53 protein-coding genes and 2 tRNA genes are annotated in these 57,671 nt (G+C 66.6%); 47 read left to right on the top strand and 8 right to left on the bottom strand.

The window, feature by feature from the left end; translation table 11 throughout:
* Positions 1-22: 22 nt before the first annotated feature.
* On the bottom strand, positions 23-1,177 hold the full coding sequence (locus KB893_RS12475; protein WP_211927483.1) for a LysM peptidoglycan-binding domain-containing protein: 1,155 nt from the start codon (positions 1,175-1,177) through the stop codon (positions 23-25).
* Between the two features lie 136 nt (positions 1,178-1,313).
* Between KB893_RS12475 and def the strand changes: the two genes are divergently transcribed.
* The 3 genes from def (at position 1,314) to rsmB (ending at position 4,127) form a co-directional block, all read left to right on the top strand.
* Complete coding sequence (def, locus tag KB893_RS12470; protein ID WP_213173757.1) at positions 1,314-1,820, top strand: peptide deformylase; 507 nt, start codon at positions 1,314-1,316, stop codon at positions 1,818-1,820.
* A gap of 88 nt (positions 1,821-1,908) precedes the next feature.
* On the top strand, positions 1,909-2,832 hold the full coding sequence (gene fmt, locus KB893_RS18420) for a methionyl-tRNA formyltransferase (RefSeq protein ID WP_246505648.1): 924 nt from the start codon (positions 1,909-1,911) through the stop codon (positions 2,830-2,832).
* On the top strand, positions 2,829-4,127 hold the full coding sequence (rsmB, locus tag KB893_RS12465) for a 16S rRNA (cytosine(967)-C(5))-methyltransferase RsmB (RefSeq protein ID WP_338026944.1): 1,299 nt from the start codon (positions 2,829-2,831) through the stop codon (positions 4,125-4,127). The genes fmt and rsmB overlap by 4 nt, the downstream gene beginning before the upstream one ends.
* 36 nt (positions 4,128-4,163) lie before the next feature.
* Here the strand turns inward: rsmB and KB893_RS12460 are convergent, their stop codons facing one another.
* Positions 4,164-5,090, bottom strand: coding sequence for a glycosyltransferase family protein (locus KB893_RS12460; RefSeq protein WP_211926876.1), 927 nt, complete (start codon positions 5,088-5,090; stop codon positions 4,164-4,166).
* A 60-nt stretch (positions 5,091-5,150) separates the two neighbouring features.
* Between KB893_RS12460 and KB893_RS12455 the strand changes: the two genes are divergently transcribed.
* Positions 5,151-5,981, top strand: coding sequence for a glycosyltransferase family 2 protein (locus KB893_RS12455; RefSeq protein ID WP_211926877.1), 831 nt, complete (start codon positions 5,151-5,153; stop codon positions 5,979-5,981).
* Positions 5,978-7,132 (top strand): hypothetical protein, encoded by a 1,155-nt coding sequence (locus KB893_RS12450; protein ID WP_211926878.1) that lies wholly within the window; start codon positions 5,978-5,980, stop codon positions 7,130-7,132. Before KB893_RS12455 ends, KB893_RS12450 begins: the two co-directional genes overlap by 4 nt.
* Positions 7,133-7,136: 4 nt before the next feature.
* Here KB893_RS12450 and KB893_RS12445 read toward each other — a convergent pair whose 3' ends face one another.
* The 3 genes from KB893_RS12445 to KB893_RS12435 are packed head-to-tail and all read right to left on the bottom strand — an operon-like array spanning position 7,137 to position 10,133.
* Complete coding sequence (locus KB893_RS12445; RefSeq protein WP_213173756.1) at positions 7,137-8,648, bottom strand: PH domain-containing protein; 1,512 nt, start codon at positions 8,646-8,648, stop codon at positions 7,137-7,139.
* Positions 8,638-9,195, bottom strand: coding sequence for a PH domain-containing protein (locus tag KB893_RS12440; protein ID WP_213173755.1), 558 nt, complete (start codon positions 9,193-9,195; stop codon positions 8,638-8,640). The genes KB893_RS12445 and KB893_RS12440 overlap by 11 nt, the downstream gene beginning before the upstream one ends.
* Positions 9,192-10,133 carry an LpxL/LpxP family acyltransferase gene (locus KB893_RS12435; protein WP_211926881.1) on the bottom strand — a complete coding sequence of 314 codons (942 nt, stop codon included), beginning with the start codon at positions 10,131-10,133 and terminating at the stop codon, positions 9,192-9,194. Before KB893_RS12435 ends, KB893_RS12440 begins: the two co-directional genes overlap by 4 nt.
* A 90-nt stretch (positions 10,134-10,223) precedes the next feature.
* Between KB893_RS12435 and dtd the strand changes: the two genes are divergently transcribed.
* From dtd to KB893_RS12390, 9 genes are all read left to right on the top strand, one after another.
* Positions 10,224-10,661, top strand: a complete 438-nt coding sequence (dtd, locus tag KB893_RS12430) for a D-aminoacyl-tRNA deacylase (RefSeq protein WP_211926882.1) — start codon at positions 10,224-10,226, stop codon at positions 10,659-10,661.
* Positions 10,662-10,791: 130 nt separating this feature from the next.
* Entirely contained in the window at positions 10,792-12,687 is a 1,896-nt protein-coding gene (gene rpoD, locus KB893_RS12425) for an RNA polymerase sigma factor RpoD (protein WP_211926883.1), read from the top strand.
* Positions 12,688-12,800: 113 nt separating this feature from the next.
* Positions 12,801-12,876 (top strand) — tRNA-Ile (locus tag KB893_RS12420).
* Between the two features lie 176 nt (positions 12,877-13,052).
* The gene (locus KB893_RS12415) at positions 13,053-14,261 is read left to right on the top strand and encodes a tyrosine-type recombinase/integrase (RefSeq protein ID WP_211926884.1); all 1,209 of its coding nucleotides are present in this window, start codon (positions 13,053-13,055) and stop codon (positions 14,259-14,261) included.
* A gap of 170 nt (positions 14,262-14,431) precedes the next feature.
* Positions 14,432-16,252: an ATP-dependent nuclease gene (locus tag KB893_RS12410; RefSeq protein WP_211926885.1), complete on the top strand. Its 1,821-nt coding sequence runs from the start codon at positions 14,432-14,434 to the stop codon at positions 16,250-16,252.
* 13 nt (positions 16,253-16,265) lie between these two features.
* Entirely contained in the window at positions 16,266-18,014 is a 1,749-nt protein-coding gene (locus tag KB893_RS12405) for a UvrD-helicase domain-containing protein (protein WP_213173754.1), read from the top strand.
* A 532-nt stretch (positions 18,015-18,546) separates the two neighbouring features.
* Positions 18,547-19,704, top strand: a complete 1,158-nt coding sequence (locus tag KB893_RS12400) for an ABC-three component system protein (protein ID WP_213173753.1) — start codon at positions 18,547-18,549, stop codon at positions 19,702-19,704.
* On the top strand, positions 19,701-20,228 hold the full coding sequence (locus tag KB893_RS12395) for a three component ABC system middle component (protein ID WP_338026942.1): 528 nt from the start codon (positions 19,701-19,703) through the stop codon (positions 20,226-20,228). Before KB893_RS12400 ends, KB893_RS12395 begins: the two co-directional genes overlap by 4 nt.
* Positions 20,228-22,174 carry a DUF3732 domain-containing protein gene (locus tag KB893_RS12390; protein WP_211926802.1) on the top strand — a complete coding sequence of 649 codons (1,947 nt, stop codon included), beginning with the start codon at positions 20,228-20,230 and terminating at the stop codon, positions 22,172-22,174. The genes KB893_RS12395 and KB893_RS12390 overlap by 1 nt, the downstream gene beginning before the upstream one ends.
* Positions 22,175-22,241: 67 nt before the next feature.
* Here KB893_RS12390 and KB893_RS12385 read toward each other — a convergent pair whose 3' ends face one another.
* Positions 22,242-23,099, bottom strand: coding sequence for a hypothetical protein (locus tag KB893_RS12385; protein WP_211926801.1), 858 nt, complete (start codon positions 23,097-23,099; stop codon positions 22,242-22,244).
* Here KB893_RS12385 and KB893_RS12380 point away from each other — a divergent pair.
* The 7 genes from KB893_RS12380 (at position 23,091) to KB893_RS12350 (ending at position 30,427) form a co-directional block, all read left to right on the top strand.
* The gene (locus KB893_RS12380; protein ID WP_211926800.1) at positions 23,091-23,321 is read left to right on the top strand and encodes a hypothetical protein; all 231 of its coding nucleotides are present in this window, start codon (positions 23,091-23,093) and stop codon (positions 23,319-23,321) included. The genes KB893_RS12385 and KB893_RS12380 overlap by 9 nt on opposite strands.
* A gap of 7 nt (positions 23,322-23,328) precedes the next feature.
* Positions 23,329-23,919: a hypothetical protein gene (locus KB893_RS12375; RefSeq protein ID WP_211926799.1), complete on the top strand. Its 591-nt coding sequence runs from the start codon at positions 23,329-23,331 to the stop codon at positions 23,917-23,919.
* Positions 23,920-24,255: 336 nt separating this feature from the next.
* Positions 24,256-24,347, top strand: a tRNA-Ile gene (locus KB893_RS12370).
* 125 nt (positions 24,348-24,472) lie between these two features.
* A complete protein-coding gene (locus tag KB893_RS12365; RefSeq protein ID WP_211926798.1) occupies positions 24,473-24,859 on the top strand; it encodes a hypothetical protein in 387 nt (128 codons plus the stop codon).
* A gap of 57 nt (positions 24,860-24,916) precedes the next feature.
* On the top strand, positions 24,917-26,212 hold the full coding sequence (locus KB893_RS12360; protein WP_211926797.1) for a TolC family protein: 1,296 nt from the start codon (positions 24,917-24,919) through the stop codon (positions 26,210-26,212).
* Positions 26,209-27,222 carry an efflux RND transporter periplasmic adaptor subunit gene (locus tag KB893_RS12355; RefSeq protein ID WP_246505634.1) on the top strand — a complete coding sequence of 338 codons (1,014 nt, stop codon included), beginning with the start codon at positions 26,209-26,211 and terminating at the stop codon, positions 27,220-27,222. Before KB893_RS12360 ends, KB893_RS12355 begins: the two co-directional genes overlap by 4 nt.
* A 22-nt stretch (positions 27,223-27,244) precedes the next feature.
* Positions 27,245-30,427, top strand: a complete 3,183-nt coding sequence (locus tag KB893_RS12350; RefSeq protein WP_211926805.1) for an efflux RND transporter permease subunit — start codon at positions 27,245-27,247, stop codon at positions 30,425-30,427.
* Positions 30,428-30,543: 116 nt separating this feature from the next.
* Here the strand turns inward: KB893_RS12350 and KB893_RS12345 are convergent, their stop codons facing one another.
* The gene (locus KB893_RS12345) at positions 30,544-30,948 is read right to left on the bottom strand and encodes a MerR family transcriptional regulator (protein WP_036209411.1); all 405 of its coding nucleotides are present in this window, start codon (positions 30,946-30,948) and stop codon (positions 30,544-30,546) included.
* Between the two features lie 88 nt (positions 30,949-31,036).
* Between KB893_RS12345 and KB893_RS12340 the strand changes: the two genes are divergently transcribed.
* From KB893_RS12340 to KB893_RS12235, 22 genes are all read left to right on the top strand, one after another.
* The gene (locus tag KB893_RS12340) at positions 31,037-31,663 is read left to right on the top strand and encodes a cation diffusion facilitator family transporter (RefSeq protein WP_052101301.1); all 627 of its coding nucleotides are present in this window, start codon (positions 31,037-31,039) and stop codon (positions 31,661-31,663) included.
* Between the two features lie 24 nt (positions 31,664-31,687).
* Positions 31,688-32,227, top strand: coding sequence for a signal peptidase II (gene lspA / locus KB893_RS12335; protein ID WP_211926804.1), 540 nt, complete (start codon positions 31,688-31,690; stop codon positions 32,225-32,227).
* The gene (locus tag KB893_RS12330; RefSeq protein WP_238978798.1) at positions 32,224-34,167 is read left to right on the top strand and encodes a cytochrome c/FTR1 family iron permease; all 1,944 of its coding nucleotides are present in this window, start codon (positions 32,224-32,226) and stop codon (positions 34,165-34,167) included. Before lspA ends, KB893_RS12330 begins: the two co-directional genes overlap by 4 nt.
* Before the next feature lie 58 nt (positions 34,168-34,225).
* A complete protein-coding gene (locus tag KB893_RS12325) occupies positions 34,226-34,849 on the top strand; it encodes a cation efflux transmembrane domain-containing protein (protein ID WP_211926796.1) in 624 nt (207 codons plus the stop codon).
* A gap of 155 nt (positions 34,850-35,004) precedes the next feature.
* Positions 35,005-35,730, top strand: coding sequence for a ZIP family metal transporter (locus tag KB893_RS12320; protein WP_213173751.1), 726 nt, complete (start codon positions 35,005-35,007; stop codon positions 35,728-35,730).
* 184 nt (positions 35,731-35,914) lie between these two features.
* The gene (locus tag KB893_RS12315) at positions 35,915-36,349 is read left to right on the top strand and encodes a CopL family metal-binding regulatory protein (protein WP_211927234.1); all 435 of its coding nucleotides are present in this window, start codon (positions 35,915-35,917) and stop codon (positions 36,347-36,349) included.
* Positions 36,350-36,458: 109 nt separating this feature from the next.
* Positions 36,459-38,336 (top strand): copper resistance system multicopper oxidase, encoded by a 1,878-nt coding sequence (locus tag KB893_RS12310; RefSeq protein WP_211927233.1) that lies wholly within the window; start codon positions 36,459-36,461, stop codon positions 38,334-38,336.
* A gap of 53 nt (positions 38,337-38,389) precedes the next feature.
* Positions 38,390-39,457, top strand: coding sequence for a copper resistance protein B (locus KB893_RS12305; RefSeq protein WP_338026941.1), 1,068 nt, complete (start codon positions 38,390-38,392; stop codon positions 39,455-39,457).
* 77 nt (positions 39,458-39,534) lie between these two features.
* Positions 39,535-40,362, top strand: a complete 828-nt coding sequence (locus KB893_RS12300; protein WP_211927236.1) for a c-type cytochrome — start codon at positions 39,535-39,537, stop codon at positions 40,360-40,362.
* Positions 40,363-40,379: 17 nt separating this feature from the next.
* On the top strand, positions 40,380-40,901 hold the full coding sequence (locus KB893_RS12295; RefSeq protein WP_211927231.1) for a YybH family protein: 522 nt from the start codon (positions 40,380-40,382) through the stop codon (positions 40,899-40,901).
* A gap of 13 nt (positions 40,902-40,914) precedes the next feature.
* Positions 40,915-41,442, top strand: a complete 528-nt coding sequence (locus tag KB893_RS12290) for a DUF411 domain-containing protein (RefSeq protein WP_246505633.1) — start codon at positions 40,915-40,917, stop codon at positions 41,440-41,442.
* A gap of 76 nt (positions 41,443-41,518) precedes the next feature.
* Positions 41,519-41,872: a four-helix bundle copper-binding protein gene (locus KB893_RS12285; RefSeq protein WP_211927230.1), complete on the top strand. Its 354-nt coding sequence runs from the start codon at positions 41,519-41,521 to the stop codon at positions 41,870-41,872.
* Positions 41,873-41,984: 112 nt separating this feature from the next.
* Entirely contained in the window at positions 41,985-42,383 is a 399-nt protein-coding gene (locus KB893_RS12280) for a heavy metal-responsive transcriptional regulator (RefSeq protein WP_211927229.1), read from the top strand.
* Positions 42,380-44,902: a heavy metal translocating P-type ATPase gene (locus tag KB893_RS12275; RefSeq protein ID WP_213173750.1), complete on the top strand. Its 2,523-nt coding sequence runs from the start codon at positions 42,380-42,382 to the stop codon at positions 44,900-44,902. Before KB893_RS12280 ends, KB893_RS12275 begins: the two co-directional genes overlap by 4 nt.
* A complete protein-coding gene (locus KB893_RS12270; protein WP_211927227.1) occupies positions 44,872-45,330 on the top strand; it encodes a DUF305 domain-containing protein in 459 nt (152 codons plus the stop codon). Before KB893_RS12275 ends, KB893_RS12270 begins: the two co-directional genes overlap by 31 nt.
* Positions 45,331-45,413: 83 nt before the next feature.
* Positions 45,414-45,794: a hypothetical protein gene (locus tag KB893_RS12265; RefSeq protein ID WP_211927226.1), complete on the top strand. Its 381-nt coding sequence runs from the start codon at positions 45,414-45,416 to the stop codon at positions 45,792-45,794.
* A 69-nt stretch (positions 45,795-45,863) separates the two neighbouring features.
* Positions 45,864-47,165, top strand: a complete 1,302-nt coding sequence (locus tag KB893_RS12260; RefSeq protein ID WP_213173749.1) for a TolC family protein — start codon at positions 45,864-45,866, stop codon at positions 47,163-47,165.
* Positions 47,166-47,203: 38 nt separating this feature from the next.
* Positions 47,204-48,595, top strand: coding sequence for an efflux RND transporter periplasmic adaptor subunit (locus KB893_RS12255; RefSeq protein ID WP_377731414.1), 1,392 nt, complete (start codon positions 47,204-47,206; stop codon positions 48,593-48,595).
* A complete protein-coding gene (locus KB893_RS12250) occupies positions 48,592-51,741 on the top strand; it encodes an efflux RND transporter permease subunit (protein WP_213173748.1) in 3,150 nt (1,049 codons plus the stop codon). The genes KB893_RS12255 and KB893_RS12250 overlap by 4 nt, the downstream gene beginning before the upstream one ends.
* Positions 51,741-52,094 carry a copper-binding protein gene (locus KB893_RS12245; RefSeq protein ID WP_211927616.1) on the top strand — a complete coding sequence of 118 codons (354 nt, stop codon included), beginning with the start codon at positions 51,741-51,743 and terminating at the stop codon, positions 52,092-52,094. Before KB893_RS12250 ends, KB893_RS12245 begins: the two co-directional genes overlap by 1 nt.
* Before the next feature lie 42 nt (positions 52,095-52,136).
* On the top strand, positions 52,137-52,475 hold the full coding sequence (locus KB893_RS12240; protein ID WP_211927615.1) for a hypothetical protein: 339 nt from the start codon (positions 52,137-52,139) through the stop codon (positions 52,473-52,475).
* 311 nt (positions 52,476-52,786) lie between these two features.
* Positions 52,787-53,743 carry a DUF932 domain-containing protein gene (locus KB893_RS12235; RefSeq protein WP_211927614.1) on the top strand — a complete coding sequence of 319 codons (957 nt, stop codon included), beginning with the start codon at positions 52,787-52,789 and terminating at the stop codon, positions 53,741-53,743.
* A gap of 88 nt (positions 53,744-53,831) precedes the next feature.
* Here KB893_RS12235 and KB893_RS12230 read toward each other — a convergent pair whose 3' ends face one another.
* Complete coding sequence (locus tag KB893_RS12230) at positions 53,832-54,242, bottom strand: helix-turn-helix domain-containing protein (protein WP_211927613.1); 411 nt, start codon at positions 54,240-54,242, stop codon at positions 53,832-53,834.
* A gap of 287 nt (positions 54,243-54,529) precedes the next feature.
* On the opposite strand from KB893_RS12230, the gene KB893_RS12225 reads away from it, so the two are divergent.
* The 4 genes from KB893_RS12225 to KB893_RS12210 all read left to right on the top strand — a co-directional run bounded on the left by KB893_RS12225 (position 54,530) and on the right by KB893_RS12210 (position 57,584).
* Positions 54,530-55,366, top strand: coding sequence for a hypothetical protein (locus tag KB893_RS12225; RefSeq protein ID WP_211927612.1), 837 nt, complete (start codon positions 54,530-54,532; stop codon positions 55,364-55,366).
* 34 nt (positions 55,367-55,400) lie between these two features.
* Positions 55,401-55,589 (top strand): hypothetical protein, encoded by a 189-nt coding sequence (locus KB893_RS12220; RefSeq protein WP_211927611.1) that lies wholly within the window; start codon positions 55,401-55,403, stop codon positions 55,587-55,589.
* A 104-nt stretch (positions 55,590-55,693) separates the two neighbouring features.
* The gene (locus tag KB893_RS12215) at positions 55,694-56,662 is read left to right on the top strand and encodes a YqaJ viral recombinase family nuclease (protein WP_211927610.1); all 969 of its coding nucleotides are present in this window, start codon (positions 55,694-55,696) and stop codon (positions 56,660-56,662) included.
* A gap of 10 nt (positions 56,663-56,672) precedes the next feature.
* Entirely contained in the window at positions 56,673-57,584 is a 912-nt protein-coding gene (locus KB893_RS12210) for a recombination directionality factor (RefSeq protein ID WP_246505632.1), read from the top strand.
* Positions 57,585-57,671 lie beyond the last annotated feature (87 nt).

Raw genomic sequence — 57,671 nt, 5'->3', positions numbered from 1 at the left:
GGTCATCCGGCGCGGGTCGCGCTCAGCGCGTCGCGTCGGGGTGCTTCAGGACGTAGCCGACCTCGACCTGCTTGATGCTGTCCATGATCAGGCCGTAGCTCACCGTGTCGAAGGTGCGGAACACCATCACGGTGCCGGCGTACTCGTCGGGCAGGCGCACGCGGTCGTTGTCGGCGGCCAGCGGGTTGCTGTGGGAGACGCCGTCGGCCTGCATGCTGCCGATCCGCCAGAGCGAGAACACGGTGCCGTTGTCGATGCCGTCGGCGCTGCCGGCCGAGAGCGCGACGACCTGGCGCGGGCCGGCGCCGAACATCCCGTCGGCCACCGCCAGCACCTGGAACTTGCCGTAGGCGGCCTCGACCACCTCCGGGCCCGGCGCATGCGGGAAGAACTGCAGGTCGAAGGGCTGCGGGTCGAGCGGCACGATACGGTCGCCGATGCGGACCTCGCGGCCCTCGTCGAGCAGGACCAGGGTCGAGGCCTCGATGCCGCCGCCCTCGCCGCGGGTGACCTGCGCCGAGGTCAGGTGCATCAGCTCGATGCCCAGGGCCTCGCGGTTCTTGCCGTAGTTGACGTCGTGCCAGATCGCCGACCAGTTGCGGGCGAACTCGTCGCCGCGGAAGTCGAGATCGTTGCTGCGGAGCATGAACGAGCCGCCGGCCTTGCGCTCGGCGCGGGTATAGCGCTGGGTCGGGCGCACGATCGAATACATCTGGCCCGGCTGCGCGTCCGGAAGGCCACGCACGTAGGCGACCTGGCCGGCGGCGCTGCGCAGGCGATCCTCCTCGAGGCCGACCACGTAGGGCAGGCCCTCGATCGAGTCGACCACGCTGAGCTTGCGCAGGAAAGGCTCGATCTCCGACAGCGGCACCGCGTCGATCACCGGTTCGGTGCGCGGGCCCGGATCGATGCGCGCCTGCGGCTGGCCATTGAGATAGGCCAGGCTGATCCGGTCGCCCGGATAGATCAGGTGCGGATTCTCGATCTGCGGGTTGGCCTGCCAGATCTCCGGCCACAGCCAGGGCTTCTGCAGGAAGGTCGCGGCGATGTCCCACAGCGTGTCGCCGCGCTTGACGACGTAGACGTCCGGATGGGCGCGGCGCGCTTCCTGGGCGACGGCGAAGGTGGCAACGGTGACGGCGGCTGCAGCGCAGACCGCAAGAACCCGCTTAAGCATGGTGGCTATCTACCTGATTTCCCCGGACAGGCGCGGGAACTATAGACCAAACTCCGCACCGCGCCATCGCGCGGGTGGAGATAGAATGTGACCCACGTCCACTTGTGATCGCTTCGCGCGCATCCATCTCCCCGCCATGGCCAAGCTGACCATTCTGGAATTCCCCGATCCGCGCCTGCGTACTGTCGCCCAGACGGTCGACAAAGTCGATGACGCCCTGCGCGCTTTGATCGACGACATGTTCGAGACCATGTACGCCGCGCCCGGCATCGGCCTGGCCGCGACCCAGGTCGACGTGCACAGGCGCCTACTCGTGCTCGACGTCTCCGAAGGCAAGGACCAGCCCATGGTCTTCATCAATCCGGAGATCACCGCCACCGATGGCGCGCAGGTCTGCGAGGAAGGCTGTCTCTCGGTGCCCGGCATCTATGCCGAGGTCAAGCGCGCCGACCGCATCCACGTACGCGCCCTGGGCCGCGACGGCCAGCCGTTCGAGATCGACGCCGAGGGGCTGCTGGCGGTGTGCATCCAGCACGAGATGGACCACCTCGCCGGCAAGCTCTTCGTCGACTACCTCTCGCCGCTCAAGCGCGAGATGGTCAAGCGCAAGCTCGCCAAGTCCAAGCGCGGCGCCGCCGCCTGAGGGCTGCGCGCCTCGCCCCCCTGCGCCGCGCGGTCCATCCGCGCGGCGTTTTCGTTTCATGCGTCGCAAGGAATCGCCGATGGCCGCACTGCGCATCGTGTTCGCGGGCACGCCCGAGTTCGCCGTTCCCGCCCTCGAGGCCTGCTGGACCCGAGGTGGCGAAGTGGTCGCCGTCTACACCCAGCCCGACCGCCCGGCCGGCCGGGGGCGCCAGCCGACCGCGTCGCCGGTCAAGCAGCTCGCACTGAAGCACGGCCTGCCGGTGCGCCAGCCGGAGAACCTGAAGTCGGCCGCGGAGCAGGACGCGCTGCGTGCGCTCGCGCCCGACGTGATGGTGGTGGTGGCCTATGGGCTGATCCTGCCGAAGGCGGTGCTGGCGATCCCGCGCCTGGGCTGCCTCAACGTGCACGCCTCGCTGCTGCCGCGCTGGCGCGGCGCCGCGCCGATCCAGCGCGCGATCGAGGCCGGCGACGCCGAGACCGGCGTCGGCCTGATGCAGATGGAGGCCGGCCTCGACACCGGACCGGTGCTGCTGGAGAAGCGCATCCCGATCGCCGTCGACGACACCGCCGGCACGCTGCACGACCGGCTCTCGGCGCTGGGCGCCGAGGTCCTCGGCGACGGCCTGACCCTGCTGCGCGCTGGCATGCGTCCCGCCGCGCGGCCGCAGCCCGCGGCCGGAGTCACCTACGCGCACAAGCTCGACAAGGCCGAGGCGCGCCTGGATTGGACGCAGCCGGCGGCGGTGCTCGCGCGGCGGGTGCGCGCCTTCCATCCGTGGCCGGTTGCCGAGGCCGACCTCGGCGGCGAGCGCATCCGCATCCATGCCGCGACGGTGCTGCCGGGCGCGGCGGGCGCGACGCCGGGTGTGCTGGTCGCCGCCGGGCGCGACGGGCTGGACGTCGCCACCGGCGACGGCGTGCTGCGGATCCTGCGCCTGCAGCGGCCCGGCGGGCGGCCGGTGGACGCGCGCGACTACCTCAATGCCCGCGCCGGGCTGCGCAGCGCGTGACGCCGGGAGCCGCCCCGCGCGCGCTGGCTGCGCGCATCCTCGCCGCCGTCCTTGGCGGCCGTTCGCTGAAGGCGGAACTGGCGGCGCGGCTGGACACCCTGCGCGATCCGCGGGACCGCGCCCTGGTGGAGGCGATGTGCTTCGCGGCGCTGCGCCGGCATCCGCGCTACGCCCACGTCCTGTCGACCTGGATGGCCAAGCCGCTGGGTCGCGCCGACGCGCAGGTGCAGGCCCTGCTGGTGCTCGGCCTGGCCCAGCTGGATGCGCTGGCGATGCCGCCGCACGCGGCCATCGCCGCCACCGCCGAAGCCGCGCGGCTCCTGGATCGTCCGCGCCATGTCGGCCTGGTGAACGCGCTGCTGCGGCGGGCCACGCGCGAACCGCTGCCGGCGTCCGCCGACCCCGCGGTCGCCAGCGCGCATCCGCGCTGGCTGCTGGACGCGCTGCAGGCCGACTGGGGCGCCGATGCGGCGGCGATCGTCGAAGCCAACCGGGCGCCGGCGCCGATGTGGCTGCGGGTCAACGCGCGCCGGGTCGGGCGCGACGCCTACCGGCAGCGGCTCGCCGACGCGGGCATCGAGGCCGCGCCGGCCGCGGAGCTCGGCGACGCGCTGGTGCTGGCCGAGCCGCTCGCGCCCACGCGGCTGCCGGACTGGGGCGAGGGCCATGTCTCGGTGCAGGACGGATCGGCGCAACAGGTGGCGGACGCGCTGGAGGTGGCCGACGGCACGCGCGTGCTGGACGCCTGCGCCGCGCCCGGGGGCAAGGCCGCGCACCTGCTCGAGCGGGCGCGGGTGGCGCTGACCGCGCTCGACGTCGACGCACAGCGCGTGCGCCGGATCGGCAGCGGGCTCGAACGCCTGGGCCTGGCTGCGGGCGTCGACCTGCGCACGGCCGACGCCGCGGACCCCACTGCCTGGTGGGACGGCGAGCCCTACGACGCGGTGCTGCTCGACGCGCCCTGCTCGGCGACGGGCGTGGTGCGGCGCCAGCCGGACATCCTCGTCCATCGCCGCGCCCGCGACATCGACGCCGTCGTCGCCCTGCAGGCACGGCTGCTGGATGCGCTGTGGCCGACGCTGCGCGTCGGCGGTCGGCTGCTGTACGCGACCTGCTCGGTGCTGCGGCGGGAGAACGCGCTGCAGGTCGAGGCCTTCCTCGCGCACACGCCGCGGATGCGCGCGGTGCCGCTGGACGCGCGCTTCGGGCGCGCCGACGGGCCCGGCCGCCAGCGGCTGCCCGGCGAGCATGGGATGGACGGCTTCTTCTATGCGCTGATGCAGCGCGTCGACTGATGCCTGGCGGGTCGGCCGGAGCGGCCGCGTCCCGGCTCAGTCCCTGCCGTACTTGAGCTGGAAGGCCAGCTTCCTGAACGCGCCGAGGAGCTTGTTGCGCTCCCACGCGCGGTCGGCCTCGAGCCTGCGGATCGCGCGGCGGCGCGCGCGGAAGCGTTCGAGCAGCCGGCGGTGCGGCACGAAGCCGCGCGCCTGGTCGTAGCGCCTGAGGCTGGCGGCATCGCCGCCGCTGCCGTCGGTGGCCAGGCCGAGCTCGACCAGGAACGAAGGCCGCAGGTAGCCGAGCCGAACTTCCTCCTCCAGGTCGGCGCGCGCGAGCGCGCCGGTCTCCAGCATCAGCCGGATCTCGTCCGCCCACAGCCCGCCGTGCGGATGGCCGGGCTCGACCCAGGGCTGGGTGCGGATCTCGGTGTAGTGGAGGTTGCGGGTGCGCGCCGGGTCGTAGTGGTCGAGGTCGTTCCAGCCGCTCGGGATCAGCTCGCGCATGTCGCCCTCGGCGAGCAGCGGGTCGATCGCCATCAGCGCGTTGTAGTCGTAGCGCGTGCCCAGCCCGGCGACGATCTCGTCGACCCGCCACGGCAGCCGCGCGCAGTCCATCAGCATCACCGCGGCGTGCTTGCCCCAGTCGGCCTGGTCGCGCGAGCCGATCTCGATGGCGATGCGCGCGCCGTCGAGCGGCGTGTCCCACAGCTCGCCGATGTCGCGGAACACCAGCATGTCCGAATCCATGTACACCGCGTGCCCGGCGTGGCCGCACATCGCGGGGATCGCGAAGCGGCCGAAGCTGAACTCGGTGTACGGCGCGTAGCGCGGGTCGTCGACGGCGGGCGCCAGCGCGTTGTCGATGATCGCGATCTCGACCGCGCGCGCGGTGTGGCGCCGGATCGAGTGCGACAGCACGCGGAAGGGCAGCTGCTGGCTGCGGTCGGCGCCGCAGAAGATGCGGATGGGGTCGGCGTTCATGCGCCAAGGATAGGCGCTTGCACGCCGGAACGACGCGCCTGCCGTCTTACAATCGCGCCGATGAGCGTTCCCGTCGCCAGCATCGTCATCAGCACCTACAACAACCCGGACTGGCTCACCCGCTGCCTGTGGGGCTACGCCGCGCAGGACCGGCACGACTTCGAGCTGATCGTCGCCGACGACGGTTCCACCGCCGAGACCGTCGAGCGCATCGAGGCGCTGCGCGCCGGGCTGCCGTTCGCGGTCGAGCACGTCTGGCAGGAGGATCGCGGATTCCGCAAGTGCGCCATCCTCAATCGCGGCATCGAAGCCGCGCGTGCCGACTACCTGATCTTCTCCGACGGCGACTGCGTGCCGCGGCGCGACTTCGTCTCCCAGCACCTGCGCCTGCGCGAGCCGGGCCGCTATCTCGGCGGCGGCTACTGCAAGCTGCCGATGGACATCAGCCTGCGCATCGATCGCGAGGTGATCGACGCAGGCCTGCACGCCGACCTCGACTGGCTCCGGCGTCAGGGCCTGCCGCGCAAGAAGCGCTCGCTGAAGCTGTGGGCGCGGCCGGGCTGGCGCGAGCGCCTGCTCAACGCGACCACGCCGACGCCGCCGCGCTGGGCCGGCAACAACGCCTCGACATGGAAGCGCGACCTGCTGCGCGTCAACGGCTTCGACGAGCGCATGAGCTATGGCGGCGAGGATCTCGAACTGGGCGAACGCCTGGCCAACGCCGGCGTGCGCGGCAAGCAGATCCGCTTCTCCGCGGTCTGCATCCACCTCGACCATCCGCGCGGCTACGTGAAGCCGGAGATGCGCGCGGCCAACGAGCGCATCCGCGCCGCGACCCGGCGCGGGCAGCGCACCTGGACCGACTACGGCCTGCGCCGCACCGCGCCATGAGCGAGCGCGACCTGTACTTCGCCTCGACCCCCCTGATCGTGCTGGAGGCCGCGGCGATGGCGCTGGCGCGCGGCGCGCGCGCGCGGCTGATGCTGCTGGAGGACTTCGACCAGGCCGCCGACCTGGTGCGCCTCATCGAGGGCTGGCGCGACAACCCGTTCGAGCGGATCCAGACGCTGCCAGGACGCCACACCGAGCACGTGCGCGGCGCGCCCGACCGCGAGCGCGGCCTGCGCCAGAGCCTGCGCCGGGTGCGGATCAAGCGCGCCCTGCGCGAGGAGACGCTGGCGGCGGTGCGGGCGCAGGACGCCGCATTCGCGCCCGCCGCGGTGTGGCTGGGCAACGACCGCAAGGTGGAGACCCAGCTCGCCCTGCACCTGGCCTCGTCCCGCACCGGCACGCGCGCCGGCCGCTACCTCGACGACGGGCTCTACACCTACCTCGGCGACGTGCGCCAGCGGCCGCTGATCCGGCGCGTCGACTGGCTGCTCAAGCAGGCGACCTACGGGCGCTGGTGGCATCGCGCCGACCAGGCCGGCACCACGCCGTGGATCGCCGAGAGCTGGCTGGTGTACCCAGCGCTGGCGCGCGACCAGGCGCCGGGACGCCAGCGCCGGGCGCTGCCGCCGGCGCTGTTCGACAACCGTGCGTTCCTGCGCCTGTGCCTGCGCGCGGCGCGGCAGTCCGGGCTCGACCGCGCCACGCTCCGCGGCTGCGCCTGCGTGCTGGTGCTGCCGCATTCCAACCAGCTGCGCGCCAACCCGCGCAGCACCGCGGCCCTGCGCGCGCTGGTGGCCGAGGCGGCCGCCAAGGGACACGCGGTGGCGATCAAGTACCACCCGCGCGAGAGCGAGCGCGACCCGGGCGGCCTGCTCGGCGCGGGCAGCATCCGCGCGCTGCCCGGCCTGCTGCCGATGGAGCTCCTGCTGCCGCTGCTGCCGCGCGGCGCGGTCCTGCTGGGGGAGGGCTCCACCGCTCTCATCGCCGCGCACTGGCTGCGGCCCGACCTCGCCGTGGCCGACCTGGGCCTCAACCGCGAGGGCTATGCGGCGCGCGCGCGCGGGCTCTTTGCGCGGCTGGGGATCCCGAGCTTCGAGGGGCGGGCGGAGACCATCGCCGCCGCGCTCGGCGGCGCGCCGGGCGCAGGCTGAGGCCTCACCACTGCAGGCGGCGGCGGGCGATCTCGGCGCCGAGCCGGCGGTACAGCGCCTCGGCCTCCGCGAGCGGCAGGTAGCGGATCCGCAACGGCAGGTCGGCCAGCGCCGCGCCCGCGGTATCGATCCACAGCGTGGCCATGCCCAGCCGGCGGTCGAACGGCGACTGCGCCAGGCGCAGGCCCTGCAGCTTGCCGATCTCGGCGAAGCGCCAGCGCCGGTGCAGCCAGCCCTCGTGCACGGCGACCAGGCGCTCGCCGACGGCGTAGCGCGCATGCCGCGCCCACAGTCGCGCACGCACGACCACCAGCGGCAGCAGCGCCAGCCCGAGCGCGCCCCACGCGCCGAAGCGCATGGCCGCCATGGCGCTCAAGCCGAGGACGATCCAGCTCGGCGCCACCACCATCCGGCGCCACGCGCGCGGGTCCAGCCGCTGCCAGTGGAGGTCGGGCCAGGCGGTGCCCGGCAGGAGGTCGCGCACGAGCGCGTCGACGGCACCGGGGTCTGCGATCGGCGCCAGCTCGCGCAGGCCGCGGGCGTCGTTGCCGCTCGTGCGCACGGCAGTGTCCACGCGCAGGTCGCGGCGCCGGAACAGGCGCTGCAGCAGGCTCTCGCCGACGGCGAAGGCCTGGATCCGGTGTCGCGGCACGCTCGCCCGCACGCGGGTGAGCAGGCCGCGCTGGACCTGCAGCCGCCCGTCCTGCTCGCTCAGGGTGAAACCGTGGTAGGTGAGCACCGCCAGCAGGACCGACAGCAGGCGCAGCGCCGCCATCGCCGCGGCGACGAGACCGGCCGCGGCCACCGCGGTCGCCACCCAGCCCAGCTGCAGCTGCTGGGCGTAGCCGAAGAGCACCGTCGACCACTCCTCCAGGGCATCGGCCAGCAGGTCCGAGCCGGACTGGGCGAGCACGCCGAAGCCCGCCGCCACCACCACCATGCCGCGGTTGGAGATCAGGCCCAGGCGCAGGAGTTCGCCTGGGCCCAGGGCGAGCAGCACGCGCGCGGACGGCGCCGCGGCGGGCGCCGCGTCGACGCCCGCCGGGCGCTCCGCCGAGTGGCGGACGAGGTTCTCCAGCGCCTGCGCGTCGGCCAGGCGCAGGACCCGCATCTCCGCCTCGGGGCGGGTGCCGCTGGCCGATTCCAGGCGGACCTCGGCGACGTCGAACAGGCGGTGCACGAGGCTCTGGTGCAGGCCGACGTTGTGGATGCGGGCGAAGGGGATGTGGCGCACGTTGCGCTGGAGCACGCCGCTGCGCAGCACCAGGCCGTCGCGGCCGATCGCGTAGCGGAAGGTGAAGTAGCGGGCCAGGGCGGCGACGGCCAGGCCCCCGGTGCCGAGCGCCACCGCCAGCAACTGCCAGCCGTCCTCGTTGCGCACGCCGACGAAGGCCACCAGCGCCAGCGGCACCAGGAACTGGCGCAGCTGCGCCAGCAGCACGAACAGGAAGGATGCCGGGTGCAGGCGATGCTCGGGTCCGGCCGCGGCGGCCGCGGCGGCCGGTTCAGACCGCATCGTCGTCGCCGGCGCTGTCGGCCACGAGCCGGTCGCGCAGCACCGTCGCCTGCGCCGCCGCCAGGCCCGGCAGCCGGACCGAGGCCATGCGCGTGCCCGCGGTGTGCACCACCAGGGTGGCGAGGTCGAAGTGGCGCTCCAGCGGGCCGCGTTCGAGGTCCAGGTGCTGCACCCGCGAGCGCGGCACCAGCGTCTCGCTGCGCCACCAGATGCCGCGACGCATGTGCAGGCCGTCGCGGCCCAGCATCCACGCCGTCGCCCGCCAGCGCCGCACCCCGAGCCAGGCGCCGGCGACGACCGCCAGCGCCACCACGCCCGCGCCGCCGCCGAGCGCAGCCGCCAGCGGCGCGTCGCGCAGGGCGAGCAGTCCCAGCGCGACGGCCGCGCCGAGGCCGGGGCCCGCCAGACTCACGGCGCCGCTTGCCGCGAACACGCCGCCGGCCGCGCGCGGCAGGCCGTGCCAGGTGTCCTCGGCCGGCGCGGCGTCGTGCGTGGGCCGTTGCGGCCCGGCGGTGTCGGCGGCGGGATCAAACGGCTCGGGAGTCATGCCTTGGCCCTCGTGCGGTGCCGGTTGGGATAGCAGTCGGGCCAGTAGGGGTTGGCCGCGCCGCCGTCGGGATGGATGCTGAAGCGCTTGTAGGTCCACTGGTACTGGGCCGGATCGCGCCGCGCGACCTGCTCCACCGCGGCGTTGAGCGCGGCCACCGCGGCCGCCTCGTCGTCCTGCGACAGCGCCGGCGGGACCGGCTGGAAATGGATGTCGTAGCTGCCGTCCGCGTTGCGTTCCGCGAAGCCGGCGAGGACCGGCGCGCCGGTGCGCCGGGCCAGCTTGGGCAGCAGCGACATGGTCAATGCGGGGCGGCCGAAGAACGGCGCGAACTCGCCCTCGCCGCGCTTGGGCTGCTGGTCGGGGAGGATGCCGACGATGTCGCCGCGCTGCAGCGCGCGGTAGAGCGTGCGCACGGCGGCGGGTTCGGCCCGCGCCTGCTGCACGTTCGGGCCGCCGCGCACGCGGCGCAGGAAGGCGTCGCCGGCGGCGCTGGCGGGTGGCGCGTAGACGATGGTGATCGGCGCGCGGCTGGCGAGGTACTGGTTGAGGAGCTCCCAGTTGCCGTAGTGCGGGGCGGCCACGATCAGCCCGCGGCCGGCGCCGAGCGCGGCGTCGAACGCCTCGGCCCCATGCACCTGGCGGATCCGTCGACGCAGGTTGCAGTCCGCCGGGTGCGTCCACACCTGCAGGGTCTCCAGCGTGTTGCGCACGGTGCCGTGGAGGATGGCTCGGACCAGCGCCTCGCGCTCGGATCCCTCCGCGGCGGCGCCGATCAGCTCGACGTTGCGCCGGGTGACGCAGGCGGTGCGCCCGTTGCCGCGGTGGATCCATGCCGCGCCCAGGCGCGCGATCGCCTCCACCAGCGCGCGCGGCAGGTGGCCGGCGAGCCAGGCCAGGCGGTAGAAGATCGGGGCGGTAAGGGGTTCGGATGCCATCGCACCAGTCTAGGGCGGCGAGGGCGGCGTTGACCGCTGCGGTGCGCGTCTGCAGCATGCGCGGCCGGTCCCTGCGGAAGCCCTGCGAGCATGATCGCCCTGATCCAGCGCGTCAGCCGCGCGGCCGTCCGCGTCGACGGCGAGGTCGTCGGCGCGATCGACGGCGGCCTGCTTGCCCTGGTGGCGGTGGAGCCCGGCGACGGCGAGGCGCAGGCGCGGCGCATGCGCGAGCGCCTGTTCGGCTACCGCGTGTTCGCCGACGAGCAGGGACGCATGAACCGCTCGCTCGCGCAGGCCGGCGGCGGGCTGCTGCTGGTGAGCCAGTTCACGCTCGCCGCCGACACCCGCAGCGGCATGCGCCCCAGCTTCGCCACCGCGGCGGCGCCGGAGGTGGGTGAACGGGAGTTCAACCGGCTCGTCGCCCTGTGCCGGGAGGCACATGCAAGGGTGGAAACCGGCCGCTTCGGTGCCCATATGGAGGTGGAGCTGGTCAACGACGGCCCGGTCACCTTCCGACTGCAGGCCTGACGACCCGCCCCGGCGGCCGCATCCGCCGCCCCGATCGCCGCCGCGCCGCTCCCGTTCCAGCTTGGAACGTCCCGAGCCGCGCTGGTATACTGAAACGTTCAATTTTCCCGCGCCGGTACCCGCCACGCCTATGGCCATCGAACAGCACCAGCAGCAGCAGTCCGAGATCAAGCAACTGATCAGCAAGGGACTGGAGCAGGGCTACCTCACCTACGCCGAGGTCAACGACCACCTGCCCGACGACATCGTCGATCCGGAGCAGATCGAGGACATCATCGGCGTCATCAACAGCATGGGCATCGAGGTGCACGAGGTTGCGCCGGATGCCGAGCAGCTGCTGATGGCCGACGCCGGCAGCAGCAACCGCGACCTCGACGATACCGCAGCCGAGGAAGCCGCGGCGGCACTGTCGGCGCTCGATACCGAGGCCGGTCGGACCACCGATCCGGTGCGCATGTACATGCGCGAGATGGGTACCGTCGAGCTGCTGACCCGCGAGGGCGAGATCGCCATCGCCAAGCGCATCGAGGAAGGCCTGGCGCAGGTCCAGCAGTCGCTAGCGAGCTTCCCGTGGGCGGTGGAGATGTACCTCGACGAGTACACCCTCCATACCGAGGGCAAGAAGCGCCTCAACGAGATCGTGACCGGCTTCGCCGACCTCGAGGCCGCGGCCGACGAGGCCGCCCGCGAGCAGGCCGCCGCCGCCGCGCTGGCCGCGGCCAACGGCACCGACTCCGACTCCGACTCCGACGACGATTCCGACGACGACGACGACAGCTCGGACGGCGACGACGACGACGCCGGCCCCAGCGGTCCGGATCCGGCCGAGGTCGCCGCGCGCCTGGAGGTCATCCGCGGCCTGCACGCCAAGTACGCCAAGGCCTTCGCCAAGGGCGGCTCGGGCGACAAGAAGGCCGTCGCCATCCGCGAGGAGCTGGTGACCGAGATCATGCGCCTGAAGCTGCCGCTGGCCCTGCTCGACAGCCTGGTGCGGCGCATGCGCGAGGTCATCGGCGCGATTAAGGAGAACGAGCGTCGCGTGCTCGACATCGCGACCCGCCACGCCAAGATGCCGCGCAAGGACTTCCTGCGCGCCTGGCCGGGCAACGAGACCAACCTCGACTGGGCCGACGACGTCATCCGCCGCAAGCAGAAGTGGTCGTCGGGCATGCGCGAGCACCGCGACGCCATCATCGCCCAGCAGGAGCGCCTGATCGCACTCGAGCAGGAGCAGAAGCTCACGCTCGCCGAGATCAAGGAGATCAACCGCGCCATGGCCTATGGCGAGGCGAAGGCGCGCAAGGCCAAGAAGGAGATGGTCGAGGCGAACCTGCGCCTGGTGATCTCCATCGCCAAGAAGTACACCAACCGCGGCCTGCAGTTCCTGGACCTGATCCAGGAGGGCAACATCGGCCTGATGAAGGCGGTCGACAAGTTCGAGCACCGCCGCGGCTTCAAGTTCTCGACCTACGCCACCTGGTGGATCCGCCAGGCCATCACCCGCTCGATCGCCGACCAGGCGCGCACCATCCGCATCCCGGTGCACATGATCGAGACCATCAACAAGCTCAACCGCATCTCGCGCCAGATGCTGCAGGAGATGGGCCGCGAGGCCACGCCGGAAGAGCTGGCCAAGAAGATGGAGATGCCCGAGGACAAGATCCGCAAGGTGCTGAAGATCGCCAAGGAGCCGATCTCCATGGAGACCCCGATCGGCGACGACGAGGACTCGCACCTGGGCGACTTCATCGAGGACACCAACATCGATTCCCCCATCGACTCGGCCACCAACACCGGCCTGACCGAGACGGTGCGCGACGTCCTCGCCGGCCTGACCCCGCGGGAGGCGAAGGTCCTGCGCATGCGCTTCGGCATCGACATGAACACCGACCACACCCTCGAGGAGGTCGGCAAGCAGTTCGACGTCACCCGCGAGCGCATCCGCCAGATAGAGGCCAAGGCGCTGCGAAAGCTGCGCCACCCGAGCCGCTCGGAGACCCTGCGCTCGTTCCTCGACATCGAGTAGGCAACGCCGCCACGGCGGTTTCCGGACGCCCCGCCCCGCGCGGGGCGTCCGCGTTTCCGGCCCCCTCCGGCGACGTTCGACGCCCGCGTTTCAGGCGATAATCCGCCGTTCGCGGGCCTATAGCTCAACGGTCAGAGCAGGGGACTCATAATCCCTTGGTTCCAGGTTCGAATCCTGGTGGGCCCACCAATCTATCGTCCGATGCAGTCCGAACAAGTCCATCAAAGAACGTAGAAGCGTTGATTTGTAAGGTCTACAATGCCGATAGAGTCCATCGTTGTTCAGTGGAATCCAGCAAGAATGTGTGTCACGGTGTGAGTCATGCGGTCGGTCAGGGTAGACTGACTCACAAGCGGATGACTCACATGCTCACTGACACCAAGCTTCGCACCCTCAAGCCACGCGCTGGCGCGTACCGCATTGCTGATGCGCATGGCCTGTGCATCGAGGTGCGCCCCAGTGGCGCGAAGGTCTGGCGGTATCGATATCGCTACGCCGGCAAGGCCAGCATCATCACTCTCGCGGAGTACCCGACGATGAGCCTGGCGGAGGCGCGCGCTGAGCGAGAGCGCCTGCGCGCGCTGGTGAAAGCGGGCGGAAATCCGGCGCACGCCGCCCGCGTCGCCAAGGCCGCAAAGCTTGAGCTTGCGGAGACCACGTTCGGCGATATCGCCACTGAGTTGCTCGCCAAGCGTGCAAGAGAGGGGCTCGGCTCCGGATCAGTGAAGCGCGAACGGCGATTGCTAGAGAAGGATATGGCCGCAATAAGCAGCCTGCCGATCACGGACGTAACCGCGCCGTTGTTGCTGGCATCGCTGCGTAAGCTGGAGAAGCGAGGCGTGATTGAGACGGCGCACCGAGCTAGGTCATGGGCCGGGCGGGTGTTCCGCTATGCGATCGCCACGGGACGCGCAAATAACAACCCAGCTGAAGATCTCGTCGGAGCGCTGGAGCAGCCGCAGACGACGCACTTGGCCAGCGTCACTGATCCCGCGAAGATCGGCGACCTGCTCCGAGCCATGTATTCCTACCAGGGGTTTCCTGTGACCTCGGCGGCGCTGAGACTGGCCCCGCTCCTCTTCGTCCGACCTGGAGAGCTTCGAAAGGCGCAATGGGCTGACATTGACTTGGCTGCTGCCGAATGGCGCTTTACAGCGAGCAAAACCGGCACTCCGCACATCGTCCCATTGTCATCTCAGGCCGTAGAGATCTTGACCGAACTCGGTCCTCTCACGCGGCGAAGCGAGTTCGTCTTCCCGGGAGTCAGAAGCGCAAAACGGCCGATGAGTGAGAACACCATCAACGCTGCTTTGCGCTATTTGGGCTACGACGGGAACACGATTACAGGGCATGGCTTCCGAGCCATGGCGAGAACTGTTTTAGATGAGGTCTTAGGCTTCCGGCCCGATTACATCGAGCATCAGCTGGCACATGCGGTTCGCGACCCGCTGGGGCGCGCTTACAACAGAACTGCACATCTGGCGGAGCGAAAGAAGATGATGCAGGCGTGGGCAGACTATCTGGATAGCCTGAGGCTTAACGCCAACGTTGTACCTATACGTAAGGCAGTCTGATCGGGCGAACTTGACGGTCAACTTTCGACCCTAAGCGGACATCGTGGCTCGCACCAGCGACCACCGTTTCGGAGAAACAGCCTAGGAATCTCTCGCCTTGTGCATCTTCTCGTGGGAGTGCACTGTAATTATCTCCCGCCAAGGTGCATCAACAGAAGATCTTAACTGCGATGAAGGTCGTCCAGCTCAGCATTACGAACTTCCGCGGTATCAAGTCTGCGGATCTTCAGTTCGATGGCCACACACTGCTCGTGGGCCCGAACAACGTTGGTAAGAGCACGATCTGCGAGGCGCTCGACCTCGTTCTCGGGCCTGACCGAATCTCGCGATTCCCGCCTGTAGAGGAATTCGACTTTCACAATGCCGACTACCTACAGCCACCGACTGAGGAAGGTGGCGAGCCGACGCAGACTCCGATCCGGATCGCTGTTGTTCTAGTCGACATCAACGCCGAGGTCGAGAACCGTTGCGGCCAGCACCTGGAGTTCTGGAACACCGTTGAACGCCGCGTGCTCGGACCAGGGGAGGTGGCAGAGGCCAACCCGCCGCTGGTCGTCAGCTGTCTTCGCTTGGAGACCCAGGCAAAGTACAACCCGGAGGAAGATGAATTCGAGGCGCAAACCTACTTTACCCGCAGCCCGACCGCCGAACCCAATGAGCTGGATCGGATTGGCAAGGACATCAAGCGCCTGTTTGGCTTCATCTACCTTCGCGCCGTTCGAACTGGATCTCGGGCCCTAAGCCTCGAGCGAGGGTCCTTGCTGGATGTCATCTTGCGGCTCAGGGGCACGCGTGCAGGGCTGTGGGAGAAGGCGATAGAACGCCTACGCGATCTGGACATCGAACGGAATGCCACGCATCTTCAGCCCGTCCTACAGTCGATCGAGTCCCGGCTCGGCAAGTACATCGCCACCGACGTTCCGGGGCGGACGACGAAGCTGCACGTCTCGCAGCTCACCCGGGAGCACCTGCGCAAAACCATGGCCTTCTTCCTGGCCATCTCTCAGGATCAGCAGCCCGTTCCCTTCCAGCAAGTCGGCACCGGCACACTCAACGTTCTGGTGCTGGCGCTACTGTCGTTCATAGCAGAGCTGAAGCCGTCATCGGTCATATTTGCGATGGAGGAGCCGGAGATCGCCCTGCCGCCGCACACACAGCGACGCATCGCCGACTACCTGCTGCAGAATACGACGCAGGCTTTCGCTACCTCCCATTCGCCGTTCGTCATCGAGCGATTCGAGCCCGAGCAGACCCTGCTTCTGTCGCGCGGTCCGGACTCCAGCGTAGTCGGCAAGCGCGTCTCCGATTCCTCTGGCCTCAAGGGCAACGACTTCCGCAGGTACGCCCGCCGAGGCCTGACCGAGTGCATGCTCGGCAAAGGTGCAATCGTCGTCGAGGGACTGACCGAGTTCAACGCCTTGCCCGTTGTCGCCCGGAAAATGGAGGAAGCCAACGAGGCCCTGCAGCCGCTGGACATCGCAGGCATCGCCTTCTTCGATGCCGAGTCCGAGGGCCAGATGCCCAAATTTGGCAATTTCTTCAAGAGCTTGGGCCTGAGGACCTTCGGCTTCTACGACCTTGCTGCGCGTTCAGCCCAGAAGAAGCAGGAACTGGTCGACGCATACGACATCGACTGCGAGCACCAGTACGCTGGATTTGAGGCGCTCGTGGTCACTGAGGTGCCCGTTGATCGGCAGTGGGCGTTCCTCGAAGATTTGCGTGAGACCGGCGACTGCGGCAACTTCGTAATCCCTGCGGCGCGGCCAGCCGACGAAGTGGTGCGCGACTTGGTGAAGTCCGCCCTCAAAGGGCACAAGGGCGCAGGTTGGGCTGCCAGGTTGCTCGACGGGTGCGAGGTCCACGAATTGCCAGTCACGGTGACCGGCTTTCTGACGCCAATCTACGCGGCCTTCCCGAAGCCTGTCGAGGTGGCGGGGATAGCCGAACCTGCCGAGGCTGTGCCTCCAGCTGAGTCCAGCGCCCCTGCCTGATGGGGTGATCGCCGTGGAGATCTGCAAGCTAAGGCAAAGTCTGCTCGACTGCCAAGGGCACGCCCTTGTGCTTGGCGGTCCAGGCAGTGGCAAGACCACGATCGCGCTGAAGAAGGCTGTGGTCAGGATCAACGCCGGCCTCGATCCGGGGCAGTCGGTGCTGTTCCTCAGCTTCTCCCGGGCAGCCGTCGCGCGGCTGGGCGAGGCAATGAAGCAAGAGGTCCCCAGAGCTCAGCGCAGCCAGCTGAGCATGCAGACCTTCCACTCGTTCTTCTGGTCGCTGCTGTCGGCACATGCCTATCTTCTGGGCGCTCCGCGAAAACTGCGAATCCTGCTGCCCCAAGACGAGCAGGTGGAGTTCGGGTCCATCAAGCCGCGCGAACGGAACGAAACGAACGCAGACTGGCGCGCGTGGCTCGTCAGGCGCGAGGAGATGTTCCGGCAAGACGGGCGCATCGCCTTCGATCTCTTCGCCCGCAATTCCGAGGCGCTCTTGACCCAAAGCCACCACATCCGCAGGCTGATCACGCAACGCCACCCGCTGATCATCGTGGACGAGGCGCAAGACACGGATGCTTATGCTTGGCGGTGTATCGAGCTGCTGTCCGCCTCCGCCCAGATCGTCTGCCTCGCTGACCTTGACCAACAAATCTTCGACTACCTGCCTGGGATCGGCCCGGAGAGGGTCGATGCGATCCGGCAGACACTGGATCCGTTGGAAATCAACCTTGGCGGACAGAACCTTCGCAGCGGCGGCACCGAAATCACGATTTTCGGGCAGGACATCCTCACGGGTAGGGTCCGCGGGGCACCGTATGCAGGTGTCTCGTCGTTCGGGTACGACCCACGGCGTAGGCCGCAGAAGACGGCGTTGAGGATGGCACTTGGCATCCTGCAGCGATCCATTAAGGCTGCCACCGGCCGCTACGGCCGCGACGTCGCGATCCTGACGCACTCGAGTGCCTCGGCGGCGAAGGTATCTTCGGCGCTGAACGCAGAGCCCAAGCCGGTACGGCACAAGCTTGCTTTCGACGAGGCTGAGGCAATGTTGACGGCCCGTTTCGCGGCTTTCCTGCTGGAGCCAAAGTCCGAGGCCACGCGTCGCGAAGACATCGCGCTTGGTCTTGAACTCCTCGCGACTTCGAAGGCGGCGGCTGGGCTTGCCGCAGCAGCTCAGTGGCGACTCTGGGCTGCGCGCGTTCGCGAAGGAAGTGAGCCTCGCGCCGGGTTCGTCCAGGCGGTCGCAGGCGTCGTCGATTCGGTGCGACAGGCCCAGTTCACCGGTGACCCAGCGAGGGACTGGATCTTTGTGAAGCGCGTACTTCGAGACTCAGGGAATCAGGAACTACTTAATGTCGCCAAGAGCCTGGACTACCTCGTCGCCTTCAATCGTGGCCGGCGGATCGGTGCGGGGCTCGCGGCAATTTGGGAGCGGGATGGCCACTACACAGCCGCACGCGAAGCGCTCGACATCGCACTGGCGCAGGACCAGATACTCGGCGGAGTCGACGATCCGCCCGGCGTGCAAGTTATGACCATACACAAGTCAAAGGGCAAGCAGTTTGATGGTGTGATTGTGATCCGCGAGGGGCGACACAACGGCCAGCGCCAAGTCTCGTCCTTCGTTTGGTGGGATGACGAACCACCGTACTGGCGCAGCAGGAAGATACTGCGCGTCGGCGTGACTCGGGCCAAAGTCCACACGCTGATCCTGGAGCATGTATTTCCCGCGTGTCCCATCATGCAGGGGCACAACCTCTAGTGCTCTCAGTCGCGCGCCGACCGCACATTGCTCAGAAAATGGGGGCAAGTTCATTTTTTGACGTCCGCTTCCGACCCCAAGCGGACATTGACCGCGGCGACCGCCTGTAACGACGTGCCAGCGATACGGCGATCACAGGCAGAGCATGAGCATCAGGAGCGCCGATCACCGTGGCGCTGGTCGAGCGCCCGCTTCGCGAAGCCCGCGCCGTAACTAATCCGGTGCGGTTGCCGATGCGCGGCCTGTGCTCCTGTGACCACCTCTCCGGCTGCGAGGTCACCTAATTGATGAGCGAGATGGCCTTGGCCGGACGATTCGAGTCGCACGCGGACTGCAGGAGCGTGCTGGCCTGCTCGTATAGTCCGCACGCCTCGGCTTAGCCGGCCGCCACCGGAGGGTCACACACCGCCTCGAACGTGCCCCTTCCGTCATGAAGTGCGCAAATGCCGTTGGCTGGCCTTGGCTCTGGCCGGCTGCTCGCCGGCGGCCGGGACGGTAAGATCGCAGTGGGGAATGAGCGGGGGATATGCCGATGACCACTGTTGCGACTGCCTCGCCATACGCCGCCGCGGGCGCGTATCGGGGTTTTACCCTTCAAGATGTTCGACTAGCGTTTCATCTTATTACCGCCCCCCCTGGATGCTCCGTCTCGATCGAGCACAAGGACGACGTCGCAATTCACTTTGCGGATGGGACCGTTGTCCATGAGCAGGTCAAGAGCGCTCCGAAGTCCGAGCCGCTGCGAGACACGGCGCCCGAATTTTGGAAAGCCCTAGCGAATTGGGGCGAAACAGTGAAGCCGGGCGCATTGACTACGAGCCGCTTCCAACTTTATGTGATGCCGCCGCGCAGTGGCGACATTGCAACGCTGGTTCACGCCGCCCAAACCGATGCGGAAGCTGATGCCGTGATCGAAGCAGCGGATGACCTCCTCAAAGTTGCCGGCAAGACTGTTCGGCGGCAAATCAAACGCTTTCAGAATGTTCCAGTGGAAACGCGGCGCTACGTGATCCGCAACACGACGATACTTAACACCGACGAGAACGAGTACGCCCCTCTCCACAAGCAAATGGGGTCCGACGTCAGCCTCCCTCCCGCTGTTGTCGCGCAAGCCGTCCGTTACCTCGTTGGTTCGGCACAGACAGACGCTCGCGAGTTAATGGATGCCGGCAAACCGGCTATTTTGAGCGGAGACAAATTCAAGAAGGAACTACAGGCGTTTGTTCGGCGCACAAATATGCAGCGCCTACTGCCCAGCGCGACTCGACCCGACCAGGAAGAAATCGATGCCGAATTTGTTGAGCGTCCCCTATTCGTTCGGCAACTGGAATTGGTCAAGGCAACGCGGGATCAGCAGATCTCAGCAGTGGCGGATTTTCTACAGACCTCTGCTTCGAAGGCCACATGGGCCGCGGATGGGCTAGTGCAAGCCAGTAGTCTTGATCGGTGGGACGACACACTTACCTCTGCGCACGGCACCTATCAGATGCGCATAGCAGTGGAGCACGGGGATAAGCCTCCCGAGGACCGAGGGCGCGTCCTGCTGTCGTATTGCTATGCGCACAAGGAAAAGCTCGACGCCGATGACGTCGGACAGGAATTTGTTCGGGGATCATTTCATGGACTCGCCGACCGAAAGCGTGTCGGTTGGCACGATGATTACAAGACCAATTTGGTTGGCGAGGAGTGACGCCCGTGCTAGGTGACGTTCCCGGCCATTTGAGGAGCCAAACAGGTCCAGTGTCCGAAGTCGAGGCGATACAAAGCCCAGCGCTCGGGGCTTACCTGCTTTGGCGAATGGGGGCGTCGTTCCAATCCCATAGCCCGGATGCGCCTCGAATAGACATGCACTTTCTAGTGCTCCCGTTGGTCCTGCACGCTAGGACGTTGACAGTGATTTCATCGACCAATCCTGTGTCGGGTTTGTCGAAGGTCGTACACAAGATGCTCGACACCGAGAGCGAACTAATCGCCGTGAACGCACGGGCGCTGGCCCTTAGAGAGTTGACGCTTGCATCGCTGTCGCTCGGCGTGGCCACCGGATTGCTTGCTGTCGACCATGAGGCGGCACTTGTCTACTCGCTGGACACTAATCGAAAACCAGTGGTTGCCGAAGGTGTGAAGCAGATGGAGCGCGGCGCCGAGCGGCTTGGGCTGTGGTTTGCACAGCTTCCTCAGGAACAGGTGTTTTCAATGCTACGGGTAGCCTACTGATGCTCTTTCAGATCCTAAAGCTCGTCCTATGGCCTCGGCGGGGCGGCGAGCCTCAGGTAGTCGATTTCAAGCCGGGCGTTGTGAACGTGATCAGCGGCGGGTCGAAGACCGGAAAGTCAGCTGTGATCCCGATCATCGACTACTGTCTGGGTGCTGAAAAATGCACCATCCCGGTGGGTGTCATCCGCTCTCAATGCTCCTGGTTCGGGATCGTTGTCGCAACGGACCAGGGACAGAAGCTGTTTGCCCGGCGGGAACCTGGCGATCAGCGGGGAACGGGCGATATGTATGCCATTGAAGCCTCAGAGGTGTCTGTTCCCGGTGCGATTGAGCGGGCGAACACTACCGTCGGGGCAGTAAAGGCACAGCTCGACCGCCTCGCCGGCTTGCCGCAGATGAGCATGGAGCCCGGTCAGGAACGAACATTCAAAAGCCGGCCGAGCTTTCGGGATCTGGCTGCGTTCAACTTCCAGCCACAGAACATCGTTGCCAACCCAGGAGTGCTCTTCTTCAAGGGCGATACGACTGAGCACCGCGAAAAGCTCCGAGCCATTTTCCCGTACGTGCTCGGCGCGGTGAAGGGTCGGACGCTGGCGGCCAAGCAACAGCTGGAGGGCTTGGAGTCCGAGCTGAGGCGCAAGGAACTGGCGCTCAAACGCGAACAACGAGCAGCAGAGGAATGGGTCAGCGAAGCCCAGACCTGGCTCTTAAAGGCGCGTGAGTTCGGCCTCGCGCCGCCGGGCGATCTGCCGATGACCTCGAACGCGCTCATCGATGCCTTGCGGCCTGTATTGGCGCGAGATACCCACTCGCCTCCCTCGTCCGAGCAGACGCAGGACGTGCTTGGCCATGTCGCCGCTCTGCGGGACGAGGAACGAGAACAAGCTCGCGTTGCGATGGGCTATCGACGGCGATTGGCTGACATCGAACGCCTACAAGCCAGTGGAAGCGCTTACGGCACCGGCTTGCAGCTCCAGCGCGAGCGCTTGGACATCGCGGCATGGCTTCGTGAACGCTTCGAAGCAGGATCGCCCGATGCACGACACATCGCGCAACACAATGTCGATAGACTGGACAGGCTATGCGCAGCTCTGCAAGTAATGGACGCAAACGCCGCCTCGTTTCCACTGTTCTCCGAGGCCGTGCAGGCGGAGGTCATCGAGCAACGCGCTGGATTGGAAATGGCGACAGGAAGGCAGCGCGTCGTCCGCGCACAGCTGGCGGAGTTTGAGCGCGCGTCGCAGGAAGCGGCGAACGAGGCGACGAGCTTGCGGGAGACTGACCGTTTCGTAGGACGGTTGGAGCAGGCGTTACGGTTCTACGATCGCGTCGGCGAGGGCTCCGCTCTAGGAGCAGAAGTGGAGGAGCTTCGCGGGCGCGTCCACACGCTGCGCGCAATCGTGCGGGAGCACGACATTGCCGAGAGAATGCAGTCTGCCCTCAACCGCATCCAGAGCTTGACTGACCAAATCGTGCCAAAACTGGACGCGGAGTGGAAAGACGACCCAATTCGCTTGGATCCGTCCGAGCTGACGGTGGTCGTGCACCGCGAGGGACGCCGGGACTTCCTTTGGGAGGTGGGGAGCGGTGCTAACTGGCTGGCCTATCACGTCGCGATGACGTTGGCGCTTCAGCAATTTTTCCTCACTTTCAACCGCCACCCAGTGCCCGGACTTTTGATCTACGACCAGCCTAGCCAAGTCTATTTCCCAAAGCGGGAAGATCTGATCTCTGCTGAAAACGGGGGGCGGAGCGAAGACGTGCGAGCTGTGCGGGACGTCTTCAAGGTTCTCGGTGAGGCAGCTGTCGCGGCGAAGGGGCGTTTGCAGATCATCGTGCTGGATCATGCATTCAAGGATGTTTGGGGCGGCTTGCCTGGCGTGGAGCTGGTTGACGATTGGCGAGAAGAGCGAAAGCTCGTACCTCCAGGGTGGCTGGAAGACTGAGACGGCACGCCATTATCCGCATATCGGACCGCGGTCGCGTGTTCCCCGTAGCTGCAGTACTTCGGGCTTATTCGCCCTCTTCGAAGTGCTTGGGCGTGTAGCGCTCGGCGGGTGTCCGCCAAGCCCGGAAATGCGGCATCGGGTCAGTTGGGCCAATCAGTTCCCGCGCCAGCGCCAGACGTGCCAATAGCGGGGCACGTTCGGATGCCGGCAGGCCGGCGATGTCCTTTTCCAGACGCTCAAGGAATTCCGATCGCGCCTTGATTTCGGCCCAATGGTGGATGAGGGCGTCCAGCTGGTCTTGGCTTTGCCTGGTGGATTCCTCGATGCGTCGCCTGTCCTCCCGGATCGCGCGCTGCCGCTGTTCGACTTCGTACTGTCGGCGTTCGCACTCCAGCTGTGCGTCCCCCTGGGCGACCAAAGCAGGCATTTTAGCCCCGAAGGCTTGGATGCCGGCGACGATATCGGGCAGGCGCGCGAGCAGTCGAGACTTCCCACTTTCCTGCCAGTGTTCGGCCAGTTCGACGCGGCAGTGCGGCGCATAGGCCACCAGGCGCAGTTTGCCGGTTGGGCAGTCCCGGGTGATCGTCCATGTATCGGTTGCATGGCGGGAGCGACCCTTCGGAGCGATGTAGTCGATGTCGCGCACGTAGGTGCTGTTGCCGACATAGCGCAGCAAGGTAGGCACGGCTACTTCGACGAGTGCCAAGCCCACCATTTGTCCGTCGATATGGACCACGGTCAAGCGCTTGGGCGCCCAAGATCTGTCGTTCGGGTCGTGCTCCTTCTGCTGGATAGGCTGCTCTCCGGTCCCGAACGCAAGCCGGCGGGCCGGCCCGTAGTAGCGGTCGATCAGGCTGACACGGTGTCCATTGGCTTCAAGCGCCAGGAACAACGCATTGGCAAAGGTCAGTGCATGCTCCAAGCCTGTTTGACCGGCCTCACATCCACCGTGGAGCCGGGTACCGCAGACCTGGATGTGCTCGAAGCGGTGGTGGTGCAACTGGAAACGCGTCTGCAGCGGGCGCGCCGCTCTTTGCCGCCGGCGAAGAAGGCGCGGCTGATCAAATTGATGTTCCTGTACTTTCGGGACAAGCCGGAGATCGATTCGGAACACGTGTCCGAGATGTTGGCATTGACGGCATAGGTGATTCGTGTCGGACGAGTTGGAACCGAAGGTCGTGCGCCTGCCCGTACCTTCCAGAGAGTCACGGCCTGAACCTCCTGTAGCACCGGACGCTATCCGGCAGCAGCGCCTGCGGGATGAAATCGAGGCGATGCTGGAGAGCAGCCTCACGGACGGAGAGGAAAAACTGCCATCCTCACCGCCGGAACCGGAGTGGCTGCCCGTCGTTCACAGCGAACCGGTGACACCACCCACACCAGTTCCGGACACGCCTCCATCGAGCCACCGCAATGCGATCGAGTGCCCACAGTGTGATCGCTGGACATGGCGTGCCACGGAGACGTGCCGTTGGTGCGGCTATCACTTGTTTGCCCACTACGAGCGGGTGGAGCAGGAGCGCCGCGACCACCACGCCGCCTATCTTCGCGAGCGAAGTGAGCGGATGCGTCAGCGGATGGCGATGTGGGCGTTGGGAAGCTTCATCGCCGGTTTCGTGCTGATTGGCAACAGCGACCGGTTGCCGGAATCGCTGCACCAAGAGGGCATCGGCCTTGGCTTTTTGTTGTTGATCGGCGGTGGATTGGTCCTCAAGAGCATGTCGGACAGTCGGCCTTCGTGACGGCTGGCCACGAGACCGAGCCGCGACTCAGCGGAGGCGACGTCCGACCTCGTCGACGACCACCTCACCGTTTTCCTTATGGCCGACGCGTTAAGGCGTCGGGCTTCGAGCGGATGAAGATGTTTAGCGCGGCAACTATCCTGAAGGCTGGGTCCACTCTCCCGTCGCGGCAGAGTGGTGCTGCCACGCCATGAGCAAGCCGCCACGTGGATCTAAGTGCGAGAGGGGGTGGCAGGCAAAACTCGCACCCGGCGCAACCAGGATCGATATAAGCTTGGCCCATGTGCGTACCCCCGATCGACCATCGAATACCGGCGTGATCCGAGCCCAGATCACGCCCCCGTAGCTCAATGGGTAGAGCAGCGGATTTATATCCCGTAGCGCCAGATAAGCGGCAAGTGTCGGTTCGAGCCCGACCGGGGGCACCACCACCTTAACTTTGGGGTTGTTGCGTAGCGTCGGTTCCCAAGCTGGCGGCATCCCGCCGCGACCGCTGGCCCCGAGGCACAGTGAGATTGTGTAACCCCATGATCCACAGGTACCCTGCGCGGCCATGATCCGCCTGCGTCCCCGCTGCTGGTTGCCGCTCCTGCGCGTTCTCGTGCTGGGGCTTTTTTCGCTGGGGCTGGTGGTGCAACCCGTGATGGCGGCCGCCGGCGAGATGCATGAACTCGCGCACGATCCCTCGGGCATGCATGACCATCGGCTGCATGCAGAGGATGTGGAGGCCGAGCTGGCCGCGACCGGCGAACAGGACGGGGCCAGGACCCTGCATGTATTGCTGCGTTTCGCCCACTGCTGCGGCGCGACGGCCGCCCTGCTGACCGTACTGAAACCGGTCCCGGCCAAGCCGGCACCCGATCGTCTGGCGATCGCGAAGACCGCGATTCCGCCCCCGGCGCGTCTGGCCACACCGTTCAAGCCTCCGATTTTCGGGTGACCGCCCCGCCGGCAATGACGCCGGCTCTCCGTCACCCGAACACTCTGGAGCATCCCCATGCGTTTGCGACTCGCGGCCGCCGCCGCGTGCGTCGTCGCGTTTGCCGTGGCCTGGCCCGTGCACGCCGCCGACCCTTTGACCCTGGATGACGCATTTGCCCGCGTCGCTGAAACCCATCCTGATCTGCGCATGTTCGCCGCCCGCCGCGACGTGCTGGCAGCCGAACTCGATCGCGCCTCATTGACGCCGGCGCTGGTGGCCGGCGCCGAGGTCGAGAACGCCTTCGGCACCGGCGAGGCCAGCGGAGTCGATGGCGCCGAACTCACGCTGAGCCTGGCCTCGGTGCTCGAACGCGGCGGCAAGCTCGATGCGCGCCGCACGTTGGCGCAGAGCCGCATCGATGCGCTGGCGGTCGAACGCGAAGCGCAGCGACTGGACCTGCTGGCCGAAACCGCTCGTCGCTATCTGGCGGTGGTGGCCGCCCAGCGCCATGCCGGCGTTGCCCGCCTGGACATCGAACAGCGCGAGCGCACGGTCGCCGCCGCCCGTGCCCGCCACCAAGCCGGTGCCTCGCCCGAATCGGTGGTGCTGACCGCACAAGCGGCACTGGCACGAGCCGAACTCGACCTGGCACGCGCGCAACAGCGTGAAACGGCCGCACGCCAGCATCTGGCGGCGCTCTGGGGCGAGCGCGCACCGGCCTTCGAGATCGCCGGCACCAATCCGCTGGCATTGCCGGCATTGGTCGAGTTCACGGTCCTGGCCGATTGGCTGAAACGCACCCCCGAGTTGGCCCGCTTCGCCGGCCAAGCGCGCATTCGCGAGGCCCGCCTGCAGTTGGCGCGCAGCGAGGCGAGCGCCGACCTCGACTGGCAGGTGGGCGTGAGGGCGCTGTCGGGCGGGGAAGACTTCGGCTTGGTCGGGAGTGTATCGCTCCCGCTGGGCGCAGCGAGCCGTGCACAGCCGGGCATCCGCGCCGCACGCGCTGAACTGGCGGCACTCGAGATCGAGCGCGAGGCCGCCGGACTGGCGCTGTACTCGACCTTGGCCGAGGCTCATGGCCGCTACCGGGTAGCGCAGCTGGAAGTGGCCCGGCTGCAGTCGGACGTGTTGCCGCGCCTGGACCGGGCCGAAGCCGCCGCCGAGCGCGCTTACCGCGCGGGTGCGGCCAGCTACCTGGAGTGGGCGACGCTGCAGGCCGACACCACCGAAGCGCGTCGACAGCAGTTGCAGGCGGCGCTGGACGCCCAGCGCGCCCTGATCGAGATCCAGCGGCTCACCGGCCAAGTATTCATTGACAGGCCTGCCGTCGCCGGCGGTCAGCCGCAAACTGAAGAAGGAGTGGCACCTTGAACACGATCACGCGTCTGAGCGCCGCCTTTGCCCTCGCTCTCGCCCTTGCCCTGGCAGCTTGCGGGGGCCAGCCGGCCTCCGAACAGGGCCACGCCGACGAACACGCGGCTGCTGGCGATCACGCGGAAGAGGCCGGCGGGCATTCCGAAGAAGAAAGACATGCCGACGGGGGCGGCGAACACACCGACGAGCAGCCGTCGACCACGATCCCCGCGGACGTCGCCGAACGCGCCGGCATCGAAGTGCAGCCGGTCGGCCCGGGCACCATTGCCGACGAGCACGAGGTGCAAGGGCTGCTGACCCCGATCGAGGGCCGCGTCGCCCAGGTCACGGCGCGCTTCCCCGGCCCGATCCACGCCCTGCGTGCGAACGTCGGCGACACCGTCCGAGCCGGGCAGCCGCTGGCGACGATCGAAAGCAACCTGAGCCTGAGCAACTACACCGTCAGCTCTCCGATCGACGGCGTGGTCACCGCGCGCAACGCCTCGCTCGGTGGTCTGGCCGACGAAGGCGCACCGCTGTTCGAGATCGCCGACCTGTCCAGGCTGTGGGTCGACCTGCACATCTTCGGCGCCGACGCCCAGCACATCCGGGCGGGCGTGCCGGTCACGGTCACCCGCATGAGCGACGGCAAGACGGTCGAAACCGTGCTCGAACGCGTGCTGCCGGGCATGGCGACGGCCAGCCAGAGCACGGTGGCCCGGGCAACGATCGACAACGCCGATGGCCTTTGGCGGCCCGGCTCGGCGGTCAAGGCGCGGATCACGGTCGAACAGCAACCCGTCGAACTGATGGTGCCGCTGTCGGCGCTGCAGACCATGAACGGTGAGGAGGTGGTGTTCGTCCGAGTTGGCGAGGCGTATCAGGCGCAACCGGTCGAGGTTGGCCAACGCGACGGCCAACGCGTGGAAATCCTGTCGGGCCTCAACGAGGGCGACCAGGTCGTGGTCGAGGAGAGCTACCTGATCAAGGCCGACATCGAAAAGGAAGGGGCTTCGCATGAGCACTGAGCCCCGTTTGAGCGAGGGCGGTCTGCTGGAAAAGATCGTCCGTTTCGGCATCCACCATCGCTGGCTGATGATGGTGGCGACCTTGGCATTGATCGGCGTGGGCATCTGGAGCTTCACCAAGCTGCCGATCGACGCCACGCCCGACATCACCAACGTCCAGGTGCAGATCAACACCGAGGCACCGGGCTACTCGCCGCTGGAGTCCGAGCAGCGCGTCACCTATCCGATCGAGACCGCCCTGGCCGGCCTGCCGCAACTGGACTACACCCGTTCACTGTCCCGCTACGGGCTGTCGCAGGTCACCGTGGTGTTCGAGGACGGCACCGACCTGTACTTCGCGCGCCAGCAGGTGGCCCAGCGACTGCAGCAGATCCAGTCGCAGATTCCCGAAGGGCTGGAGCCGCAGATGGGGCCGATCTCGACCGGTCTGGGCGAGATCTTCATGTACACGGTCGACGCGGCGCCAGAGGCACGCAAAGCCGATGGCACGCCGTGGACCGCGACCGACCTGCGCACCCTGCAGGACTGGGTGATCCGGCCGCAGATGCGCAACACGCCCGGAGTGACCGAGGTCAACACCATGGGTGGCTACGAGCGGCAGATCCATATCACCCCGGATCCGTCCAAGCTGGTCGCGCTCGGGTTCACCTTGCAGGACATCGTCGATGCTGTGGCCGCCAACAACCAGAACATGGGCGCGGGCTACATCGAGCGCAATGGCCAGCAGTACCTGGTGCGCGTGCCCGGCCAAGTGGGTGGACTCGACGAAATCCGCAACATCGTGCTTGATCGGCGCAACGGCCTGCCGATCCGCGTAAGCGATGTGGCGCAGGTCGGCGAAGGGCCAGAGCTACGTACCGGTGCGGCGACCCAGAACGGCGAGGAAGTCGTGCTGGGCACGGTCGCGATGCTGGTGGGCGCCAACAGCCGCGAAGTCGCGCAATCCGCCGCCGCCAAGCTGGAAGACGCCAACGCCAGCCTGCCGGCGGGGGTCGATGCCACGGCGGTGTACGACCGCACCGAGCTGGTCGACCGCACCATGAAGACGATCTCGAAGAACCTGGTCGAGGGCGCGCTGCTGGTGATCGTGGTGCTGTTCCTGCTGCTCGGCAATTTCCGCGCGGCGCTGATCACCGCCGCGGTGATCCCGCTGGCGATGCTGTTCACCATCATCGGCATGGTCAAGGGCGGTGTGTCGGGCAACCTGATGAGCCTGGGCGCGCTCGATTTCGGCCTGATCGTCGATGGCGCCGTCATCATTATCGAGAATTGCCTGCGCCGCTTTGGCGAGATGCAGCACCGGCTCGGCCGGGTCATGACCGATGACGAGCGCAAGGATCTGACCGCCACCGCCACGGTCGAGGTGATCCGGCCCAGCCTGTTCGGCTTGTTCATCATCGCCGCGGTGTACCTACCGATCTTTGCGTTGACGGGCATCGAGGGAAAGATGTTCCACCCGATGGCGATCACCGTGGTGCTGGCGCTGACCGGCGCGATGGTGCTGTCGTTGACCTTCGTCCCGGCGTCGGTTGCTCTGCTTCTCGGCGGCAAGGTCGAGGAAAAGGAAAACCGGGTGATGCTGTGGACCAAGCGCCGCTATGCGCCCGCGCTGGCGTGGTCGCTGCGGCACCGCCGGTGGGTACTCGGCGGTGCGCTGGCGCTGGTCGTGGTCAGCGGCCTGCTGGCGACGCGGCTGGGCAGCGAGTTCATCCCCAGCCTGGACGAAGGCGATATCGCCATGCACGCGATGCGCATCCCCGGCACCGGCATCGAACAGGCGGTGAAGATGCAGATCGCGGTGGAGGAGCGCGTGATGCAGATCCCCGAGGTCGAGCGGGTGTTCAGCAAAATCGGCACCGCCGAAGTCGCCACCGACCCGATGCCGCCGAACGTGGCCGATACGTTCCTGATGATGAAACCACGGGATGCCTGGCCGGATCCGCGCAAGCCCAAAGAGGTGCTGATCGCGGAGATCGAGGAAGCGGTGTCGACGATCCCCGGCAACAACTACGAGTTCACCCAACCGATCGAGATGCGCTTCAACGAACTGATTTCCGGCGTGCGCGCGGATGTGGCGATCAAGGTGTTCGGCGATGACCTGGATACGCTGGTGGAGGTGGCCGAGCAGATCGAGGCAGTGACCAAGCAGGTCAGCGGCGCCGCCGACGTCAAAACCGAGCAGGCCACCGGCCTGCCACTGCTGACGGTGGTGCCGGATCGGGAAGCACTGGCGCGCTACGGGTTGAACCCGAGCGTGGTGCAGCAGACCGTCGCCACCGCCGTGGGCGGACAGGTCGCCAGCGAGCTGTACGACGGCGATCGTCGCTTCGATATCGTGGTGCGATTGCCCGAACAGATGCGGGCAGATCCGACGGCGCTGGAAGACCTGCCCATTCCCCTGGGCGGCAATATCAACGCCGACGAATCCAGCCGCGATCCCGCATGGTCGGACGACACTCCGCAGACCATTCCGTTGCGCGAGGTGGCGACGATCGAGAAGATACTGGGTCCGAACCAGATCAACCGCGAGAACGGCAAGCGCCGCGTGGTGGTCACCGCCAACGTGCGCGACCGCGATCTGGGCAGCTTCGTGGCCGAGCTGCAGCAACGCGTCGAGCAGCAGGTCGACATTCCGGAAGGCTACTGGGTCGACTACGGCGGCACGTTCGAGCAGTTGATCTCGGCCAGCCGCCGACTGGCGGTTGTGGTGCCGGTGACCCTGGTGCTCATCTTCGGCCTGCTGTTCATGGCGTTCGGCTCAGCCAAGGACGCGGCGATCGTGTTCAGCGGGGTGCCGCTGGCGCTGACCGGCGGCGTGTTCGCACTGGCCCTGCGCGGGATTCCGTTATCGATCACCGCCGGCGTCGGCTTCATCGCACTGTCCGGCGTGGCGGTACTCAACGGCCTGGTCATGATCGCCTTCATCCGCAAGCTGCGCGAACAGGGCGACCGGCTGGAGGATGCCATCGTCGACGGCGCGCTCGGGCGCCTGCGCCCCGTGTTGATGACCGCGCTGGTGGCTTCGCTGGGCTTCCTGCCGATGGCGTTCAACGTCGGCACGGGCTCGGAGGTACAGCGGCCGCTCGCAACGGTGGTGATCGGCGGCATCGTGTCCTCGACCCTGCTCACGCTGCTGGTGCTGCCCGCGCTTTACCGTTGGCTGCACCGTGACAGTGAGAACGGCCAGAAGGTGCTGAGCGGTTGAACCCCTATCGTCTCATGTGCAGCGGTGGATCATTGCCGCGCCCTGGAACGGGCGCGGCAATCACACGGGTCGATGATCGTGCTGGAGGGGTTGTGTTCGAACACCGGTTACCCAGATCAGGGATGGCTGGCAGGGGCATGGCGCAACGTCTCCAAGATGGTGCATTGACCGCATTCTCCTCCGTCGCAGCTGTGGATCACGCGCTCCAGTTCCGATGCCATCCGCTGCAGGTCATCGAGCCGGGTCCGAATGTCTTTCAGATGACCCCGCGCCAGCTGGTCGACCTCTTGGCAGGACAGCGCTTCATTCTCGGCCAGACGCAGCAGACTGCGGATTTCCGGGAGCGAGAAGCCCAAGTCGCGACCGCGACTGACGAACCGCAACCGGTCGACATCCGCCGGCCGGTAGTCGCGGTAGCCACCGGACGTGCGCGGGGGCGCGGGCAGCAGCCCGATCCGCTCGTAATAACGCACAGTTTCCAGATGACAACCACTCGCGGCGGCGGCCTCCCCGATCTTCATGGCTTGACCCTGTAGTGGCTACAGGCTTTAGCATGCGATGTTGCCCCCTTGGCCGCAAATCGCTGCGGTCAATCAACCGAGAATGAACATGAGTGACTGTGGCTGCCATCCCGAAGCCGAGAACCCGAAACAGCGGCGTGTTCTCTGGATTGCATTGGCCCTCAATGCCGCGATGGCGTTGATCGGCGGAATCGCCGGATGGATGGCCCAGTCGACTGGATTGCTAGCCGACGCGTTGGACATGCTGTCGGACGCCAGCGCCTACGCCATTGGCCTCATTGCGATCGGACGCAGCGCGAGGTTCAAGGCCAACGCCGCCTATGGCAGTGGCGGCGTGCTGTTGCTGCTGGGACTGGGCGTGCTGGTGGAGGTTGGACGTCGGGCGATCTTCGGCAGTGAGCCGGCGAGCGGTTGGATGATCGGCGTGGCGCTGCTGTCCTTGGTGGTCAACATGACCGTATTGCGCATGTTGAGTCCGCTACGTTCTGGCGGTGTGCATTTGCGCGCAAGCTGGATCTTCACCCGTGCCGATGTGGTGGCCAACGTCGGCGTCGTCCTCTCCGGCGTCCTGGTCGCAGTCACGAACACGCGCTATCCGGACCTGATCATTGGCACGTTGATCGGCCTGTACGTGATCCGCGAGGCATTTGAAATCCTGTCGGAAGCTCGTCAGGCCAAGCGCAAAGCACACGGGTCTGATACGGCCGGGCCATAAGGCTCACACCTGATGAAGAAGACACTGCTCCGCAATCCCAATCCAAAAGCACTTGCTTGGCTGCTCGCATCACTCCTCGTGATCGTGGCGGACCAGCTGAGCAAATACTGGGTATTGACTTCGCTCCCCGAGTTCACAGCTGTCCCTGTCGTCGAGGGCTGGTGGAACTGGTATCGCAGCTACAACACCGGTGCAGCTTTCAGCCTTCTCAGTGATGCAGGCGGCTGGCAACAACCTCTACTCGTCAGTTTGGCATTGTGCATCACGGGGTTGCTCGGCTATTGGTTGAGCAAGACGCCAACAGACGACTGGAAAACTGCACTTCCTTACGCCTTGGTGATCGGAGGCGCACTAAGCAACGTCATCGATCGCTTGCTGCGAGGCCATGTGGTCGACTTCATCCAGTGGTACTGGCGCGACCATTATTGGCCGGTGTTCAATCTGAGCGATATGGCTATCGTCGCCGGCGCGAGCGGCATGTTCCTCGTCGGGTTGCTCGCCTCGCCGCGTGATCAACACCATCGCGCTGCACAGAGCCGTAGTTCTGAGACTCACATCCGATGATGAAGAAGCAGTTTCATGCACTCCGAAGCGGCGCGCATTTGCAGTGGCTCCTCGCCACCCTTTTGGTGCTTGCTTCCGTACCAGTCGCTTATGCGCAGTCGCCCGGACAGGAGGCGGCCGTGGTCTGGCGCCTGCTCGATTACATCGCCGTCGATTACGCAAGCGCCGTGCAGGGTGGCAAGGTGATCAGCCCTGCCGAATACGCGGAGATGCAGGAATTTTCCGCCACGGCCAGCGAGAAGATCGCGGCGCTACCTGCGAATGCCCAAAAACCCGAGCTACGCGAGGACGCTGCGCAGTTGACCGGACTGGTCGAAGCCCATGCTCCGCCTGACGAGGTCGCCCGTCAGGCGCGCTCCTTGGCAACGGCTCTCGTTGCGGCGTATCCCGTCCCGCTCGCGCCCTCGCAGCCGCCGGACGTGGATCGCGGGGCCGCGCTGTATCAGCAGATGTGCACGGCGTGCCACGGAGTGGCCGGCGCGGGCGATGGTCCGGCCGCCGCTGGAATGGAACCGCCGCCGATCGATTTCACCGATGAGGCGCGTGCGCGAGAACGCAGTCTGTTCGGGCTTTATCAGGTCATCACGCAGGGCCTGGAAGGCACGGCGATGACCAGCTACGCGCATCTGTCCGATCAGGATCGCTGGGCGCTCGCCTTCCATGTAGGGCAGTTCGCGTACGCGGCCGAGGAGACGTCCGAACCACCGAAAGGCGCCGAAAACCCGCTTGCCACGCTGCAAGAACTGGTGCAGATCACGCCCGCAACGCTGGCGAATGAAGTGGGTGAGCAACAGGCGCGTGCGATCACCGCCTTTCTGCGGCGCCACCCTGCGGCTTCCGTGCCGGCCACGGGCTCGCAGTTGTCGCTCGCGCACACTCGCCTCGCGAATGCCGTGGCGGCGTACGGCCGAGGCGACCAAACGGCCGCCAAGTCGGCTGCGCTGTCGGCGTATCTGGATGGTTTTGAGCCCGTCGAACCGCAACTGGCGACCCGGGCGCCGGACCTCATGCGTGACATCGAGCAGAGCATGCTGAGTCTGCGTGCCAGCATCGACCAACAAGCCGGACTTGAAGAAGTGAAGCAACGTGCAGTCACGGCCGCCTCGCTGCTCGACAAGGCGGAAACGGTACTGTCGAGCACAGCCGACAATGCCGGCTGGGCCGGTTTCGTGGGCGCCTTGACGATCCTCGTACGCGAAGGCCTGGAGGCGTTGCTGATCGTGATCGCAATCGTGGCGTTCCTGCGCAAGGCGGAACGACCAGACGTGCTGCCCTACGTCCACGCCGGCTGGGTGGGTGCCTTGCTGGCTGGCGCCGGAACCTGGGCTCTGGCCACGTACGTGGTCAGCATCAGCGGTGCACAACGTGAGGTCGTCGAGGGATTCTCGGCACTGTTCGCCGCAGTTGTTTTGGTGAGCGTGGGGCTTTGGCTGCATCAAAAGAGCTATGCCGGTCTCTGGCAGCAATATCTACAGCAGAAGCTGTCGCGCGTATTGTCCGGCAAGTCGGCCTGGTTCCTGCTGGTCCTGAGCTTCGTCGCGGTGTACCGGGAAGTCTTCGAGACAATCCTGTTCTACTCGGCGATGTGGCACGGCGGTGGCGACAACAGCATGATTCTGGCCGGCTTTGCCGTGGGTGTAGTGATTCTTGTGGTCGTCGCGGTGACCATGTTGCAGTTCTCGCGGAAGCTGCCGATCGGGCGGTTCTTCTTCTGGAGTTCATTGCTGATGGCGATCCTCGCGGTCGTACTGACCGGCAAGGGCGTAGCCGCATTGCAGGAGGCCGGATGGCTGAGTGTGGCGCCGATCTCTTTCCCGAGGATCGACTGGCTTGGTGTGCATCCGTCGCTGCAGGTGGTTCTTGCGCAAGCGGCCGCGCTGCTCCTCCTGATAGCCGGGTTGATCTACAACCGCCGAACTGCCGCCGCGGCAGAGCGCTAACCCTTCACCTTGGCACCGCGACACCGAGTCTAGTCAGAAAGTCCTGGAGGGCTGACCCATGGGCGATTCATGCTGCAGCGGCACTGTCGATATCCGCGCCATGGAGGCGCGGCAGCGGCGGGTGCTGATGATCGTGCTGGCGATCAACATCGCCACGTTCGTGATGATGCTTTCGGCGGCCATCTACAGCGGATCGTCGTCGCTGCTATCGGGCAGCCTCGACAACCTGGGCGATGCACTCACCTACCTGTTGAGCATCGCTGTGATCGGCGCCAGCACACGGGCCAAGGCCAAAGTCGCGCTGCTCAAGGGATTGCTCATCCTTGGGGCCGCAATGGCGGTGGCGGTCCAAGTCGGCTGGCGTCTCGCGCATCCGGAGGTGCCGATCTTCGAAGCCATCGGCATCGCCGCGCTGCTCAACCTAGCGTTCAATGGTATCTGCCTATGGTTGTTGACTCCGTATCGCCATGGAGATGTGAACATGGCCTCGGCATGGGAGTGTTCGCGCAACGATGTGTTCGAAGGCTTCGCGGTTCTGCTGGCAGCCGTGGGCGTCTGGCTGTTCGACGCTGGCTGGCCTGATCTGCTCATCGCCGCGGCGTTGCTGGTGATGTTCCTGCGTTCTGCTTGGCGGGTGCTTAGCAATGCCTGGGCAGAGCTGCGCGTGGGCGAACAGGCGTGATCCCAGGGCTCAGGTCACGGGCCTTTACGTTGCAGCAGCACGGGCTTGTTTTGTGCTTGTCGATGCGACTGCCCAAGAGGCTCCGCCTCACGTCGCCTGTATCTCTGGGCCGCTAACCTTCGCGCCCCTAGCGCAGGAGACAGGCGGTAGCTGTGATGGACGAACTCCTTCCGATCCTCGGCTTGGCACTGCTCCCGGCCGCCGGCAATTTCGCCGGCGGTGTGCTGGCGGAGATCTGGCGACCCTCAGCTCGGATCCTGAGCCTCGCGTTGCATGCCGCCGTCGGCATCATGCTCGCCATCGTCGCGACCGAGCTATTGCCGGAAGCCAGCGCGGTCCTGTCAGGGTGGGCGGTAGGAACGGCGTTCGTACTGGGCGGCGTGCTGTACTTGGCGATAGACGCCGGCGCCCAGCGATTGGCGGGCGCAAATCGCGGCGGGAAGCGCATGTGGCTGATCTACGCGGCCGTAGCGATCGATCTGCTGAGCGACGGATTGATGATCGGCTCCGGCGGTGCAGTCGCCACCGCGCTCGCGCTGAAGTTGGCGGCAGGGCAGGTGCTGGCGGACGTGCCCGAAGGCTATGCCGCTGCAGCCTCGTTCCGGGCGAATGACGCATCGCGCGGCAAGCGACTGCTGATGATGGCGTCGTTCGCCGTTCCGGTGCTACTGGCCGCCACGTTTGCGCACCTGGTGCTCAAGGATGCGAGCGACCTATGGAAATTCGGCGCTCTCGCGGCCATCGCGGGACTTTTGTCCTTGGCCGCGATAGAAGACCTGCTCGGTGAGGCCCACGAGCACGGTGGCGACACCAAGGCCGCCGCCATGGCGTTCGTGGGTGGCTTCGCGCTATTCGTGTTTGTGTCCGCCGGTCTTGAGTAGTGCGTTGGTCCAGCCATTAGCGACTGGCCCAAGACCCAGACACTATGTGGCCACGGCGGAATGCGGCTTCATCGCAACGGCTGCCCGACCTGCTCATCGCCGCGGCGCTCGGCCGGCAACCCGTGACTCTGGAGCTAGCTCCAGACGATCACCGGTGCTTTACGTGTGTGGGTAAACTAGATTCATGTCGATCCGCTCTGTGCTGCTGCGGCTGTTGCTCGCTCTCGTCCTGGTGCTGGACGGGACCGCGACGGCTATGGCGGCAGTGCACATGAGCCATGTCGACAAGCCTGCAGCCGCGTCGCAGGTGGCATCCACCGCGAACGCTGGTGCGGAGGGCGAGATGCCGTGTCACGACGCCGGTCAGGCGAAGGTCGCGACGACTGCACATCCCGGTTCCGGCGGACACCTGCACGCCTCTCCCGGCCCGGGCACCCCATCGCCGGATTGCTGCGAGTCAGGCGTCTGCAGTTGCGCGTGCATGCACCCGGTCCATGCAACCGCCGCAACAGAGGTCGTGAGCCTCGCGTCGATCGAGCACGGCGACAGCGTGCGACCGATGTTCTCGGTGCACGCTTCGCCTGCGCTGCCTCATCTGATCCGACCGCCGATCGTCTAAGCGTCTCCTGGCGCCGCAACGGCGCTCCTTGGCCCGCCCGTACGCCGGGTCGGCCAGCTCGTCGCCTGCCTGTCAGGCGAGTTCTCTGACGCTTTTCCGGAGTTTTTTCATGTCATCCGATTCTTTCGGCCGCAGGGCCGGCGGGCCGTCTCAGGTTTCGCGGCGCCGCTTCGTCCAGGGCTTGGCGGCAGGTGGTGCCGTTGCCGGACTGGGGCTGTGGCCCCGACAGAGCTGGGCGCTGCGCACCCAGGGCGTGCCCAACATCCTGTCGGGCACCGAGTTCGACCTGACCATCGGCGAGACGCCGGCGAACTTCACCGGCGTGACGCGGCCCGCGATCACGGTCAACGGTTCCATCCCAGCGCCGCTGCTGCGCTGGCGCGAAGGCACCACCGTCAACCTCCGGGTCACGAACGCGCTGCCACCCGATTCGATCCACGGCCACTCCACCTCGATCCACTGGCACGGCATCCTGCTGCCGGCCAACATGGACGGCGTGCCGGGGCTGAGCTTCGACGGCATCCACCGCGGCGAGACCTACCACTACCGCTTCAACGTGGTGCAGGGCGGGACCTACTGGTACCACAGCCACACCGCGTTCCAGGAGCAAGCCGGGCTGTACGGCCCGCTGGTGATCGATCCGCTGGAGCCCGAGCCGTTCGCCTACGACCGCGACTACGTGGTCATGCTGACCGACTGGACCGACCTGGATCCGACCTACCTGTTCGACCGGCTCAACAAACGATCGGACTACGACAACTACTACAAGCGCACCGTCGGCGACTTCATCGACGACGTGCAGCAGCACGGACTGGGATCCACGCTGGCGAACCGCAAGATGTGGGGCGAGATGCGGATGACGCCGACCGACATCTCGGACGTCAACGCCCATACCTACACCTACCTGATGAACGGCACGACCGCGCTCGGCAACTGGACCGGGCTGTTCCGGTCCGGCGAGAAGCTGCGGCTGCGCTTCATCAACGGCTCGTCGATGACGCACTTCGATGTACGCATCCCCGGCCTGAGGATGACCGTGGTCGCCGCGGACGGCCAGTACGTGCACCCGGTGAGCGTGGAGGAGTTCCGCATCGCCACCGCCGAGACCTTCGACGTGATCGTCGAGCCGTCCGGGCAGGATGCCTTCACCATTTTTGCGCAGGACATGGGCCGCACCGGCTACGTCAGCGGCACCCTGGCTGTGCGCGAAGGTTTGCGGGCGCCGGTGCCTGCGGTCGACCCGCGGCCGATCCTGACCATGGATGACATGGGTCACGGAATGATGGGCCACGGCGGCATGGGCCACGACATGGTGGCCATGGCCGGCGGCGCGATGGCCGGCATGGACCATTCGAACATGGACCACACCGGCATGAAGGCCGGCATCGACAGCAACCAGCATCTGGGCACGTCCTCGATGGTGCCCGGACCAATGACCACCATGAACCACGGCGGCCCCGGCATGCAGCAGCACCCGGCCAGCGAGGAAGGCAATCCCCTGGTCGACATGCAGACCATGAACCCGCTGCCCAAGCTCGACGATCCCGGCATTGGCCTGCGCGATAACGGCCGCCGGGTGCTGACCTACGCCGACCTGCGCAGCACCTTCCGCGATCCCGATGGCCGCGAGCCCGGCCGCACCGTCGAGCTGCACCTGACCGGCCACATGGAGCGCTTCGCCTGGTCCTTCGACGGGTTGAAGTTCTCCGACGCGCAGCCGCTGCGCCTGAACTACGGCGAGCGCATGCGCATCGTGCTGGTCAACGACACGATGATGACCCACCCGATCCACCTGCACGGCATGTGGAGCGACCTGGAGGATGCGAACGGCAACTTCATGGTCCGCAAGCACACCATCGACATGCCACCCGGCAGCAAGCGCAGCTACCGCGTGCGCGCCGACGCGCTCGGCCGCTGGGCCTACCACTGCCATCTGCTCTACCACATGGAAGCCGGCATGTTCCGGGAAGTGCAGGTGAGGGAGTGAGCGCCATGAACCTGTCCAACCGTCATCCCCGTGTCGCCGCCGTTGCTGCCGCCGTGGTGCTGGCGCTCGGCCTGACCCCCGCCAGGAGCCAGGAAATGGACCATTCCATGCACCAGCCGGTGGAGCCCACTGCGCCGGTGCAGGACGCCTCCGAGCAAGAGGACCCGCACGCCGACCACCGCATGCCGCCTGCCGAACCGACCGAGCAGGAATCGGAACGGGCGGTCGATCACTCGATGCATGCGCCCACCGAACCGGCCCAGCCAGCGCCTAAAGCATCGGAGGAACCGGCCGATCCCCATGCGGGCCACGCCATGCCACCGGCCACCCCGCAAGCCGAGCCGATGGACCAGGCCGCCATGGACCATGACACCGCCATGGATCCGGACCTGCCCGCCACCGCGCCGCCGCGCGATCCGATTCCACCGGTGACACCGGCCGATCGTGCCGCGGCCTTCCCCGAGGTCGATGGGCACGCCGTCCACGACAAATCCATTCATTCGTTCTGGCTGCTCGACCGGCTGGAGGCATGGGACGCGGACGAGGAGGGCACCGGCGTGGGCTGGGAGGCGCTGGCCTGGGTGGGCACCGATCTCGACCGCGTGTGGCTGCGCAGCGAAGGCGAGCGCGTGGACGGCACCACGGAGTCCGCCGATGTCGAGGTCCTGTACGGCCGCGCGATCGCGCGGTGGTGGGACCTGGTCGCCGGCGTCCGCCACGACTTTGGGGAAGGGCCGTCGCAGACCTTCGCCGTGTTCGGCGTGATGGGTCTGGCGCCCTACAAGTTCGAGGTCGAGGCCACGGCCTACCTCGGCGAGTCGGGACAGACCGGTCTCGCGCTCGAAACCGAGTACGAGACGCTGTTCACCAACCGTCTGATCGGGCAGTGGCTGGTCGAGGCCGAAGCGTGGGGACAGGACGACCCGGAGCGCGGCATTGGCGACGGCCTGAGCACGCTCGAGGCCGGCTTCCGCCTGCGCTACGAGTTCCACCGCCAGTTCGCGCCCTACATCGGCGTGGTGTGGGAGCGCGCCTATGGCGGCACCGCCGACTTCAGGCGAGAGCAGCTCGGCGACATCGAAGAGACCCGCGTCGTTGCGGGTGTCCGCATCTGGTTCTGAGGGGGAGACACGACACCATGGTTTCAACGACACGCAAAGCACTGCTGATCCTGATCGTCGTCCTCGGCATCGCCGTGATGGCGATCGCCGGGTACATCTGGTCGGGCCTGTACAACATCGCCGCCGACGAGCCGCACACCGAAGTGGTCCACTCGATCCTGGAAACCGTGCGCGAGCGCTCGATCGCGGTGCGCGCGGACGACCTGCAGGTGCCATCGGATCTGGACGATCAGGCGCGGATCATCCAAGGGTCGGGCAACTACGCCGCCATGTGCACCGGCTGCCATCTGGCACCGAGCATGGCGGAAACGGAGTTGAGCCGGGGCCTGTATCCGGCGCCGCCCGACCTCACCCGGCACACGGTCGATGCCGCCGAAGCGTTCTGGGTCATCAAGCACGGCATCAAAGCCTCCGGCATGCCGGCCTGGGGCGAGAGCATGGCCGACGAGTACGTCTGGAACATGGCCGCCTTCCTGCAGGTGCTGCCGACGCTCGACGCGGCCGAGTACCAGGCGATGGTCGCCAGCAGCGGCGGCCATTCGCACGGGGGCGGGGAGACGCAGCCGCATGCCCATGGGGAAGGCGCCGCTCCGGACCATCATGGCGACCCGGCGGCAGGCGCGTCAGCCGCCGGCGGTTCCGCGGCCCACGAGCGTCCGCCGGGCACGCCGCCGCACGACGACGCGCCGGCCGGACCACCGGCCGGCACGGACGACCATCACGGCGAGGGCGGCGAGGCGCCGCACGCGCATCCGCCTGGCACGCCTGCGGATCACCACGGAGCCGAGGCGCAATCCGATGAACAGCCGCAAATGATCGAGCACCGCCATGCCGACGGCACCGTCGAGTCGCACCCGGCGCCGCAGGCACCTCCGGCCGACGACGGCCACGACCACGAACACTGACCACGGAGCCACCACGCATGAAATCTGTCGCAACCTTGCTTGTCCTGATCCTCGCCGCGGGTGGCGTCAGCGCCGCGTCCGCCCAGACGCAGCCGGACACGGCTTCGCACGCGCACCACGCGCCCGCAGCACCGGAACAGCCGCAACTGGACGTGCCCTCGGAAGCCGAAGCCGCCGTGGCGGTCGCCGAGCGCTTCAGTGCCGCCCTGTCCCGCGGCGATCTCGAAACGGTGGAAGCGCTGCTGGCGCCGGACGTGCTGATCCTGGAGTCGGGCGGCGCCGAACGCAGCCGCGAGGAATACCTGGGCCATCACGCCATCAGCGATGCGAAGTTCCTGAAGGGCACGCACCGGCAGCTGCTGCGCCGGCGTGCACGCGCTGCCGGTGACCTCGTCTGGATCGGCAGTGAGAGCGAGCTGCACGCCGAAAAGGACGGCAAGCCGCTGGTGCTGCTCAGCACCGAGACCATGGTGCTCAAGCAGACGCCGGACGGCTGGCGCATCGCGCACATCCACTGGTCCTCGCGACCCAAGCGCTGACTCGGGGGCGATCTTGAACTTTCGGCAATCCGCCGGCCTCACGATCCTGCTGGCCGCCAGTGCAGCGCTGGCGGCCTGCGGCCAGCAGCCGTCGTCATCGGCCGCACCGGCCCCCACCACCTCGGAGATGGCCCCGGCCGCCACTGACGCGGTGGCGGACGACGTACTGCCGCTGATGGTCGTCCATAAGAGCCCGACCTGCGGCTGCTGCGAGCTGTGGGTGGAGCACATGCGCCAGGCCGGGTTTCCGGTCGAGGTGCGCAACGTCCAGAACGTCCACCCGGTCAAGCAACGGCTGGGGGTGCCGTACGGCAAGGGCTCCTGCCATACCGCGGAGGTGGACGGATACGTGATCGAGGGCCACGTGCCGGCCGAGGACGTCAAGCGCCTGCTGGCGCAGCGACCGGACGCAAGGGGACTGGTGCTGCCGGGCATGCCGCTGGGCTCGCCCGGCATGGAAGTGCCCAGCGGCCAGACCGAGCCCCACACGGTCGAACTCGTAACCAGCGACGGCAGCACGGAGGTGTTCGCCCGGCATTGAAGCAGGCAGTCAAAAAGGGGACGGTGATGCGGGCGCACCGATTTTCGCCCGCTATCGCACTACCAAGGAGTAGGACATGACCCACCACACTGCAGCCCATCGACCCCAGGCCATGAACGAGTGCATCGACAACTGCACCCAGTGTCATGCGATCTGCCTGGAAACCATCAACTACTGCCTCGGCAAGGGCGGACAGCATGCCGCGTCCGAGCACATCGGTCTGCTGGCGACCTGTGCCGATATCTGCGCCACCAGTGCCGACGCCATGTTGCGCGGGGCGGCGATCCATACCGCTACCTGCGGTGCATGCGCGGAAGTCTGCCGGCAGTGCGCCGCCGCCTGCGAGAGCATGGGCGACGATGCTGAGATGAAGCGCTGCGCCGACATCTGCCGTCGCTGTGCGGACAGCTGCGCGGCCATGGCGGCCTGAGGCACGCTCCTGGGCGCGGGATCGCCCGTCTCGCGCCCGCTGCGGACGGGGGCTTGACTCTGGACCATGGTCCAGATTGCAGACTTCGGGCATCTGTTCAAGGAGCACGTTCATGCAGATCGGACAACTCGCCGACCGCGCTGGGGTCGCCATCGACACGGTGCGCTATTACGAACACCAGGGCATCTTGCCGCGGCCCCAGCGGCAGCCTTCCGGCTACCGCCGCTACGGTGAGGACGACGTTGCGCGGTTGCGCTTCATCCGCCGCGCGAAGGGCTTGGGCTTTACCCTGCCCGAGATCCGCGACCTGCTGGCCCTGTCCGCGCATCCGGCCGACGACATGGCCGGACTTAAGGCAGCCGCCAACGAGAAGCTCGCCGACGTGGAGCGCAAGCTGGCCGAACTGACCCGCATCCGCGATGGCCTGCAGGCGGTGGTGGCGGCCTGCCCCGGACACGGAGCGCTGGAGCGTTGCCCGATTCTGGCCGCCCTGTCGGAGGAGCCGGCATGAACACCCACGATCATCGGCACAAGCACGGCCACGACGCCGGTCGCTCGCACTGCAGTGGCGGTGGAACCGCACCGACGGAGCAGGGGACGCATTCTTGTTGCGCATCCGGCGGATCGGCGGCGTCGCCGCCGTCCGGAAGCGACGGCAAGGTGCTCGATCCGGTCTGCGGCATGCAGGTCGACCCGACGACGAGCAAGCACCATGCACAACACGCCGGCGAGGACTACCACTTCTGCTCGGCGCGCTGCCGGGAAAAGTTCGCCGCCGATCCAGACAAGTACCTTTCACCGTCCGAACCCGAACCGGCCATCCCCGGGGCGATCTACACCTGTCCGATGCATCCGGAAATCCGACAGGAAGGCCCCGGCACCTGCCCGATCTGCGGCATGGCGCTGGAGCCGGAGATGCCGAGCCTGGATGAGGAAGAGAACCCCGAACTGCGCGACTTCTCGCGCCGCTTCTGGTGGACGCTGCCGCTGACCCTGATCGTGCTCGCATTGGCGATGTTCGGTCATTACTGGCCGGCGCTGTCCGCCACGACACGCACCTGGATCGAGCTTGCCCTGAGCGCCCCGGTGGTGCTGTGGGCCGGCTGGCCCTTCTTCGAGCGCTGCGTGGCCTCGATTCGCAACGGCAGCCCGAACATGTTCACGCTGATCGGCATTGGCGTGGGCGCCGCATTCGGCTACAGCGTGGTCGCGACCGTCGCGCCGGACCTGTTCCCGGCCTCGTTCCGCGAGCACGGCCGGGTAGGCGTCTACTTCGAGGCGGCCGCGGTGATCGTCTCCTTGACGTTGCTGGGGCAACTGCTGGAGCTGCGCGCGCGCAGCAAGACCGGCGCGGCGATCAAGACGCTGCTCGGGCTGGCCCCGAAAACGGCCCGGCGCATCAACGACGACGGCAGCGAGGAGGACATCCCGCTGGAGCATGTCCACGTCGGCAATCGCCTGCGCGTGCGGCCGGGCGAGAAGGTGCCGGTCGACGGCGAAGTGGTCGAGGGCCGCTCCAGCATTGACGAGTCAATGCTGACCGGCGAGCCGATCCCGGTCGAGAAGACCGTCGGCGACGCCGTGATCGGCGCCACCCTCAATGGCACCGGCGCATTGGTGATCCGTGCGGCCAAGGTCGGTTCCGACACCGTGCTGTCGCAGATCGTGCAGCTGGTGGCGCAGGCACAACGCTCACGCGCGCCGATGCAGCGCATGGCCGACAAGGTTGCGTTCTGGTTTGTGCTCGCCGTGCTGGCGACGGCGGTGGCAACGTTCTTCGTCTGGGGTCTGTTCGGCCCAGAGCCGGCCTGGACCTTCGCCGTGCTCAACGCCGTATCGGTGCTGATCATCGCCTGTCCGTGTGCGCTGGGCTTGGCCACACCGATGTCGATCATGGTCGCGACCGGTCGCGCCGCACACCACGGCGTGCTGTTCCGCGACGCCGAGGCGATCGAACGGCTGCGCACAATCGACACGCTGATCGTCGACAAGACAGGCACCCTGACCGAAGGTCGCCCGGCCTTCCGCGAAGCGATTGCGTTCAACGGCTTTGACGAAGAGCAGGTGCTACAGCTGGCCGCCAGCCTCGACCAGGGCAGCGAGCATCCGCTGGCCGCCGCCATCGTGGCCGGCGCGCGCGAGCGCGGCCTGAAGCTGGACAAGGCCGAGGAGTTCGACTCCGTCACCGGCCTGGGCGTGCGCGGCCGTGTCAATGGACATGCGCTGGCCTTGGGCAACACCGCCCTGATGCGCGAATTGGGTATCGAACTGCAGGCGCAGCACGACACCGCCGAAAAGCTGCGCAAGCAGGGCGCGACCGCGATGTTCCTTGCCATCGATGGTCGTCTCGCCGGCATGGTCGCCGTCGCCGATCCGATCAAGGAGAGCGCCGCGGCCACCATCGACGCGCTACAGACCGCCGGGCTGCGCATCGTGATGGCCACCGGCGATGGTGAAACCACGGCCCGCGCCGTGGCCGCCGAGCTCGGTCTCGACGAGGTGCACGGCGAGGTGCGGCCGAAGGACAAGGCCGAGTTGGTGCAGAAGCTCAAGGCGGAGGGGCGCCGCGTGGCAATGGCCGGCGACGGCATCAACGATGCCCCGGCATTGGCGGCGGCCGACGTCGGCATCGCCATGGGCACCGGCACCGACGTCGCCATGTCCAGCGCCCAGGTCACGCTGGTCAAGGGCGATCTGCGTGGCATTTTGCGCGCTCGTGAGCTGTCCTCGGCCACGGTCGGCAACATGAAGCAGAACCTTGGCTTCGCGTTCGCCTACAACGCGCTGGGCGTCCCCATTGCCGCCGGGATCCTGTACCCGGTATTCGGAGTGCTGCTGAGCCCCATGATCGCGGCGCTGGCCATGAGCCTGAGCTCGGTGTCGGTCGTCGGCAATGCACTGCGGCTATCCAAATCGCCGCTCCGAGGCGACAACTCCCACCCTCACCGTGAAGCGACGCACGTTACCTTGAGTGCAGAAAAGCCAGAAGGAGAGCCACCATGCCGAAGTACGCGAAGTTCGGACTCATGATCGCCACCTCGACGGTGGTCATGTTCGGGTTGATGTATCTCAATACCTACCGGCTCGATCATGTTTTCTTCAGCGAAACGCGCGTGTACATGGCTTTTGTCATGGGTGCCACCATGGGCGTCATCATGCTGCTCTTCATGCTGGGCATGTACAAAAACAAGAAGATCAACGGGGGCATTCTGCTTGGCAGCGCGCTGGTGTTTGGCGGGGCGTTGTGGTTACTGCGCAGCCAGGCGACGGTCGAGGACGTGTCGTACATGCGGGCGATGATTCCGCACCACTCGATTGCGATCATGACGAGCGAACGCGCCAACATTTCCGACCCTCGGGTGCGCGAACTGGCCGACGAGATCATCGCCTCGCAACGCCGGGAGATCCAGGAAATGAAGGCGCTCATCTCGGACCTGGAGCAGAAGGACGCTGAGTGAGCGGGCCGGTTCAGCTTGACCAGGATCAAGCACGCGTGTGATTCATCAGCGCTTTGCCTCCATTTCGGATTAACATACCGACCATGCGCCTACGCAGCCGCCAGCGCCTGCGGATCGTCCTTGCGATCATCCTCTGCCTGCTGTTCCAGCAGGTGGCAATGGCGGCCTACGCGTGCAGCCTGCCGGACATGCCGCCCGATCCGGTCGAGATGGCCGACGAGTGCAGCCAAATGGGCATGGAGGTGGCGCAGGAAGCACCGGCACTCTGCGCCGAGCACTGTTCGCCCGACCATGCGGTTACTCCCGACACGGGGTTCGCACATGTTCCCCCGCTGGCCTTGCCGCCCGTCCACTTCGAACCTCGCGTGGCAGCACCACTGGCGCACCAGGCATTGGCAGGACAGCGGCCGGTTAATCGCTACCAGCCGCCGCCGCGTCTGCGCTACTGCAGCCTTCTGATCTAGACCTCCGACGCCGTTGAGCCCGCGCCGGCGCTTTGCGCCGTGCGCGTCTGACGTTTGCCCGGAGGTCCCATGTCTTCGTTCTTTCCGAATGCCTGTCCGGCGCGGTGGCGAGTCCGCGTCCGCGCGACCGGCGCCTGCCTGTTGGTCCTGTTGCTGCTGGTTGCGCCTGCTGCCGGTGCGGCCGCGCCGTCGCCCCTGTCCCTGGAGGAGGCGGTCCGCATGGCCGTCGAGGGGGCGCCGATGCTCGATGCACGCCGCGCTCAGGTCGAAGCCGCCCGACAGGAATCCCGCCGTGCGGGCGCCTTGCCCGATCCGATGCTGATGGTCGGTATCGACAACCTGCCGGTCACCGGCGCCGATGCGTTCGACCCGTCCGCCGACTTCATGACCATGAAACGGATCGGCATCCGTCAGGAGGTCCCGGCCGGTGCCAAGCGCGACGCGCGCGAGGCGCTGGCGGCGCGGACGGTCGAGGAGCGCCGCGCGCAGGCGCTGGCCGAGCGCCTGGATGTCCGGCGAATGGCCGCCGAAGCGTGGGTGGCGCTGTGGGCCGCGCAGCGCGAACTCACCGAGGTCACCGCGTTGCGCGAGCAGGCCGAGCTGGCGAGTGACCTCGCCCGGGCACGTGTGTCGGGCGGCACCGAGCCTGCTGCCGACGCCTTGGCAGCCGAGGCGTCGGTATTGGAGCTGGATAACCGCATCGAGGCGGCCCACGCCGCGGTCGAGGCGGCGCAGGTTGGGCTCGCCCGATGGATCGGCACGCCCGCATCACAGGTCATCGCCGACATGCCGGACTTCGGCGCGCTGCCGGTGCCCGAAGCACGCCTGCTGCGTGCGCTCGACCGGCTCGGCCCGCTGTTGGCAACCGAGGCACAGGTCGAAACCGCGGCCGCGGCGATCAATCTGGCGCAGGCGGAAAAGCGTCCGGACTGGAGCGTGGCCGCCTCCTACGGCCAGCGCAGCGACGGCCGCGAGGACATGTTCATGCTGGAGTTCGGCATCGAGCTGCCGCTGTTCACCGCCAATCGCCAGGATCGCGGCATCGCTGCGCGCCGTGCCGAGTACGAAGCCGCGCTCGCCACCCGCGAGGATGCACGGCGCGAGCAGGCCGTCCGCATCCGCGCCGACCTAGCCCAGTGGGAAGCGCTTAAACGTCAAGTCGAGCGTGATCGCGACGCGCTGCTGCCACTGGCGGCCGATCGCAGCGCCACCGCACTGGCCGCTTACCGCGCCGGGGCACCCATCCGACCCTGGCTGGACGCCCGACGCGACGAACTGGACCTGGTGCTCGAACACACGAAACGCCGGGAGGCGCTCGGGCGCACCTGGGCCGCACTGGCCTACCTGCTGGCCGAGGAGCCGCAGCAATGAATCGCAAGCAAACCTTTTTTCTGACTGCCGCCGCGCTGGTGGTGCTGGTGGCCGGCATCGGCCTGGGCCGATGGTGGGCAGGGGAAACGCCTGCGCCGTCGCCGACCAACTCCGCCACGGCGCCTGCCGAGGGCGAGCGCGAAGTCCTGTACTGGTACGACCCGATGGTGCCCGACCAGCACTTCGACCAGCCGGGCAAGTCGCCCTTCATGGACATGCAGCTGGTGCCCAAGTACGCCGACGAGGCGACCGGCACCGGCATTTTGATCGCCCCCGGCGTGCGCCAGAACCTGGGCATCCGCACGGTGGAGGTCGAGCGTGGCCGCCTGCCCGGCGCAATCAGCGTGCCCGGCACGATCGGCTGGGACCTGCGCCTGGAAGAGGTCATGAGCGCGCGCGTCGATGCGATCATCGAGCGCGTGTTCGTCAAGGCGCCGTACGAGCGAGTGCAGGCGGGTCAGCCGCTTGCGGGCATCCTCGCGCCGGCCTGGAGCACGGCACTGGCCGAGGCGCAGGCCCTGCGCAATGCCGATTCGGCCGCGGCACAGGCGCTGCAGTCGGCCGCGCAGGAACGCCTGCGCGTGCTGGGGCTGCCGGCAAGCGTGCGGAGCAACGACGGCCGCATCGTTCTGAGCGCGCCGGTCGACGGCGTGGTCAGCGAGATCGCCGCCCGCGAGGGCGCGACCGCGGCGGCCGGAACACTGCTGTTCCGCGTCAACGGCACCGATACGGTGTGGCTGGAGGCCGCGATTCCGCAGGCCGGGGTCGGCGCGATCGCCCCCGGCACGCCCGTGGAGGCGCGCGTGAGCACGTTGCCCGGAAAGGTGTTCGAGGGCCGCGTGGAGACCCTGCTGCCGCAGATCGAGGCGGGCAGCCGCACGCAGCAGGCGCGCATCGTGCTCGAAAACCCCGAAGGTCTGCTGACGCCAGGGATGTTCGCGCAGGTCACGCTCGATCCCGAAGGCGGCGAGGCGCACGTGCTGGTGCCGGCCGATGCGGTGATCGGCGGCGGCACCCAGACCCGGGTGATCGTGATGACGCGCGAAGGCCGGTTCCAGCCGGTTGCGGTGCAGACCGGGCGCAGCGGCGGCGGCATGACCGAAATCCTGTCCGGTTTGGAGGGCGGCGAGCGGGTGGTGGCCTCCGGTCAGTTCCTGATCGATTCGGAGGCCAGCTTGTCGGGCGCGCTTGATCGGCTCAACGCCGACGCACCCGAAGGCCAGCCGACCGGGACCATGCCGGGCATGGACGGTGCCTCCACCGCCGAGCCGCAAGGCAAGCGCGAGGTCCTGTACTGGTACGACCCGATGCGACCGGAGGAGCACTTCGACAAGCCCGGCAAGTCCCCGTTCATGGACATGCAGCTGGTGCCGAAGTACGCCGACGAGGCGCCTGAGGAAACCGGCGAAGGCACGGAGCCGACGCCATGATCGCCGCCATCATCCGCGCCTCCATCGCCAACCGCGGCCTGGTGCTGCTGGCCGCGTTGGCACTGGCGGTCTGGGGCGTCCTATCCGTGTTCCGTACGCCGCTTGATGCGCTGCCGGACCTGTCCGACACCCAGGTCATCATCCGCACCGAATGGCCCGGCCAGCCGCCCCGCATCGTCGAGGACCAGGTCACCTATCCGCTGAGTACGACCATGCTGGCGGTGCCCGGCGTCAAGGCGGTGCGCGGCTACTCGTTCTTTGGCGACTCGTTCGTCTACGTGCTGTTCGACGACGACACCGACCTGTACTGGGCCCGCTCGCGCGTGCTGGAGTACCTGAGCCAGGCGCGCGATCAACTGCCCGAGGAGGTCTCGCCCGCGCTCGGGCCGGACGCCACCGGCCTGGGCTGGGTCTACCAGTACGCGTTGGTGGATCGCAGCGGGCGGCACCACTTGGGCGAGTTGCGGGCGCTGCAGGACTGGTTCCTGCGCTACGAGCTCAAGACCATCCCCGACGTGGCCGAAGTCGCCACCCTCGGCGGCATGGTGCAGGCGTGGCAGATCGTTCCCGACCCGCAGGCGCTGGCCGCCCGCGGCATCACGGTCGAGCAGGTCATCGACGCGATCGGTGCCGCCAACGGCGCCACCGGCGGCTCGGTGATCGAAAAAGCCGGGGCCGATCTGATGGTGCGCAGCACCGGCTACCTGCAGACCCGCGAGGACTTCGAGAACGTCCCGGTGACCACCGGCGGCGTGCCGGTGCTGCTCGGGGAGGTCGCGCGCGTGCTGCGCGGGCCGACCCTGCGCCGCGGCATCGCCGAACTCGACGGCGAAGGCGAGGTCGTCGGCGGCGTCATCGTGCTGCGCTCGGGCAAGAACGCGCTGGCCGCGATCGAGGCGGTCGAGGCCAAGCTCGAGGCGCTGCAGGACAGCCTGCCGCCGGGCGTCGAGATCGTGACCACCTACGACCGCTCCGAGCTGATCCTCGACGCGGTCCACAACCTCACCGGCAAGCTGGTCGAGGAGTTCATCGTCGTCGCGCTGGTCTGCGCGCTGTTCCTGTGGCACCTGCGCTCGGCACTGGTGGCGGTGATCAGCCTGCCGCTGGGCGTGCTCGCCGCGTTCATCGTGATGCGCTATCAGGGCGTCAGCGCCAACCTGCTGTCGCTGGGCGGAATCGCGATCGCGATTGGCGCGATGGTCGACGCCGCGGTGGTCATGATCGAGAACGCGCACAAGCACCTGGAGGAGTACCGCGAGCGCAACGGCGTAGATCCGCACGGCCGTGCGCGCTGGGAACTGATGGCGCAGTCGGCCATCGAAGTCGGGCCGGCGTTGTTCGTGAGCCTGCTGGTGATCACCTTGTCGTTCGTGCCGGTGTTCGCCCTGGAAGCGCAGGAAGGGCGACTGTTCGAGCCGCTGGCGTTCACCAAGACCTACGCGATGGCCGCGGCCGCCGGCTTGGCGATCACGCTGGTGCCGGTGCTGATGGGCTATCTGATCCGCGGCCGCATCCGCGCCGAAAAGGACAACCCGATCAACCGCGGGCTGATTCGCGCGTATCGGCCGGTACTGGAGGCGGTATTGCGCCATCCGCACGCGACCTTCGCGTTGGCCGGCGCGGCGTTGCTGCTGACGCTCGTGCCGTTGTCGCGGCTGGGCAGCGAGTTCATGCCGCCGCTCAATGAAGGCACCCTGCTGTACATGCCGACCGCGCTGCCCGGCCTGTCGGCCGGCGAGGCCGCGCAACTGCTGCAGCTGACGGACCGCATGCTCAAGACCGTGCCCGAAGTCGAGCACGTGTTCGGCAAGGCCGGTCGCGCCGACACCGCCACGGATCCGGCGCCGCTGGAGATGTTCGAGACCACGATCACCTTCAAGCCCAAGAGCGAGTGGCGCCCCGGCATGACCATGGAGAAGCTGCAGCAGGAACTCGACGCCGCCGTGCAGGTGCCGGGCTTGACCAACCTGTTCGTGCCGCCGATCCGCAACCGCATCGACATGCTCGCCACCGGCATCAAGAGCCCGATCGGCATCAAGATCTCGGGCCCGGACACCGACGTGCTGGCGCGACTCGGCACCCGCATCGAAGCGGTGGCGGCGGACGTGCAGGGCGTGAGTTCGGCCGTGGCCGACCGCGCCGCCGGCGGCCGCTACTTGGATGTCGAGGTCAGGCCCGCGGTCGCCGCACGCTACGGTTTCACCCAGGCCGAGGTGCAGCGCCTGATCGCCACTGTGGTCGGCGGCCAGCCGATCGGCCAGACCATCGAGGGACGCGAGCGCTATCCGATCGTGCTGCGCTATCCGCGTACCCAGCGCGATTCGATCGCCGAACTCGCGCAGCTGCCGCTGGTCGCCCCCAATGGCGTGCAGCTGACCCTAGGACAGGTCGCCGAGCTGTCGTACACCATGGGTCCGCCGATGCTCAAGAGCGACAACGGCCAGCTGACCAGCTACGTCTACATCGACGTCGCGGGGCGGGATCTGGGCTCGGCAGTCGAGGACCTGCAGCGGGCGATGGCCGAGCAGGTGGAACTGCCGGCGGGCTACTCGCTGGCCTGGTCCGGCCAGTACGAGTACCTGCAGCGCGCCGCCGAGCGTCTGCGCATCGTCGTGCCGGCGACCCTGCTGATCGTGTTCGTGCTGATCTACCTGGTGTTCCGGCGCTTCGGCGAGGCCGCGATCATCATGCTGAGCCTGCCGTTCGCGCTGATCGGCGGCCTCTGGTTGGTGTGGCTGCTGGGCCACGCCATCTCCGTGGCGACATTGATCGGCTTCATCGCGCTGGCCGGCGTCGCGGCCGAGTTCGGCATCATCATGCTGCTGTATCTGCGCCAAGCTTGGGAGCGCCAGTTGGCGGTCAACCCGCAGGCTGGCGAAGCCGAACTTGACGCCGCCATCCGCGAGGGCGCGGTACAACGCGTGCGACCGAAGGCGATGACCGTCGCGGTGATCCTCGCCGGGCTGTTCCCGATCCTGATTGGCGGCGGCGCCGGCTCGGAAGTCATGCAGCGAATTGCCGCGCCGATGGTCGGCGGCATGCTCACCGCGCCGCTGCTGTCGATGCTGGTGATCCCTGCCGCCTACCGCTGGCTGCGCCGACGCGAGCTCGCTCACACCCGTTCCAACAACCCCGGGAGAATCTAATGAAGACCGCCACGGCTCTACTCTCGCTTGGCTTGCTTGCTGCCTGCTCATCGCCTACTGACGAGCAGGCAGCCGCTCAGACAACGGCGACCGATCCGGCTGCACCTGCATCGCCGGCCGCCACGGCGGCGAAGTCCGCTTCGGCCAACGGTGTCGTCGAAGCCGTCGATACCGCCGCCGAGACCATCACGATCGCCCACGGTCCCGTGCCGGAATTGGAATGGCCTGCTATGACCATGACGTTCCAGGCGTCGGATGTCGATCTGACCGCCATCAGGCAGGGCGATCGAGTGTCATTCGAGTTCACCTCATCGGGTATGGATGGAACGATTACCGCTATCGCACGTCAATAGCAACGAGTTTTGCGCAGGCGATGCTGGAGAGCAGCCTCACCCATGCAGATTCGCCATCTCAAAGTATCGAATTTTCGAGGCGCGACCCTTGACTGGATTCCAGATTCGCCATTTTGCTGCCTGATCGGTGCGGGAGATTCTGGCAAATCCACTTTGCTTGATGCGGCGGAGGCGGCGCTCTCGTCACGCTGGTTCTCCTTCACCGAGTCCGATTTACTGCGTTGCGACGCCTATGCGCGTTGCTGGGTGGGGCGACGACTCGGTGCGTGGATACAGGACGGAGGTGAGGACTTCTCGTGCAGAGGCGCGGCGTTGTCACGGGTAGCCGGCGTGACGATTGAGCCGCGTGGCTACTCGGATCAGGGAAGCTTCTTCATGTGACTACCGGGGGCGTCGGCTCTCGGCCAATCAAAATTATTTCAGACCTATACCACCGTATTGAAGCCAGAACGGACTGGCCTCGCGTGGAAGCGCTCCGCATCGATGCGCTGTAAGGGGTGTCTGAAACATGCCTGAGAAAACCGATGTCCTGACCTGCGTTCTTGTCGTGGCCGCCGCACTGTTGGTGGGCTTCGCCAAGTGCGTAGGTTGCACGTCAAGGTTCCCCGACTGAACACATCCGCGCACATGGCGCACGAGGCCCGGGCATACCGGGCCTCGTGCGTTTATGGCGTCTGAAAAAGGAGTCGAACATGCATCAAGTCGAGACGATGGCCTATGCCGGCGCGAAGCCTTGGCACGGGCTGGGCAATAAGCTCCAACCCAACCAGTCGATTGACGACTGGAAGGAGAGCGCCGGGATGAACTGGACCATCCAGAACTCCGAAGTGCGATACATCACCGGCCAGAACGGCATCGGGACCATCAACTCGTTCCCCGAGCAAAAGGTCCTGTACCGCTCGGACACCAAGGCACCGCTCGCGGTCGTGTCCAAGCGGTTCCAGGTGGTCCAGCCCGGCGAGATCCTGGAGTTCTACCGAGACCTCACGGAAGTAGGCGGATTCAAGCTGGAAACGGCAGGTGTCCTGCGCGAGGGGCGCAAGTTCTGGGCGCTGGCCCGTACAGGTCAGAGCGTATCCCTGAAGGGCCGTGACCGGGTGGACGGCTACCTGCTGCTCGCCACCGCCTGCGATGGGACGCTGGCCACCACGGCGCAGTTCACGTCGGTGCGCGTGGTCTGCAACAACACGCTGTCGATTGCGTTGGGCGACAACCGTGGCGCGATCAAGGTGCCGCATCGGAGTCAGTTCGACCCCAGTGTGGTCAAGCGGCAGCTGGGGCTTACGGTGTCCACCTGGGATGCGTTTGTGGCGCGGATGAAGGCGCTGGTCGAGCACCCGGTTGATCCCGACTCCGTTGATGGTCTGTTGCGCCGCGTGCTGACCTATCCCACTCCCGATGGCAGCGGCGTATCGGTCAATGAGCAGGCGTTCAAGACGGCCCGCGGCCTGTACGACGGCGCTGGCAAAGGGTCTGAACTGGCATCGGCCCGTGGTACGGCCTGGGGTGTCTTGAACAGCGTCACCGAGTTCGTCGATCACCAGCGGCGTGCACGGAGCGACGATCACCGCCGGGAAGCTGCATGGTTCGGGCAAGGCGCCCAGATCAAGCAGAAGGCGTGGGACGAAGTGATGAAGCTGATAGCGTGAGGGAGATGGCGTCCGGTCCATGGGGCCGGACGCTATGAGCGGCTGGATTCACGTCTGAACGTGCGACGACAGAGGCCGGCCGGCAGCATTAGGCCTTTTCAGTCAGCGACTTCAATGCGCTGGCTTGCTCCCGCCGAGGCAGCTGCGCCACCTTCATCAGCCTGGATAGCAAAGCCGGGTTCTCGACCAAGACAGGAATCAGGTCGGCCAGCAGGTCCATCTGGGATGCGTCGGCATGGGAGAGAGCAAGGATGGCATCAGCCATCCGGGCATCGTCGGCAAGCAGGTAGGACACCGGCACTTCCAGCGTCTCGGCCATCTTTTGCAAGCTTTCGAAGCCGATGGCCGTGACTTCGTGTTCATAGCGGTTGATGCGTACCGCGCCGCGCTCCTTACCCATGCCCATCTTGTCCCCCAGCGAGCGCTGGCTGAATCCACGCATCTGCCGGGCTTGAATCAGCCTGGCAGCGAAGTTGGCGCGGAGCTGGGACTTGGGCACCGTCGAAAGCAGAAGCGGCGTGACGGCGCAGCATGACGGAAGCCTTTTTGCTGTGGCAGACTTTAACTATCAGTTAAGGGGCTGATGTGGTCAACAGAACGCCACTACCGACAGCGGCACCGACCGACAGGGGAGGTCGAGCGAGGCAGCCGAAAAGCGTGTCCGCCGCATCGATCGCAAACCCATTCACCAGGACTCAGCGTCGTCGTCGAGAGACGTAGCGGTGATCCTCGCCTGTATGCAGGCAACTGGATGCTCAATCAAACCAAATAGCGAGGAGTTCGACCATGAAGAAATACCCACTGGGCTTTGCAGTGCTCAGTCTGTCGGCGATGCTGGCGGGCTGTGGGTCGCAAGCCGACTGTGCCAGCGGCGAGGTGCAGGAAACCTACCTTGATATCGTCGGCAACCTCGACGATGCGGATGCGATGGAGATCCTCCATGCGTCGGTGTTCCAAAGTGTCGTGACCAACGAGGTGGACCAGAGCACCGGCTACCGCTCCTGTTCCGCAACCCTAGTCATGGAAAACGATGCGGACGTCCAAGAGCGGGAGATCAGCTACGAGGTCGCGCAGGTCGAATCAAGCGATGCGAATTTCAAGGTGTATGCGAACAGGGATGACATCCGCAGCATCCGCTATACGGCAACTGTGCTTGCCAAGAGGGATCGAGTGGCCAAGAAGACCACCGAAATGATCGAGGCGGCGGAGAGAAACCCATACGTCACCGCAGATGAACAGGACGCACGCGACGCAGGCGTTGCGATTGGGCGCAAATTCTTCGGCAAACGCCTGGATGAAGCGTCGGTGCGTGCTACCGCGCTGGACATTGAAGGCGACGGTGTCGCGGAGTTCGTGACGGCCATGAAGATCACCTACACGAGTGGCGATTCGAGCTGGTATGCGTTTGCCATGTATCAGTTCCCGAATGGGCCCGGGGAGAAGAACTCTGTCGGGTATGCCGGCGAAGGCACAATAGAGAATCTCGGGACGGAGCCATCCGGACACGAGATGCAGGGCAAGTCCTTGTATGTAACGACAGCGGGTGGTGTGCGGGAGTCGCTTGTGTATCACACAAGCACTGAGGGCTATCAGGCTTATATGAAGGCCAACGCAGGCGGCTAAAGGCTAAGGCCGCAGGTAGCAAAAGGACGGATTGATGACACAGACCAATAGGTGGTTGATGTGGCTGCTGACCGGGCTGGCCATAGTCGGATGCGGCAAAGAAGAGACGCTGACCCAGGGCGGGTACATCAATCTGGCCGGTTGCGAGGTGCCGGCAGGATTGACATTGGAGCAGGCCGAGAAGATTGAGTGCTCAGCACCTGTTACCGGGGCACTTCCATGACGCTCTGACAACCAAAAACCAACGCTCCGGGTATCCCCCCGGAAGAAGCCGCTATCACACAGGCCGCCCTTTCAGGGGCGGCCTTTTTACTTGGGAGAACGGAAATGGGCACACGCGCTGCGTTGCGCCTGGTGGACACCACAAAGCTGGATCGAGATCAGTGGCTGGAAGTGCGTAGGGGCGGCATCGGTAGCTCGGATGCTGCCGCCGCGGTGGGCCTGTGCCCATATAAGAGCATGCTGGAGCTTTGGATGGAGAAGACCGGCCGGGTCTCCGCTTCAGTGCCATCAGGGATGGACCATCCGACGTTCTGGGGGACGTTGCTCGAACCTTACGTCGCCGTTGCCTACACGCAGAAGACGGAGCGGAAAGTTAGGAAGCTCAATGCGGTACTCCAGCACCCGACGTTCCCCTTCATGTTGGCCAACATTGACCGTGAGGTCGTTGGTGCAGCCGACGTCCAGATCCTGGAGTGCAAGACCGCCGGCGAATTCGGCTCTCGGTTGTGGCGCGATGGGGTGCCGGAGTACGTGCAAATCCAGGTGCAGCACCAACTGGCAGTGACAGGAAAGAGCGCGGCCGATGTGGCGGTGTTGTTGTGCGGACAGAAGCTCGATATCCATCGAATCGAGCGGGACGAGGACGTGATCGGCCGCCTGACGGTGCTTGAAGCCAGGTTCTGGGAGTACGTTGAGACGGACACTCCGCCTCCGGCTGACGGTAGCGAGTCATCAGCACAAGCGCTTCGGCACCTCTACCCGGGCAACGGTTCCACTCTGGACTTCACGAACGACGAAGCGCTGAACGAGGTGTTCTCCGCCCTCGCCGTGTTGCGGGTCGACCTTGAGGAGAAGGCGCTGCAGGCCGAGCGTCTCAAGCAAACGATTCAACAAGCGATGGGGGATGCCTCGCGTGCGGTGTTTGACGCAGGCGAGGTCACCTACAAGCGGTCAAAAGACGGCACCAGCCTTGATGCCAAGAAGCTGGCTACCGACCACCCCGAACTGGTTGCCCAGTACAGCGTGCCCCGGCCGGGGTCGCGTCGGTTTGTACTGCGCGCCTCCAACAACTGAGGACTTCAACATGCTGAAAGGATTGGCGATCACCCCGCCCGTTATCGGGCGGATATCCATTGGCCGCGTGGTAGAGCGCAACGGCAAGCGGCTGCCGGAAAAGGATGACCAGTTCACCCTGACCAGCCAGGTGCAGAACCGGGATGGCTGGGTGTTGCATCCGATGGACGAGGCGCTACGCAAAGAGGCAGGGGGCAAGCTGCGGTCGATTCCCGTACGCCTGGTGTTCAACGACCCCGCGCTGAACCTGCGGGCGGACTACTCGCTGTTCGACCGCACGACGGGCCGCCCGGTGTGCGTCGGTAACGGCGAAACCAGCCGCCGGGTCGGCAACGAAGGTGTGACGCAGCAGCCCTGTCCGGGACCGGAGGTCTGCCCGTTCGCCAGTGGCGACTGCAAGGCCTACGCCCGGTTCAACGTCATTGTGGGCGACGGCGAGGAGGATGCACTGGGCAGCTTTGTGCTGCGCACTACGTCCTTCAACACCATCCGAACACTGGCGGCGCGGCTGCAGTACTTCAGTGCGGTATCGGGCGGCCGGTTGGCCTGCATGCCGTTGGAGCTGAAGTTACGCGGCAAGAGCACGGCGATGAGCTTCCGCACGGCTATCTACTACGTTGATCTGGTGGTCCGGACGGGGCTGACACTGGAACATGCGATCAGCCAGGCTCGCGAAGTGGACGCGGATCGCAAGACCAGCGGCTTCGATCAGGAAGCGTTGGATGACGCGGCTCGACGAGGTTTCTCCAATGGGGCTTTCGAGGACCTGATCGAGGATGTCCCGGCTGTGGTCGAGGAATTCTATTCATACGCGGTTGACGCAGGCGGCGGTGAGCCTACAACGGCCGAAGCCGGCCTATGCAGCAGACTGGAGCAGAAGGTGGCTGACCTGCCCCCACTGAGCCGTACCAGCCGAAGCTAGGTAGAGTCCGTCATCCAAGAGGACGGACATGCGCAAGAGTCGCTTCACCACCGAACAGATCATCGGCTTCATCAAGCAGGCGGAAGC

The organism is Coralloluteibacterium stylophorae, from assembly GCF_018122625.2.
In the GTDB taxonomy this organism is placed as follows: Bacteria; Pseudomonadota; Gammaproteobacteria; order Xanthomonadales; family Xanthomonadaceae; genus Coralloluteibacterium; species Coralloluteibacterium stylophorae.
Note: the sequence above shows the minus strand (reverse complement) of the source record. Positions and strands in the feature narration are given on the sequence as shown.

Coding starts and splice junctions, on each gene's coding strand:
- KB893_RS12320 (WP_213173751.1), top strand. CDS start 35,005: ATGGACGAACTCCTTCCGATCCTCGGCTTGGCACTGCTCCCGGCCGCC.
- KB893_RS12300 (WP_211927236.1), top strand. CDS start 39,535: ATGGCGATCGCCGGGTACATCTGGTCGGGCCTGTACAACATCGCCGCC.
- rpoD (WP_211926883.1), top strand. CDS start 10,792: ATGGCCATCGAACAGCACCAGCAGCAGCAGTCCGAGATCAAGCAACTG.
- KB893_RS12415 (WP_211926884.1), top strand. CDS start 13,053: ATGCTCACTGACACCAAGCTTCGCACCCTCAAGCCACGCGCTGGCGCG.
- KB893_RS12260 (WP_213173749.1), top strand. CDS start 45,864: ATGTCTTCGTTCTTTCCGAATGCCTGTCCGGCGCGGTGGCGAGTCCGC.
- KB893_RS12295 (WP_211927231.1), top strand. CDS start 40,380: ATGAAATCTGTCGCAACCTTGCTTGTCCTGATCCTCGCCGCGGGTGGC.
- KB893_RS12360 (WP_211926797.1), top strand. CDS start 24,917: ATGCGTTTGCGACTCGCGGCCGCCGCCGCGTGCGTCGTCGCGTTTGCC.
- KB893_RS12310 (WP_211927233.1), top strand. CDS start 36,459: ATGTCATCCGATTCTTTCGGCCGCAGGGCCGGCGGGCCGTCTCAGGTT.
- KB893_RS12215 (WP_211927610.1), top strand. CDS start 55,694: ATGGGCACACGCGCTGCGTTGCGCCTGGTGGACACCACAAAGCTGGAT.
- KB893_RS12345 (WP_036209411.1), bottom strand. CDS start 30,948: ATGAAGATCGGGGAGGCCGCCGCCGCGAGTGGTTGTCATCTGGAAACT.
- KB893_RS12210 (WP_246505632.1), top strand. CDS start 56,673: ATGCTGAAAGGATTGGCGATCACCCCGCCCGTTATCGGGCGGATATCC.
- KB893_RS12435 (WP_211926881.1), bottom strand. CDS start 10,133: ATGGCATCCGAACCCCTTACCGCCCCGATCTTCTACCGCCTGGCCTGG.
- KB893_RS12455 (WP_211926877.1), top strand. CDS start 5,151: ATGAGCGTTCCCGTCGCCAGCATCGTCATCAGCACCTACAACAACCCG.
- KB893_RS12240 (WP_211927615.1), top strand. CDS start 52,137: ATGCAGATTCGCCATCTCAAAGTATCGAATTTTCGAGGCGCGACCCTT.
- KB893_RS12410 (WP_211926885.1), top strand. CDS start 14,432: ATGAAGGTCGTCCAGCTCAGCATTACGAACTTCCGCGGTATCAAGTCT.
- KB893_RS12220 (WP_211927611.1), top strand. CDS start 55,401: ATGACACAGACCAATAGGTGGTTGATGTGGCTGCTGACCGGGCTGGCC.
- KB893_RS12450 (WP_211926878.1), top strand. CDS start 5,978: ATGAGCGAGCGCGACCTGTACTTCGCCTCGACCCCCCTGATCGTGCTG.
- KB893_RS12225 (WP_211927612.1), top strand. CDS start 54,530: ATGAAGAAATACCCACTGGGCTTTGCAGTGCTCAGTCTGTCGGCGATG.
- KB893_RS12250 (WP_213173748.1), top strand. CDS start 48,592: ATGATCGCCGCCATCATCCGCGCCTCCATCGCCAACCGCGGCCTGGTG.
- KB893_RS12440 (WP_213173755.1), bottom strand. CDS start 9,195: ATGACTCCCGAGCCGTTTGATCCCGCCGCCGACACCGCCGGGCCGCAA.
- KB893_RS12280 (WP_211927229.1), top strand. CDS start 41,985: ATGCAGATCGGACAACTCGCCGACCGCGCTGGGGTCGCCATCGACACG.
- KB893_RS12400 (WP_213173753.1), top strand. CDS start 18,547: ATGACCACTGTTGCGACTGCCTCGCCATACGCCGCCGCGGGCGCGTAT.
- dtd (WP_211926882.1), top strand. CDS start 10,224: ATGATCGCCCTGATCCAGCGCGTCAGCCGCGCGGCCGTCCGCGTCGAC.
- KB893_RS12475 (WP_211927483.1), bottom strand. CDS start 1,177: ATGCTTAAGCGGGTTCTTGCGGTCTGCGCTGCAGCCGCCGTCACCGTT.
- KB893_RS12325 (WP_211926796.1), top strand. CDS start 34,226: ATGGGCGATTCATGCTGCAGCGGCACTGTCGATATCCGCGCCATGGAG.
- KB893_RS12365 (WP_211926798.1), top strand. CDS start 24,473: ATGATCCGCCTGCGTCCCCGCTGCTGGTTGCCGCTCCTGCGCGTTCTC.
- KB893_RS12265 (WP_211927226.1), top strand. CDS start 45,414: ATGCGCCTACGCAGCCGCCAGCGCCTGCGGATCGTCCTTGCGATCATC.
- KB893_RS12445 (WP_213173756.1), bottom strand. CDS start 8,648: ATGCGGTCTGAACCGGCCGCCGCGGCCGCCGCGGCCGGACCCGAGCAT.
- KB893_RS12285 (WP_211927230.1), top strand. CDS start 41,519: ATGACCCACCACACTGCAGCCCATCGACCCCAGGCCATGAACGAGTGC.
- KB893_RS12270 (WP_211927227.1), top strand. CDS start 44,872: ATGCCGAAGTACGCGAAGTTCGGACTCATGATCGCCACCTCGACGGTG.
- KB893_RS12340 (WP_052101301.1), top strand. CDS start 31,037: ATGAGTGACTGTGGCTGCCATCCCGAAGCCGAGAACCCGAAACAGCGG.
- def (WP_213173757.1), top strand. CDS start 1,314: ATGGCCAAGCTGACCATTCTGGAATTCCCCGATCCGCGCCTGCGTACT.
- KB893_RS12460 (WP_211926876.1), bottom strand. CDS start 5,090: ATGAACGCCGACCCCATCCGCATCTTCTGCGGCGCCGACCGCAGCCAG.
- KB893_RS12380 (WP_211926800.1), top strand. CDS start 23,091: ATGCTCCAAGCCTGTTTGACCGGCCTCACATCCACCGTGGAGCCGGGT.
- KB893_RS12330 (WP_238978798.1), top strand. CDS start 32,224: ATGATGAAGAAGCAGTTTCATGCACTCCGAAGCGGCGCGCATTTGCAG.
- KB893_RS12245 (WP_211927616.1), top strand. CDS start 51,741: ATGAAGACCGCCACGGCTCTACTCTCGCTTGGCTTGCTTGCTGCCTGC.
- KB893_RS12275 (WP_213173750.1), top strand. CDS start 42,380: ATGAACACCCACGATCATCGGCACAAGCACGGCCACGACGCCGGTCGC.
- KB893_RS12315 (WP_211927234.1), top strand. CDS start 35,915: ATGTCGATCCGCTCTGTGCTGCTGCGGCTGTTGCTCGCTCTCGTCCTG.
- KB893_RS12235 (WP_211927614.1), top strand. CDS start 52,787: ATGCATCAAGTCGAGACGATGGCCTATGCCGGCGCGAAGCCTTGGCAC.
- KB893_RS12390 (WP_211926802.1), top strand. CDS start 20,228: ATGCTCTTTCAGATCCTAAAGCTCGTCCTATGGCCTCGGCGGGGCGGC.